Genomic DNA, 57,671 nt, shown 5'->3' with positions numbered 1-57,671 from the left:
GAGCAGCTTTAGTAGTATCTGGTTTAGGGAATACAATTGGGCAACCAGCACCATCAACAATGCTACCAGCAGGAGTGTTAGGGCATTTGTCAAATTGATCAGCAACACCATCACCGTCTGAATCTTTTTTCAGGTCGTTAACAGCAGTTTCAACATTTGTAACACGGCCTTTTAAAGCTTCAACTTCCTGACGTAATGCTGCATCATATAATTCATCATACATCATAGCAATAGGATTTACCCACTCCAAATTCGGTTTTGATTTTGAACCGAAAGTGTATTCTAAACCAGCATAAGTATATGCATAATGGTCATAATTTGGATAAGTGTTGAAACCTGAGAAGTTGTAACCTTTCACAAAGGTAACAGTGTAACCAAGGTTTAACGCTAACTGATCAGAAAGTTTGAATTTAGCGCCAACACCAACCGGTGCAGCTAATTCTTTAATAGTGTTGGTGAAAGTTAATCCAGCCTCAGGAGCTGTAGCACCAGGAGTAACTGCGTAAGCTGGTTTGTAAAAATCTAAACCAAGACCTGCAGAACCGAAAAAGTTTACGCTATTTGCACGGTGTAAAAAGCTAACGCTTCCGAAGTTAACAACGCCGCTTATTGATACCTGGTTAAATTTGGTTTCAAAATATGAAGCACCAAATTTTGTGGCGGTAGAACCTGAATTACCTTGTCCGGCAACATCATTACCTTTTACTTTGCCACCATAGTAATCTAACTGCAATGCAAAAAAGTGTGATAATTGATCCTTAATAGTTAATCCGTAACCTAAAGCTCCTTTAAAATGATTAGTAGAATTGTTAAGGAAAGGAACAAGGCCTGATGTAATACCGGCGTTAACTCCAATGCTCCATGTGTTGTACTGGGCCGTACCACCAAATACTTTGGCAGTAGTGGCAGTGTCAGACATTTTCACTGTTTTCACTTTGGCTGTGTCTTGAGCCGAAGCCAAGCCAACTGCCATCAAGGAAACAAATGATAAGACGACTGTTTTCTTTAATGTAGAATAGTTCATAGTTTTAAGATTAAACGATTTTAATTGTGATTTTTTTCAAAAATAGTAATTATGTTTGAATTTGTAACCAAACACCGTTCCAAATTTTGTAATAATTATACAAATAAATAAAAAAAATTGTTTTTAAAAAATTTATAAATATTAAAAGATGAAATATCTTCCTATTAATAATGAGGTGTTTACCAATAATAGAAAAAATTTCGTTTTACGACTAAAACCCTGTTCTATAGCTATTTTTAACTCAAATGATGAATTTCCAAGAAGCGGGGACCAAAGCTTTCTTTTTAAACAAAATCCTGATTTTTTTTACTTGACCGGCATTGATCAGGAACAGAGTATTTTGATATTATTTCCGGACTGTCCTAATCCACTATACAAAGAAGTACTGTTTTTAAGACAAACTAATGAACAAATCGCAATTTGGGAAGGCCACAAATATACCAAAGAAGAAGCAAAAATAGCGTCGGGTATAAAAAACATTTACTGGTTAAGTGAATTTGATGTTATTCTGCAAGCAATAATTAATTATGCCGGGCATGTATATATAAATACAAACGAGAATGACCGGTATAGCCACATGATACCTTACAGGGATATAAGGTTGTTGGAGTCGTTACGTTCCAGGTATCCTTTGCATAAGTATGAGCGCTCAGCGCTTATTTTACGCGATTTGCGGGTTGTAAAATCAGCTACAGAAATAGCTCTGACAAAAAAAGCATGCGAAATTACACGCGATGCATTTGTGCGTGTGCTTAAATATGTACAGCCCGGTGTTACGGAATACGAAATTGAAGCAGAAATAACGCACGAATTTTTAAGGCAGCGTGCCACAGGGCATGCTTACAATCCTATTATTGCATCGGGGAAAAATGCAATAGTGCTTCATTATATCGATAATAACCAGGTTTGTAAAGATGGCGACGTTATATTGTTTGACTTTGGTGCCGAATATGCTAACTATAATGCCGATATGAGCCGCTCTGTTCCTGTTAACGGGCGCTTTACAAAACGCCAGCATGATGTATATGATGCTGTGCTGCGTGTAATGAGGGCAGCCACAAAGATGATTGTTGCGGGCACTGTTTGGAATGAATACCACGAAGAGGTAGGAAAGATAATGACGGATGAACTGATTGGCTTGGGCTTATTAACTAAGCACGATGTAGCAAAGCAGGACGCTAACGTACCGGCCTATAAAAGATACTTTATGCACGGCACCTCACATCATCTGGGTTTGGATGTGCACGATTTTGCCAGCCGCTATAAACCATTTGAAGTCGGAAATATCTTAACCTGCGAGCCGGGTATATATATAGCAGAGGAAGGCCTGGGAATAAGAATAGAGAACAATATATTAATAACAGAAAATGGCAATATCGATCTAATGGCTGACATACCTGTAGAGGCGGCTCATATTGAGGAGATAATGAACAGTTGATTGGGTTGATTAAGTTAGAATAAGTTGATTGGGTTAGAATTAGTGTAATGGTTATCAGGTTTAATAAGTAATCATTCACTTAATCAACCCAGTCAATCACTCACATATCCATCCACAAATTCATATAAATTAAACCCCGGTTTAATTAAAGCTTTGGCAATAGCTTGCTGGAGCTTTTTTTTGTCGATGCCGGCCATGCGTTTTTGGCGGATGATCTGGTAGGCTTTTTCGGACAGCAATAATTCTTTACGCGAGCTTTTTACCTGTGATTTTGAATGGATAAAGTTTATCACTTCATCAATACCCTCGCTTTTTGACGCAACGGTTTTAAAAACAGGCAGCTGGTTTTCTTTATTTTGGATCTTTTTTAAATTATTAACAAAGAGATCGGCATCGGGTCTGTCGCTTTTATTAACAATAAAAGCGTCGGCAATTTCCATTAGGCCTGATTTAATATTTTGGATCTCATCGCCGCTTTCAGGTACCAAAACCAACAATGTAATATCGGCAAGCCCGGCAATCTCAATCTCCGACTGGCCAACGCCTACTGTTTCTACCAATATATAGTCAAACCCGGCAGCCCGTAAAACATCCGTCATTTCAATGGCTTTTGCCGAAAGGCCGCCAAGCGAACCACGTGTTGCCAATGAACGGATAAAAACATCGGGATGATTAAAGTGTGGCGCCATGCGGATGCGGTCGCCCAGCAATGAGCCAAAATTAAACGGCGAAGTTGGATCGATAGCCAAAACTGCTATTTTATTGCCGGTGCTCAGCAAACCACTGATGAGTGCATTTACCAGCGTGCTTTTACCTGCCCCCGGCGGCCCGGTAATACCTATAACAGGAGCATTTTTTGTAAATGATAATTCTTTTAAAAGCTCATCAGCATTTTGCAAATCATTTTCAACAATAGTTAAAGCGCGTGCAACTGAACGGAAATCAGCGTAATGCGGTTTAATATTGGGGGTAGTTACTTGCATTTTGTATTGGATATAAAGTAACAAAAATATAATGTATTATATAAAAATTAGTTGATTGAGTTGATTAACTGAGTGGTTGATTAAGTTTTGAATAAATTCATAGCTAACTTAGTCAGCTCAATCTAACTTAATCAACCCAATCAACTAACCAGAAAGCTATATTTGCAGCTTTGGTAATTTTTAAAGTATGAAGAGATCTGTTTTAGTCACTTTTGATTCAATGAAGTACCCTAATTCGGGTTTTTTCTCATTTGGAAAAAGTTTAGGAGAAGCTTTATTAACTCAAAATAACGATCAGTACGATTTTACTTATTATGTGCATAAGAGGTCAATATACACTTTTACCGGTAATGCAGTCATAATTTATCTATCCAAACTGCATAAACTAATTTTCCCGGCCAAAAGCAAGTATCAGTTAGTTCACTTTACCGATCAGTATTGCAGGTTAAAGCCGCAAAAGGTAAGCGGCAAAAAAATACTGACCATACACGATATTAATCCCATACACGAAAAAAGAAAATCTGCACGAAAAATAGCGGCGCACATAACTAAATTAAAGGGATATATAGCCGTGTGCGATAAAATTGTCACGATATCAAACTTTGTTGCTAATGATATCTTAAGCTACTTTCCTGAGGCAAAAGATAAATTAAGCGTTATTTATAACGGTGCCGATAAGCTTTATGCTCCTGAAGATCATATTCCGGTTTATGTGCCCAAAAAAACATTTTTGTTTACCATTGGATTTATAGCAGCTAAGAAAAACTTCCATGTATTGCCCGCATTGCTGAAAGGGAACGATTATGAGCTGGTGATTTCGGGAGTAGAAACGCCTTATAAAGATAAGATAATGGAAGAAGCGCAAAAGCACGGATGCGCCGACAGGGTAATAATAACAGGTACTATAAGCGAATATGATAAGGCCTGGTATTATAAAAATTGCGAAGCATTTGTTTTTCCATCCATTGCGGAAGGTTTTGGATTACCTGTTATTGAGGCCATGCATTTTGGAAGGCCGGTTTTTTTATCAAAATACACCTCATTGCCTGAAATTGGAGGGGATGCCGCATTTTATTTCGACAGCTTTGAGCCTGAACATATGCGGGATGTTTTAGTGAAAGGATTAAAGGAGTTTCACGATAAAAATTTAGCAGCACGGTCAATAGCTCATGCCGGACAATTCGACTGGCAAAATACGGCACAGCAATACCTGGAATTATATAATGAATGCTTAAAGAGCTAAAGCGTGATCAGTATTTTGATTTTTGTCGGTTTTTCTAATATAGGTTTTTTGAACCTCCAGAATATAAATCTAACCCATATTTTAAAACCGAAGTGTTTAAATACTAAACCGGCTTTTATTAAAAATCAGTTTCCCCAAGCAATTTCTTTCTGTATTTTTTCACCAAAAACCGCATGTACATAATCCAGCCCATACTTTGGCGAATTATTAAAGCTTTGTCTTTTTTAAACGGTAGGTCTTCCGTTGCAGAAGAGAAGCCATTCATGTTATAGCTTACAATAGGGATAGGGTAATATATTTTTTTAAAGCTGTTGTCGCCCCATAGCCTTATGTTAAATGCATAGTCGGCCAATACCTTATACTTAAGGTCATAATTGTTATTCATAAAAGCACTTGCCGGGTAAATAATAGCCTGGTGATTAAGGCAATATTTAGCTAAACGGTACTTACTAAATTCGCCGGTCAATATTTGAAATGATGGCTTATTATGGGGATGATAAAACTCTTTGCTATAGCCGTAATATACTGTATTACCGGGCATTAACTTTGCAGCCAGTTCGCTGAACCCGCTTAAAAGGCGATCATCGGCGCCTAAAAAATACACCCAATCGCCGGTAACATGTTTTAATGCTTTATTCATAGCATCATATATACCCTCATCCTCCTCACTTTTCCAATAGTAAATATGATTTGTGTTTTCTTCTAAAATTTTAACTGTACCATCTGTACTTTTTCCATCAATAACTATAATCTCAATAGCCTGGTACCTTTGGCTGTAAATACTATCTAAACAATTTTGCAATGTTTCTGCAGCATTATAAGTAACTATAATGACAGATATCTTTGCTTCGGTATTCTTATTTAGCTTAGCTCCGTTTCTTTCTGTCGACAGCATAATTTATAGTTTATAGATAGCATAACTTATTGCCAGCAGATATATTATTAATTTAATTATTTTATTGGTATTAAGTACAAAGTTGCTTTTTTTAGCACTTTCATGAAAATGAAAACGCTCGCCCAGGCCAACAATCCGAAGCCTCGAAATATTTTTAAGCAATACCCCGGTATCATTACTGCTGCGCAAAAACATTACATAAAGAGCAGTTAAAGGGCTAAAACTTTTGTTTCTGCGCAATACAATTATCAGGCATATCAAATACTCCAGTACTAAGGTTAAAGCAATAAAATAAAGGAAAAGCACCCAGTGCCCGCTTTTAAAATCAATAAAAAGGAATAGTAAAAAAACAATAGCTGAGACAAATATTGTTTCAATTGTGTTTAAAAAATCATAACCTCTGTACAAGGTGTTACGTTTGGTTAAAAGGCTGGCACCTTTACCATATCTGTAAAATCTTTTAAAATCAGGCCTACCGTCGCCCCACCACGGATGAGTTACAGTGGCATCACTGAGGCATTTATAATCTTTAAAGTTATTTAACGCACGTACCCTTATAAAGAATTCCACATCTTCGCCGCCGCCTGCTTTAGGGTAGATTTCTGAAAATCTGATTTCTCCAATTGCTTTCCGGCTGATCATGAAATTAGCCGTAACTCCCCATCCAAATGATGCTTTTTTCTTCGCTATGGTAAACATATCCATTGATCTGTTTGCATTTATAGCGTTTGCAAATGGCGTTGTAGCAGGAGGCAGGTTTACTACACCTATAAAGCCAATCTCGTTTGGGTATTGCTGTATCGCATTAGCGTAAACAATAAGCAAATCGGGCAAAACTTCAATGTCATCATCTAAGAAAAGAATCCAATCGCCCTGGCCACTTTCAATACCTATATTGCGTGTAGCAGATGCACCCTGGTTAACTTTATTTATGGTTAAAAAAATAGTTTTATTATCAACAAGCCGGGTAATAGATGGACTTGGAATTACAGCGGGATTATCAGCAATCAGATAAAACTTTATTTGTGCATCTACAGGCCTTGTTAAATTTAAAATAGGCAATAATGTTTCAGCAGTAAGCCTGAAAGAAGGGATTATAACATCAATTTTAACCACTATGAAAGTTTTTCCGCAAAGATAAACTAATTTGATAATTTTACTTTTTTATTCATTACTGCCCGGTAATAAATGCTTGAAAGGCTGTCTGATATGATTTAACCGTCAACCGGGTCTTCCTGTATTTTCAAAGGCAATATTTAAAAATAGGAAAATCAATTGCGTATTAAAAAATACATGGTCAGCTTAGCACATTTACGGTTTTTATGCAAAAGGCGGGAGAAACAGCGCAGGCCGGGCAGTATTTTTATTGAAACTGACTATGCACATTAAGAACCGGAATTTATTCAGGATAAACCGTATCATTTTATTGAAACTGCCGTGGCTGTTAAGGTTTTTTAGCATTTTAAGGAGGCCTTCAAAGCGTTTGCTAATTATTAAAACAGATGCCATTGGCGATTATATACTCTTCAGGAATTTTATTGAAGTAGTTAAAACATCAGCGTTATATAAAGACTATCATATTGATCTGTTAGGGAATATTTTGTGGCGTGATATAGCCATCACCTATGATACACGTTTTATTGACGAGTTTATATTTATTAAGGCAGATGACCTATATGAGGCTCCTTTAAAAACTTTAAAGTTAGGCTGGCGCTTGTTCAGGAAAAATTACCAAATTGTGCTGCAGCCAACTTACGCGCGCACATTGATAAATGATTCGCTTGCCGCGCTCACTGGTACAAAGCAAATTATTGGCTTTTACGGCGATGATAATCAGATACTTGAACGTTATAAAGTAAAAACAGATAAGTTTTATATAAAGCAGTTAATGCTTCCCCACAATATTTACTTTGAATTTGAGCGGTCTAGATTTTTTTTCGAAACTACCTTAAATTGCCCTATCCCCTTAAAGGCACCATTTATAAAAGTTAAGGAAACCACAAAAAACGGCATCGTTATATTTCCGGGTGCAGGAGTATTTAAGCGGGGGTGGGAAAAGGAAAAGTTCCTGGCGCTAATACAACTTATCCTTCAGCATTCGTCACAGCGTATTTATTTGGCAGGCGGCCCTACTGAAGTGCAAACGGGGAATTATTTAATGAAACACCTTCCGCAAGGCGTATCAAATTTAATTAGCGAAACTTCATTACTGCAACTGATAGATATTATAGGTAATTCATCCTTACTTATAGCTAACGAAACCAGCGCAATCCATATAGCAGCCGCAACAAATACAAAGTCGGTTTGTATCCTTGGAGGAGGTCATTTTGAGCGTTTTTCGCCATATCCTTTAAACTACGATATGCAGCCGGTATGCATATATGAAAAAATGGAATGCTATAACTGTAACTGGATCTGTATATTTAAAACTGAAGAATACCAACCATTCCCTTGCATCAGCAATGTTAGTTTAGCTAATGTTTGGCAGGCAATTTTGCCGATGTTATAGCACATAACAGTAATTAATTAATTACTGTTAGATTTGCATTTTTATATAATCCTTTAATGAAGACATATTTCCGGCTGCTATCTTTTGCCAAACCAATTGAAAAGTTTGCCATTCCTTACATCCTGTTTACTTTGCTATATGTTTTATTCAGCTCAATGGTATATCCGTTGCTTATCCCGCTGATGAATACCCTTTTCATAGCTGATACCTGTAAAACAACCGCGGTTGAAGTTGTTAAACACCCGGCATTTCTTGATGTTACCGGATGGTTTAAATATTACATGAACGCTTTTATACAAAGTCAGGGCCCCTGGGGCGCTTTAAAGTTTATATGCACGGTTATAATTATTACCATGGTTTTGGGAAACCTGTTCCGTTACCTTGGGGCACGTACTATGGAAAACCTGCGCTTACACACTTTGTTGAATCTTCGCCGGTCGGTTTTTAATAATATAATGGATATGCATTTAGGCTATTTTAATAATCAGCGTAAGGGCGATATTATTTCAAAAATAGCATCAGACGTGCAAGTAGTACAGTTTTCAGTTACGGCTACATTACAGGTGATTTTTAAAGAGCCGTTCCAAATGATAGTTTTTTTGATTTTGCTTTTTAAGATTTCTGTGAGTTTAACATTGGGGTCACTTATAGTGGTGCCCGTATCTGCTTTTATCATTTCAAAGATTGTTAAAAAGCTTAAAGCCCAGGCCGTGGCAGCTCAGCAAACGTATGGGAATATGATCAGCTACCTTGATGAATCCTTACAGGGCGTCCGGATAATTAAAGCGTTTAATGCAACTGAGTTTATTAAAAAGCGTTTTAATGATGAGAATATAAAATATTCGAAGATCTTACGCTCCATGGCCAAACGACAGCAATCAGCATCGCCGGTTTCTGAAACACTGGCTATTACCATGATCTCATGCATCGTATTGTATGGCGGCTTTTTAATTTTGAATAAACGATCTGACCTGACCGGCGGGCAATTTATTGCATATATTGCTATTTTTTCGCAGCTCATGCGCCCTGCAAAAGCTATCTCCGATTCTTTCAGCAACATTCATTCAGGAATTGCCGCGGGTGAGCGTGTGCTTGCACTTATTGATGAAAAGCCTGCGATAAAGGATGTGCCCAATGCCAAAGACCTTAGCGGATTTAATAACAGCATCGAATTTAAAAATGTATCTTTTGCTTATGATGATAAGCAAATCCTAAATAACATTAACCTAACTATCCCCAAAGGGAAAACAGTTGCACTTGTAGGCCCGTCTGGCGGGGGCAAATCAACGCTGATGGATCTGGTGCCGCATTTTACCGAGCCGCAATCTGGTGAGATTTTAATTGACGGGCAAAATATAAATGATTTTACAGCTCAGTCTCTGAGGTCGCTGCTTGGCGTGGTTAACCAGGAGTCGATTTTATTTAACGATTCTATTTTTAATAACATCGCTTTTGGCAAAACCAACGTTACCCTTGAGCAGGTTAAAGAGGCGGCCAAAATTGCCAATGCACACAACTTTATTATTGAGACCGAAAAAGGTTATGAAACCAATATTGGCGACCGCGGTACAAAGTTATCAGGCGGGCAGCGGCAGCGGATCTGTATAGCAAGGGCGGTTTTAAATAACCCCCCAATTTTGCTGCTTGATGAGGCTACTTCGGCCCTGGATACCGAATCGGAAAAATTGGTGCAGGAAGCACTAAACAATTTGATGAAGAACCGTACCTCTTTAATTATTGCCCACAGGCTAAGCACCATCCAGAATGCTGATATAATTATTGTGCTTGAAAATGGTATAATTGTTGAACAAGGTACCCATCCTCAACTAATTGAAAACAATGGGCTGTACCGCAGGCTGATTGATATGCAAACTTTTAATGCAGACTGACGGGAGGGTCAAAGGCCAGGCAGTTTTTGACTCACTTGTTTTTATTCTTTAATCTTAGATCTTAGCCTTTATTCAGCTTATCTTTAATATACTTCCAGTCGGTCATCAATAAACTATCCGGCATGCCAGCTTTTCGTTCAGCCTTCTTGATATATTTTTTGGCTTTTCGTAATAAAAAACTATCCCTCACAGGTGCCATGGGATTATGATCGAAATCTATTTTAGTAAATAAATGTAAAAATTTGCCATCAGTATAAAACCGGTAACCCAATTTATCGGCAATCGCTTTTAACGATGTTTCATTGTAAAACGCAATATGCTGCCCTGTTTCTGTAGAGAAATATGGCCAGTCATCAACCGACTTTATATTTTCGGGTTGTAACTCGGTGCTGAAAACCAGGTTGTCGGCAAATGTCAATATCGTTTTTATATCAGTTAAAGGATTGGTTAGGTGCTCAAATACTTCAAAAGCAGTGGTTAATTCAAAAATCGTATTTGAAGGAAGGTCCTTGAGATCAAAATATTCGGCAAATAAATTCTGGCAAAATTTATCAGTTGTATAAAAATTAAAACCTTTGTCGCGCATCAGTCGTGTAAAAAGACCATATCCTCCTGCATAGTCTAAAAAAGCACCTTTATAATTAAAATGCTTTATTAAAATTTTGCTTAAAGCATCAGATAAGAACACATTACGAAAAGGCAACCCCACATCCAGCTTTGTTATTGCAGATGAATAAGCATCTTCCAACCAATAGGGTTCCTCTGTTTGAATAAAGCCGGTATCACTGCAACGGTAAAACTTTACGTCATATTTATTTAAAACTTTTGCTGTAAACAGTAACGTTGTATCTCCGCCGGTTATTTTGCTTTGCATAATTTAAAAGTGCATATTTTAATTTAAATGGCCCTGGTTAATCTTTAAATTAAGCTTAAAAATCCACGGATTTGTAACAATCTTTTTTCAAACCTATTTCCATCCGGATTGTTACCTCGTAGGGAGAATATTCTGCTGAAGTTTGAGTTGTTAAAAGTAAAATTAATAATATGTATCTTCCTGCCCCTGCCCTTTATGAAACTAAGTCGGCTGTATTATTTGTAATATTTAACCGACCTAAAACTACCCGGAAGGTATTTGAACAAATAAGGATTGCCAAACCATCCCGTTTATACATAGCTGCTGATGCACCGAGGCCTGATTACCCCAATGACAGTCCTTTATGTAAACAAACACGGTCTATTGTAAAAAACATTGATTGGGACTGTGAGGTGAAAACGCTTTTTAATAAAAAAAATGCAGGCTGCAGGAATGGCGTATCTGCTGCAATAACCTGGTTTTTTAATAATGAAGAGGAAGGTATTATATTGGAAGATGATTGTTTACCTGCCAATAGCTTTTTTAAATTTTGCGATACACTTTTAGAAAAATATCGCGATGATACCAGGATAAGACACATTACAGGCTGTAATTTGCAACAGGGGAAAAAGTGGGGTGATAGCACCTATTATTTTTCAAACCGCACGCATGTTTGGGGATGGGCCAGTTGGAAAAGGGTTTGGAAGGATTATGATTTAAGTTTAAATAAATATGACGATCGTGAAATAAGAGAAAGACTTCAAAATATTTACGAAGATCCATTGGTAGTTGAAAGCTGGTTAAATATTTTCAATGATGCAAAAGCCGGGAAAATTAATTCATGGGCTTATCCGTTGGATTTTGTTAATTTTTTTAATAACGGGCTTGTGGTTATTCCTAATGAAAACCTGATTTCAAATATTGGTTTTGGCGTAAGCGCTACAAATACATTGCAGGAAGAAAACGAATATGCTAATCTACCCCTGTCAGAAATTGATGAAATAATAGATCCTGTATTTATTTTACCTGATAAACAAGCAGACTTATGTATTATAAACCGTGATTTTCATATTGATGAGAGAAGGCGCAAGCAAAACGCCGTAAGCAGCAAAGTGAAACGGTGGTTTAAAACAGTGTTTCACTTTGCTGCTTTATAGGATTATTTTACTTTTGAAGATGCTTTACTCATCCGGTAATTATTCCGTATAGAGTAGTACAAAAACTTGGGATATCTGCCTAAATAAAAACGCCTTAATATCGGCTTATATGGCCCTTGGAAATGCAGTAAAGCCATATCTTGTTTTTTTCCTGATTTTAAAAAGCAGGTGATTTTATCGCCTCTTATTTTGAAATATTTTCTACCCGCAAACGATTTAAACTCATCATCGTCACATATTACCGTAGAAATATTATGATCAATACCAAATTCAAATTTAGTTGAATTTGAATTGACGTAGGGTATGTTGTTAGCCTGGATCCACAAGTAGATCAGGTTCATATCGGATACAGAAGTATAGGTGTATTTTTCGGTTTGCGATTGATAATAGCTTTCCAGAAAATCATTTTCATGATTCTTTTTATAGGTACTAAGGGTGAAATTAATAAAATCAAAAAGCAGGCTTCGGTTCCATGCGGTACAGTGCGGAGAAATTTGCCCCTGCGAACCTCTTTCATCAAAGCCTTCACTACCAACAAATTTCCCTTTGAAATTGTGCCCCTGCAAGTCCCTGAATGCTTTGGTAATGTACACATCTGTATCCGTTAACAAAAATGGATCGTCATTTTTTAGAATTGATGCAATTGCAAAATATCGTGCAAAGCAGGCAATCTCAAATTCAGGGGGATTAACACTATAATGTTTATATACATCAATGAATTCCTTAAAAAGCTTATTGCCTTTTAGATGTGAATTATCAGTAACGGTAACATTGAACCCTAAGGATTTTGCTTTATCAAGATATGGTTTAAGGTAGTTAACTTCTCTTGTTTCAAAAACGAATATATTTTGAGGCATAAAATTGATTACGGACTCAAAACTACAGATAAAACATTGAAACAAAAACGTTACAAACGTAAAAAGCGTGTAATAAAAAAGCCAGGCAACTAACTGCTTGGCTTTTAATTATTTGGAAATTTTGTGTTTACGATGTTTACTGAAACTTAAACCCTATGCCCAATTGAAAAACCTCGTTACGGTAACCCGGGATATAAAAGCTGTTATCGTCAGTTTCCTGAAAATCAATAGTATACCTGGCGCGCAGTTCAACATTCGGGGTTATATCAAAACCAACTCCAATAACACCATCCAAAACTGTACGGTCAGAGGTAGTGCTGTAATGTTCCCTTGCAGTTACGGCAAATCCGTCATCATAAGTATTTGTTGTGGATATTGGAAACGATACCTGCGGGCCAATTACGAAATTGAAGTTAGGCGACATCCTGAATTTGGCCAATAATGGCACATCAATAAAATTACTGCGCTGTGTAAAGTTGCCATCATTAGTTGTGGCAGAATAGCCTTTTTGCGAGTATAATACTTCAGGGGCAAATGAAAAAGGGTAGGCAACAGGCACGTCTAACGTTAAGCCTACGTGAAAAGCGGTGATGCTGCCGGTTGAATAATCTGAATTATAAGAATCAACCGCATCGGCAAAGTTGAAGCCGCCGGCAATGCCAACCTTAACACGGTAAAAATCATTTGACTGGCTGCGCGGAGCTGATCGCCTCACCTGGTGGCGACGGCCATAATAACCTTGTGCACTTACTGAACCTGCTACCAGCAGGAATATAGCAAAAAAGAGAATTTTTTTCATTGTGTTTTTGTTTGATATATTCATAGAGTAAAAAACAATACAAAGGTTTATTCATTATTGTTTTTTTTATGGGTACTTAATAAAAAAACCATATTTAAGCTACATTTGACTATGCGATTTATTAACCACCAATTTAAATTTTCATTAATTATTATACTTAACCTTGTTGCACTAAATGTTTTTGCGCAAAAGGAAACTTATATCCAATCATTGGATCATCAAAACCATTGGGTCGATTCTGTTTTCAAAAAGATGGGCCGCAAGAAAAAGATAGCGCAGCTATTTTTTGTACGCGCACACACCAACCTTGGCCAGGCTTATGAAGATTCTGTTGCAAAAGTTATAGAAGACGAGCAGGTAGGAGGGCTTGTGTTTTTTCAGGGCGGCCCTGTAAGGCAGGCAAGCCTGATAAACCGTTACCAGAAATTGGCCAAAGTGCCATTACTTATAGCAATGGATGGCGAATGGGGTATTGGCATGCGGCTGGATTCAACTATATCCTATCCATACCAGATGACGCTTGGAGCCATACAGGACAATAATCTGATCTATAAAATGGGACAGCAGGTGGCCTATGATTTTAAGCGCCTGGGTATGCAAATGAATTTTGGTCCGGATATGGATGTTAACAATAACCCCAATAACCCGGTTATTAATTACCGGTCGTTTGGTGATAATAAATACAACGTTGCGGCCAAAGGCATCGCTTATTTTAAAGGGATGCAGGATGGGGGCCTTTTAACAACGGCCAAGCACTTTCCGGGCCACGGCGATACCAACACAGATTCGCACCTTGACCTGCCCCTGTTGCCCTTTACCCGCCAGCGGTTAGATTCGTTGGAGGAATACCCGTTCCGCGAGGCAATAAACGCAGGCATAAGCGGGGTAATGATAGCTCATATGGACATCCCCGCTTTGGATACCACAAAAAATTTGCCGTCAACCTTATCAAGGCCAATTGTAACAGGCATTTTAAAAGATTCATTGCGGTTTAAAGGCCTGGTAGTATCAGATGCAATGGAAATGAAAGCTGTGATAAAATATTTTCCGGACGGTGAAGCTGATGTAAAGGCTTTTTTGGCTGGAAATGATATTATTGAACTATCGGAAAACTCCAAAAGGGCTATAAAAAAGATCCGTAAGGCTATTCGCAAGGATAAAATATCAAAGGAGGAATTTAATGCCCGCGTAAAAAAAGTGCTTGCAGCCAAGTATTGGGCAGGGCTAAATGAATACCAGGAAACCAGCCTTACTCATTTAACCGAAGATTTGAACAGGCCGGAAGCAAATAGCCTGGTTCAGCAATTAAGTGATGCGGCCGTAACACTTGTAAAAGGCAATGCCTTTGCGCTGCAAATGATCCCATTGTTAAAAACGGCTATCGTGAGCATTGGCGTAACCCAAACAACCGTTTTTCAACAGGAACTTGCCAAATGGTACACTTATAACAATTTGTTTACAATAGGTAAAAACACATCTCCGGCTGAATTAAAAAATCTGCTGGCAACCTTAAAAGGGTATGACCAGGTTTATGTAAGTATAAATGATACCCGTATCCGCCCGGCAAGCAAACTGGATTATACCAGCGACGTTAAACAGTTTATAAGCGACCTGGCCGCACATAACAATACAGTGATTAGTGTTTTTGCGAATGCGTATACCATTGCAGATTTGCCCGGCATTGAAAAATGCGCTGCATTGATTACCTGCTACCAAATGACGGATGCCCTGCAGCGCTCGGCAGTAAAAGTGATAACGCGGCAATTAAACCCAACCGGCAGGTTACCGGTAAGTATAAATAAAGATTTTACAACAGGCATGAGGGGAAGCTTGTAAAGGGCGATTATAATAGGTGCATTTGACAATGCCTTTTTCACGATAGGTACAATTCAATAAAACTCCTACCTTTATTTATTATGAACATTGCCAAAGAGCGCAAAGCCATTGATGCCGCACTAGATGATTACCGGGCTAAGCTGGATACCATACCTGATGAGGTTTTTACCGAAGCGCCGCCGGGTGGAGGATGGTCATACGCGGAGGTATATTCGCATATTATGAAAGCTACTTTAGGCTCATGCATTGCATTGGAACGCTGCTCGCATGGCAATTGCGAGCCAACAAAAAAAGGATTAAACCTTATGGGCCATTATATGATGCTTACCGGCAGTTTCCCGGTAAGGGCGAAGGTCCCCGAGGCTTTAGCCGCCAAAATGCCGGCAGAAAAGATGAGTAAGGAAGATGCCAAAAACTTACTGATAAAATGCCGTAAACGGATTGAGGATACATCGCCTTTAATAAAAGATTCATCGCCAAATTTTCGCTATAAACATCCGCGCCTGGGGATGCTGACAGCAGGGCAATGGTTTAAATTTATCCGCATTCACCTTTATCACCATTTAAAGCAATTGAAGCGCATTGAAAAAAAATTTCACTCAATGTGAAACCTTTTACATTTAACTTAGTCTTAACATTTAAATAATCTGCTTTACGGATATTTGTAAAAATTGTAGAAGATGCATTTTGAGTTAGCTTATATGGTACTGGGGAGTTTACTATTTTTAGTAGTAGTATTCTATCTTAGTCCTTTTGAACTAAAAGTTAATGACGACGACGAAGAAGATTAATCGTTGCCCGTATATTTCCCTTATGTTTTACCGGTATAATTTACCGGATGGAACGGTATCCCCCCAATTTTAATGGCAAAACGCGAAGTTGACATTGTTGTTATATCCGACGTGCATCTGGGCACATACGGATGCCACGCCAAAGAACTGCTCAAATATTTAAAGAGCATAAAACCAAAGATCCTCATTTTAAACGGCGATATTATTGATATATGGCAGTTCAGTAAGTCGTACTGGCCCGAAACGCATATGAAAGTGGTGCGCCGGATCCTGAAATTCGTAACCGAAGGCGTTCCCGTTTATTATTTAACCGGCAATCATGATGAGATGCTGCGCAAGTTTGCTGATTTTAACCTGGGCTCGTTTCAGCTGCTTAATAAAGTAGTATTAAATATTGATGGCAAAAAAGCCTGGATCTTTCATGGCGATGTGTTTGATGTAACCATGCAGCACTCCAAATGGCTGGCAAAATTAGGTGCGGTAGGTTATGATACGCTTATAATTATCAACAGCTTAACTAATTGGCTGCTTACCGCTATGGGGCGCCAAAAAATGAGCTTCTCACAAAAAGTAAAGGCCCGGTTTAAAGAAGCCGTAAAGTTTATTAACCAGTTTGAACAAACCGCCGCCGATCTGGCAGTTGATAAAAATTACCAGTATGTAATTTGCGGGCATATCCATCATGCCGAAATAAGAGAAATGGAGTCTACCGAAAAAACAGGCTCGGTACTTTATTTAAACTCGGGCGACTGGGTAGAAAGCCTTACCTCGCTTGAGTATAATAATAAAAGCTGGACCATATTTAAATACGAGCCGGAAAATTTCAATACCGATGCTGATGAGGATGATAAAACCGATATTGAGGACCTGGATGCCAGGCTGGATGTTAACCTGTTGTTAGAACGATTTAAGCAGGAACATGATTAATTGTTGTTGAAAATGTTTTAAAAGTTGTAAGTGTTGTAAACGTTAGCTTTACGGTTACATAATTAAAGTTTTATTTGTTATTCGATTTTATCACAAAGTATTCAAAATTTTAACAAGTTTGCGTAAATCAAAATTTAACATTTTCAACCTCTACAACGTCTGCAACCCTTACAACTAAATGAAAATACTCTTCGCCATCCAGGGAACAGGTAACGGTCATATAAGCCGTGCCCGTGAAATTGTGCCGCTGTTACAGCAATATGGTGAAGTTGATCTGTTAGTGAGCGGTACGGAGGCTGAGGTTACTTTGGCCCAGCCCCTTAAATATAAATTTCACGGTTTTAGCTTTGTTTTTGGCACCAATGGAGGTGTAGATAACTGGGCGACTTTTAAGCTGATGAATTTACCCCGCCTTTGGCGCGATATCCGCAGCCTGCCTTTAAAACAATACGACCTTATAATTAATGATTTTGAACCGGTGAGCGCGTGGGCATGCAGGCTGCAAAAAATACCTTCGGTATCTTTAAGCCACCAATGTTCATTTGTTTCGCCAAACACGCCGCGGCCCGCCAAATGGAGCTATGCGGAATGGCTGTTAAAATACTATTCGCCAACTTCGCATCATATCGGTTTTCATTTTGAGCGGTATGATGATTTTATTCATACGCCTGTCATCCGGAGCGAGATCCGTAACATGGAAACTTCAAACCTGGGTCATTATACAGTTTACCTGCCTGCTTATGATGATAAGTTGCTTACAAAGGAGTTAAACAAAACCGGTAAACAATGGCAAATTTTTTCCAAAAGACAAAAAACACATTCCAGGGAAGGAAATGTTGAAATATTCCCGGTAAATAACCAGGACTTTAACAACAGCCTGGCCAGTTGCGAAGGATTGTTAACCGGGGGCGGCTTTGAGGGCCCTGCCGAAGCATTATTTTTACAGAAAAAGGTTTTGATGATCCCCATGAAAGGCCAATACGAACAGCAATGCAATGCACTGGCCGCCTCAAAACTTGGCGTTCCTGTAATTAATGAAATTGATGACCAATTTATTTACCAAATAAACAACTGGATAAACGACGATAAAAAGGTATTGGTAAACTTCCCCGATGAAACGGCACAAATTGTGGAAAGCATGGTAAAACGTTACGCAAAACAATAAGTTTTTATCCTAAGCAGTTTTGTGCTAATTTTGCCCCGCAAATAAAAGGCTTTAATGATCAGTTTTTTTAAAGCGCTCAATCCGCTTAATATTTTATGGCTTGTAGTAATATTGTTCGTTTCCCGGGCCGGTTTTCTATTTACCGCCCCTGATAAAACAACGTTTGCCTTTGCCGAGCCGGTTGCAAGATTATTGATAACCCCCGGCGATTATCTTAACCCGGCTTCAACAGCTTATAATATTTTACTTGCCGGCATCATTGTATTTGCGCAGGCTTTACTATTAAATCACCTGGTTAATCATTATAATTTATTGGGCAAGCCTACATTTTTGCCTGCTTTAATGTATATCACAATAACGGGTTTGTTTACGCCCTTTTTGGTGCTGAGCCCGCCCTTATTATGCAATTTTTTAATAATATGGATGCTGTTTAAGCTATTGAGCTTTTATAAAAGCAACGATGCAAAATCAGCCGCCTATGATCTTGGGATCATGGTTGCCATTGGCTCAATCATATATCTGCCTTTTATCTATCTTTTTTTGGTGATTTGGATAGCGCTTGTGATTTTCAGGCCGTTAAACTGGCGGGAAATTTTAGCGGGTATTGTTGGTTATGTTACTGTCTTTTTTTTCCTGGCGGTATATTATTATATGAACGATAGCCTTGGGCAGTTCTACAGCATCTGGCTGCCATTGGCCACAAAGTTTCCGGATAGCATTAATATTCACTATTTAAGCTTCCTGGTGCTTATCCCGGTTATTGTAATACTGGCTCTTTGCTTTGTTAAGCTGCAGCAGAACTTTTTTAAAAGCTACGTGCAGATCCGCAAATCATTTCAGTTGTTGTTTGTTGTTTTTTTAATTGCCGGATTGTCTTTTTATGTAAAAACGCCATTTAATTTAAACCATTTTTTATTGTGTGCGGTTCCATGTACGGTGTTTTTCTCTTATTATTTTCTGTACGCAAAAAACAAATGGTTCTATGAATCGCTGTATTTATTGTTGCTGATCAGCATCATCTATTTTCAGTTTAACAAATTTTAACTTTTATATTCGTTCAAATCACGGCTGTTATCTTAGTTTTGTATCATAATTATCATAAGTTGATGATAGCCATTTAAATATCAGATTAATGAAATTTGGAGTAGTTATATTTCCCGGGTCTAATTGTGATGAAGATATCATCTATGTATTAGAGAAAATAATGGACCAGCAGGTGGTTCGTTTATGGCATAAAGACCACGACCTTCAGGGCGCTGACTTTATTGTTTTACCAGGTGGATTTTCCTTTGGCGATTACCTTCGTTCAGGCGCAATAGCCCGCTTTTCGCCTATTATGCATGAGGTTATCCAGTTTGCTGCAAAAGGCGGATACGTTTTGGGGATCTGCAATGGTTTCCAGGTTTTAACCGAAGCAGGCCTTTTACAGGGAGCGCTGCTGCACAATGAGAACCGTAAATTTATTTGCCGTAATATATATATGAAGGCGCAAACTTCAAACTCATTAATTACTGCGCAGATAGACCCGGAAAGGGCATTAAAGATCCCTATAGCCCATGGAGAAGGCAATTATTTTGCTGATCCCGATGTTTTAAAATCACTTTATGATAATGACCTTGTGTTGTTTAAGTATTGTGACGAAGCAGGTATGATTATTCCGGAAGCTAATCCTAATGGTTCACTGGATAATATTGCAGGCATCTGTAACATCAACCGTAATGTATTTGGGTTTATGCCTCATCCCGAACGCGCAGCAGATACTTTGGTAGCTAATGAGGACGGGCTGGCTATTTTTGAATCGATATTATCACTGGTTAAGGCTTAATTAGTCCGAAGTCTTAAGTTCGGAGTCTTGAGTAGTGGTTACTAAAGACTTCCTGCTAAGAACCCAAGGCTCAAAAAAATGGAAGCAACATTGGTTATCGATATCGGCAATACTTATATAAAAATTGCTGTTTTTAAGCAAAACCAAATACTCCATTCAGGGCAATATCAACAGGCAGATTCGACCATAATAAATAATATCCTGGTAGATTATGTAGTTAATAAGGCTATAATATCATCAGTAAAAAAAAATAAAGAGGAGTGGCAAAACGTATTAGCAGATAAAGTTCCGTTAATATATTTTAATGCCGGGATGACAAGTGGCATAACCAACCATTATTTAACACCCCAAACCCTCGGGCTCGACAGATTGGCCGCAGTTATTGGTGCATATCATTTATATCCCGGTAAAAGTAATATGGTGATAGATGGGGGCACTTGCATAACATATGACTGGATTGATGCAGCCGGTAATTATTTTGGCGGCAGTATATCACCGGGTTTAAATATGCGTTATAAGGCATTAAATAATTACACTTCAGGTTTGCCTTTAATAAGCGCCGATGAAAATTTTGCCGGCAAAAGCGGGAATGATACAACATCAGCAATACTATCGGGTGTACAAAACGGAATAAAATATGAATTGGAAGGCTTTATTGAAAGCTATAAAATGAACGGGGAAGAGTTGAATATTATACTTAGCGGAGGCGATAGTATTTTTTTTGATACCCTGTTAAAAAATAGCATCTTTGCCCCCTATATAAAAATTGAGCCTCACTTGGTTCTAAAAGGATTAAACGCAGCCATACAAACTAATAATGATTAAATATACCAGGTTTTTTATAATAATTTTACTTGCTGTTTGTGCATTCGGAGCAAAGGCGCAATCACAATCAACGGCCACAACCAGCTCACCTTACTCCAGGTATGGATTGGGCGAAATCGACCCTTCAATAATGCCTCAAAACAGGGCTATGGGCGGTATAGCTACTGCTATTAATAAGATAAACAACTTCAATACAATTAACGTACTTAACCCGGCATCATACGGATTTATAAACTACACCACTATTGATGTGGGTTTATATACAAACATAGTTAACTTAAGCCAAACCGGGCAAACAAGTGTAAGCAACGCTAACTTCAGACTAAGCCATATTAACTTTGCGGTGCCGGTGAGCAGGCGCTCTGCACTAAGCTTTGGTTTAATGCCTTACAGTGAAATGGGTTATAACTATAAACAAACAAAGGCAAATCTTGGATCGGGCTCACCAGCAGATACCAATGCGGTTAATTATCTATACAATGGCAATGGCGGTTTATCCAAAGCTTATTTGGGTTATGGCATCGGGATTAACAAACATCTTTATATTGGTGCAAACGTATCCTACATATTTGGTAATTTAATACAAACCAGCTCAACCGAAATTCCAAATTTATACGGCACTTTAAATTCAAGAATAGAACAAAGTAATAGTATTGGCGGTTTAAATTACGATTTAGGGCTGCAATATTCAATTGATTTTGGAGATAATACCAGGCACCTTACTTTGGGTTATTCCGCGTCAACAGGCAGCAGTATAAATAATACGGCATCATACATTGTAAGTCAGTATACTTATGACGGCAGCGGCAATCAAAACACCCCGGCCGATTCAGTAGTAAACAGGCAGAGCACCCAAACTAAGATAAAGCTGCCACAGATCAATCACTTTGGTGTATCATACCAATATGACGATCATTACCTGGTAGGGGCTGATTTTACCATGGGTAATTGGAGCAACTATACAGGTATAAATAAAGGTGCTGATGTAAAGTTTCAAAATAGCAAAACATTTAATGTTGGTGGTCAGTATACCCCAAATGGAAATGCCTCTAATTATTTTGCAAGGGTTGATTATCGTTTAGGTCTTTTATATGATCAAACTTATCTTAATTTATACAATACCAATATTAACAAGTATGCTGTTACCTTTGGTTTTGGTTTACCTTTGGCGCCATCAGAAACACGTACAACTTTTTATAAAATAAATCTTTCGGCAGAGGTTGGGAAGCAAGGTACTTTAGGCACGGCGGAACATCCACTGGTTAAGGAAAACTATGTTAATATTCACTTAGGGTTTACGCTTAACGATAAGTGGTTCCAGAAATACAAGTTCCAATAAGTCGTTATTTAGATTCAAGAAATTAAAAGTCAAGAATAAAGAGCCATGAAAAAGCGTTGGTAATTAGTAACAGCGCATATATATTCTTTCTATTATGGTTTTTATCGATAGAAAAATTGAAAAACATGGAATCAACCGGTTTATATTTTTTTATCCTGATTCTTGTATCTTTACTCTTGGTTCTTTCCAGACTCTTAATTCTCACAGCAATGAATAGCCAGGTAATTAAGTTATCACGCCTATATTTGCCGGCACTGTTTATCTGCATGCTGCTGATAAGTGCATGTGAAAATTCATTAAACGATATTCAAAAAATAGCGTCAAAAGAAGAAAACAGACCAATATCACGGTCAACCGGGGTTGATGTAATTTACAGCGACTCGGCAAAAGTTAAGGCGCATCTAACTGCTCCTTTAATGATAGAATTTGAGGATACTCCCAAACCCTACAAAGAAATGCCCAAGGGTGTTAAGATTATTTTTTATGATGCAGATTTAAAAGAATCAGGAAATATAGTTTCTGATTATGCCGTTCAGCGCGAAAAAGAGAATCTAATTGAATTCCGAAAAAATGTTGTGGCCACCAATGCAAAGGGGCAAATATTTAAATCGGAAGAGTTGATATACAATATGACTGCAAAGAAAATGCACTCATCAAAACCTGTCGAAATCATATCGCCAAATGGCGACGTAGTTGATGGAGTGGGTTTTGACAGCAATGAAACTTTTTATCCCTGGCACATTGATCATATGACAGGCGTATTCCACGTGAATGAAAAGGAAGTGCAGTAAAGGATTTCGGAAGTCGGAATTTCGATTTCGGAACTAGAAAAAAATATACAAGAGTGAAGTTTAAGTCCTCTCCTTTGGAGAGGATTTAGGTGAGGCATGCATTTATTTCGGAGCCAAAATTTAATAATTCAATACGCAAAAATTTGTGTTATAGAATTTTACTAAAAATTGTATCTTGCGCCCTCTTTTGAGTAACATAAAATAATTATAGAGGTATATGGGTATTATGGGTTTTTTGCGGGAACGAATGGGGAAGATTCTCGCATTTTTTATTGGATTTGCGCTTCTTGCATTTATTGCAGGCGAAGTTATCAAATCAGGCGGGTCATTTTTAAAAGATGACCGGAACTTGCTGGGCGAAGTAGGCGGCGAAAAAGTTGCTTATGATGAGTACAACAAAAAATTTGAGCAAAACAGCGCTCAGTTTAAGCAGCAATCAGGTCAGAATAACTTAACGCCGCAGATAACAGCTTATGTACAGGAAACTACCTGGAACCAAACTGTTAGCCAAATGATCCTAAAAAAAGAAGTTGAGAAATTAGGTTTAGTGGTTGGGGACGACGAAGTTAACTCAATGGTAAATGGAAATAACCCTGACCCGCAGATAGTACAAGCTTTTGGCGATCCGCAAACAGGCAAGGTTGATGTAAACAGGTTTAACACGTTTAAAACTAATTTACAGGCATCAAAAGCTGATGATCCTTTAAGGCAGCAATGGAAAGATTTTATTGAAAACCTGGCAAACAACAAATTAAATCAGAAATATGTTGCCCTGGTAACAAACGGATTGTATGTTAACTCACTTGATGCTAAAGATAATTACCAGGCTAAGAACAAACTGGCCAATTTCAAGTATGTTGCTCTTGACTATGCATCAGTACCTGACAATAAGGTAACTATTACAGACGCTGATTACCAAAGCTACTATGATGACCATAAAGGAGAGTTTAAAGCACCGCAGGAGTTAAGAACTTTTGATTACGTAAGCTTTAATGCATCGCCATCAAAAGCGGATTCGGCAGCTATTAAACAACAGGCTGAAAAATTAGCGACTGAATTTAAAGCATCAACAAACGATTCGCTTTTTGTGCAGATAAATTCTGAAACAAAGGTACCGCTTGCTTATTTGCACAAAGGTCGCCTTGACCCGAAGCTTGATTCAGTAATGTTTAATGCACCTAACGGTTTTATGTATGGCCCGTATTTAACAGGCGGAAGTTATAAAATTGCAAAGCTTGTTGACTCACATACCGAACCGGATTCAGTAAAAGCACGCCATATAGTTATTGATGATAAAACAATAGGCCTTGATAAAGCAATGGCTAAAGCAGATTCGCTTAAAAAATTGATCGAAGGCGGAAAATCATTTGCTGACCTTGCAAACATGTTTTCAATAGATAAAAACTCTGCCGTAAAAGGTGGCGACCTTGGAACATTTGCACGTGGTGCAATGAGCTCTATCCCTGTTTTTGAAGATGCTGTGTTTAGCGGTAAAAAAGGCGACCTGAAAATTGTGCCTTCGCAATTCGGTGTTCACCTTATCCAAATTGAGGATCAGAAAGGATCGTCAAAAGTGGTAAAGGTTGCGCTTGTTGATGTACCTTTAAAAGCCAGCAGTGCTACACAAACTGCCATTTACAGCAAAGCACAAGGATTTTTAGGTAATTTAACAAAAGAAAATTTTGACGGAGAGGCTAAAAAGGAAGGGCTGAAAACAAAAACTGCAACTGATGTAAATGGCGTTGCAGCCTCATTACCTGGTATAGAAAGCGCCCGCGACATTGTTAAATGGGCCTTTGGCGCCGAAAAAGGAGACTTTTCTGACAAGGTTTACATCACTGGCAATCAATATATTATTGCGCATTTAACGCAAATAAAACCTAAAGGCCAACTATCACTTGACGCGGTGAAAAAACAGATAGAGCCTTTTGTAAAAAATAAAGTAAAAGGAAAGCTATTGGCTGATAAGTTGCAAGCTGCATTAAACGGGTCAACTTCTATTGACCAGGTTGCACAAAAATCGGGCAGTAAAGTTACTCCTTTACAAAATATTGTTTTTGCAAACCCTGTAATTCCGGGCTCGTCAGCCGAGTATAAGGTTGTAGGTGCAGTTTTTGGCTCACAGCCAAACAAGCTGTCTAAGCCAGTTGAAGGCCAGCAGGGAGTATTTGTATTTAGCGTTGACAGCTTTATCAATCCTGCACCGTTTACAAATGCTGTAAGAGAGAAGGAGCAATTGAGCCAGGCGCTTTTACAACGCTCAGAACCGCAAATATTTGATGCTTTGAAAGATAAGGCGAATGTAAAAGATTACAGAGCTAAGTTTTTATAGCAACTTTTAAAGTAATTTTGTATCCGGGATAGCGTTATGTCTATTCCCGGATTTTTTGTTTAAAGACCATGAATATACAAGAGAACATAGTTAATAAAGTAGCGCAAAGTGGTTTGGTCACTTTAGATCCTGCTGCTTTTTACCCCGAGGGTGATAGGGTTGTGTATGATATAAAGGATAACCTTTTCATGGAACTGATATTAAAGGAAAAGGATTTCAGGGAGTTTGTAAAAGAGCATGACTGGACGCAGTACCAGGGTAAATATGTAGCCCTAACCTGTACCGCCGATGCTATAGTGCCGGCCTGGGCCTACATGCTGCTGGCTAACCGCTTGGCCCCATATGCCAGGGAGGTTGTTTTTGGTGATGCAGATGTGCTGGAAACCGTGCTATTTGTAAAAAGCATAGCCAGTATGGATGTTGAACAATACCGCGACCAGCGGATAGTTATAAAGGGTTGCGGTGATATCCCCGTGCCTGTATCAGCCTATGTTGAGTTAACAAAAAAACTTACCCCTATAGTAAAAAGTCTGATGTTTGGAGAGCCTTGCTCAACTGTGCCTATTTATAAAAAAAGGGATTAGTTTTTAGCCTGATGCCTTAAGTTTGAGAGCTGTAAACCTGTAATAATGAAGTAAATTAATGGTCACGAATTGACATTTCACATTATTTAAAGTCTGAGTCGTAATTGATATTAAAAATAAAACTGAAATTTTGGACTTAAGACTTAAAGCTTTCGACTTGAAAAAAGCAAAAATGAAGAAATATCTTCTGATAATAATTCTTGTTACGGTTACCCTTTCAAAATCATTTAGCCAGGATATGAATTACCTGGGCGAACCTTCGTTTAAGATAGGAGAGGAGCTAAGCTATAAACTAAAATACGGTTTTTTTACAGCTGCCGAAGCAAATATAAAAGTATTGGAAAGCGATAAGAAATTCGAAAACCCGGCTTTCCATATTGTAGCCGATAGTAAAACGGCGGGTACTTTTGATATTTTTTACAAAGTGCGCAACCGTTACGAAACTTACGTTGATAAAAAGACATTAGAGCCTTACTTTTATACGGAGAACCGCAAGGAAGCAAGTTATAGGCATACTGATCATGTAACTTATAACCATAATACGGAGAAGATAACCGCTGATAAAGGTGTTTTCCCGATGAAAGGAAAGGTGTTTGACTTTTTATCGGCTTACTATTTTGCCCGTAGCGTTGATATTTCGAAACTGCATATTGGAGATCAATTTAATTTGCAGTATTTTTTAGAAGATGGTATCCACTCAATGCAGATAACCTATGCCGGGAAAGAAAAGATGGACTGTTCTGTAGGGAAATTTAACTGTTTAAAATTTAACCCCACAATTATTCCGGGGCGTGTATTCAGAAAAAGCAGTAAGCTATATTTGTGGATAACAGATGATAACAACAGGATCCCGGTAAAGGCGCATGTTGAACTTATAGTAGGCAGTATAACAATGGATTTAACAGGAGCTAAAAATTTAAAATATCCTTTAAATCCCCTAAAAAAATAATAATGATAGAGGTTGGCCATGTTTTAGTGCATGAAGATGTAGTAAAAGAAAATTTTGTATGTAACTTAAATAAGTGCAAGGGAGCCTGCTGCCTTGAAGGTGACTCTGGTGCACCGCTAAACGTTGATGAGCTGGATATTTTGGATGAAATATATCCAAAGGTTAAGCCATTTATGAATGCCAAAGGGATTGCCACTGTTGAGAAGGTCGGTACTTATGTAACAGATTTTGAAGGTGATTATACCACACCCTGCGTTGATGTAAACAAAGAGTGCGCTTATGTGATATTTGAAAATGGAATAACCAAATGCGCCATTGAAAAAGCGTACGAACATGGGGCCATTGACTGGAAAAAGCCGATCTCCTGTCACCTTTATCCAATCCGTATAACAAAATACCCTGAGTTTGATGCTTTAAATTACGACAGGTGGAGCATTTGCAGCCCTGCATGCTCATTTGGCAATGAACTGAAGGTAAGAGTTCATGAATTTTTAAAAGCCCCGCTAATCCGCAAATATGGAGCCGAGTGGTATCAGGAGTTAGAAGACCAGGTTGCTGGGATATAGTGATTTAAATAAGTTTAACTGTATTTATAAATGGAAAAGGGCGAGCAATCTAACAGCCTAGAACTAAGTGTTGCACAAAAAGAAGAATTGGATAAAAGACTTATCGACTCTCAAAATGGCGTTGGCAAAACTTACACTTGGGATGAAACAATAGCCATCGTGGAACAAGCCTTAAAGGAGAGAAAAAATAATGTGTAAATATTTTCAGTTTTAGCAATCTTTCACCTGGTAATCCTCATAGTTATTTATTGCTGATGCGCCGCAATTTTAATATCCTTAACTTCTAAAATATGCTTTTCATACCCAAACAGGGTAACGTTTATCATTGCCAGGCCAAGCTCGGCCAGTGTACTTACTAAATTGGGCAATACGGCCCGGAAAAACGGATACAGCCAGGTTATATATTTATAATAAGGGAGTACATTTTTTAATCCTTTTGTAGGGTGCATGTAACCGGGGCGGAAATTGAATACCTGCTTAAACGGCAGCTTCATCAAATCATTTTCGGTTTTCCCTTTTACCCGCGCCCACATTACGCGGCCTTTTTCGGTGCTGTCTGTGCTGCCACCTGATACGTAGCAGAAGACCATATCAGGGTTTAGCCTGCTTAATGTTTCTGCAACATCCATGGTTAAGGTATAGGTCATTTTATAATACTCCGGCTCTTTCATTCCAACAGATGAAACACCCAGGCAAAAATAGCATGCGTTGTATCCTTTAAGCTGATCTTCAATCGCTGACAGATCAAAAAAATCAGCGTGAATGATCTCCTTTAGCTTAGGATGGGTTACACCACAGGGCTTCCGGTTAACTACCAAAACTTCGGTTACCTGTGGGTGTTGCAGGCATTCGTGTAATACGCCTTCACCCACCATGCCGGTAGCGCCGGTAATTATTGCTTTTATGTTTTGATCCATTTAATCTATACTTATAACAATAAAGTTAATTCTTTTAAATGTGTAACCTGCAAAGGCACATCATGGGGCCTCGGTGCATTAAAAGGGTTAAAATAAATGGCATCCATGCCAAAATTTAGTGCGCCGTAAACATCGGCCTCCAGGCTGTCGCCAATCATTATGCTTTCGTGCTTTTCGGCTTCAGCTAAACTTAATGCATGTTCAAATATGGCTTTATCAGGCTTATTCACACCAACAATTTCTGATATGATGACATGCTTAAAATAACTGCCGATATTGGTATTGCCAATCTTTAATTCTGATGATTCCTTAAACCCATTCGAGATCAAATGCAGGGTGTATTTGTTTTGCAGGTACTGCAAAGTTTCATGCGCATGAGGGAATAGGTTGGTTTTAGTAGGGCAAAGCTTTACGTAATCGTCCTCAAATGCCACGGGCAATACCTCCGGATGTACACCCAGCTCAATAAATGTTCTTTTAAAGCGGGTTTCGCGCAGCTCGGTTTTAGTGATCCTTCCTGTATGATATTCGGCCCAAAGCTGGTGGTTATTGCGGGTGTAAGTTTCAATAAATAATGCTGCAGATGGTAAACCGATCTCATTTAGCCGGTAAATGTCGTACAACTCGTATAATGTTTCTTCGGCATTTTTATCGAAATCCCAGATGGTATGGTCGAGATCGAAGAAAATATGCTTGTATTTTATTTCGGGTTTCGGATGTTCGATTTCGAATTTATTCATAGCTATACAAAGTTAGGTATAAATTGATTTGTTCCTTGAATTATGAAAATAAGGCCGAATGTAATTCGTCCCTACAATACGGGCCAATACAATTTGCTACCTAAAAATCCGAAATCGAACATCCGAACTCCGAAATTCTTCAAACTTTCTCCCCAAACGCCAGATCCCCTGCATCACCAAGCCCGGGGACTATATAGGCCTTGCTGGTCATTTCTTCATCAACGGAACAAAACCATAACTTAGCTTTGGGCAGATTAGCACGAACATGCACTATACCCTCTGTACTGGCAATAATGGCCGCAATGTGAAGTTCCTTTATGGTGTATTGTGCCATCAGCTCTTTACAAACCTGCACCATGCTCTGCCCGGTGGCCAGCATTGTATCGCAAATAATAACGGTTTTGCCATCCAGATCGGGGGCAGAGATATGATCAATATTAATAATAAAGGTGCCGTTCTTTTTTATCTTTCGATAGGCGGTTACAAATGCTGATGGTGCATCGTCAAAATAATGCATAAAACCATGGTGAAAGGGTAAGCCGGCACGTAAAATGGCGCATAAAACCGGTTGTTCATCAGGCATGTTTATATTGGCTATACCTAAAGGTGTTTGTACCTCTCTTTCTGTATAGGGTAATGTTTTGCTGATCTCGTAAGCCAGGATCCCGCCAAGCTTCTCCTGGTTACGCCTGAAACGAATCTTATCCTGCTGAATATTAACGTCGCGCAGCTCGGCCAGAAACTGGTTGCCTATGGTGTTGGTTTTATCCAGGATGAAGATCATGTATTTAGATTTGAGATGTTAGAAGTGAGATGTGAGAAATATATTTATCAATAAATTTAGGAAAATTATATTGATAAAACGTTGTTGACATAGGGTTGTCATTAATGCCGGTAATTTTGGTTCAATAATTGAATTATGAAAATTAGAGGTGAGGTTGTATTTATCGTCCAAAATAAAACCAATGTCAAATCTCACGTCTCGAATCTCATATCTCACATCTAAATCAGTATTTTTGTATAACACTATGGATTTCAACATCACGTCTCAATACAGACCCACCGGCGACCAGCCCGAAGCCATCAGGCAACTGGTTGAAGGTGTAAATAATAACGATCCATTTCAAACCCTGCTTGGGGTTACCGGATCGGGTAAAACATTTACTATTGCTAACGTTATTGCGCAAACGCAAAAACCTACATTAATATTAAGTCATAATAAAACGCTTGCCGCGCAATTATATGGAGAGTTTAAGCAGTTTTTCCCGGAGAATGCGGTAAATTACTTTGTGTCCTATTACGATTATTACCAGCCGGAAGCGTTTATTCCTACCACCAATACTTATATTGAAAAAGATCTGCAGATAAACGAAGAAATTGAAAAACTTCGTTTGCGCACCACTTCGGCCCTAATGTCGGGCAGGAGGGATGTTATAGTGGTTTCGTCTATATCGTGTATCTATGGTATGGGTAACCCGGAAGATTTTAAGGATTCGGTTTTTAAATTTGCAGTTGGTACCCGCATTAGCCGGAATGCTTTTTTGCATCGGTTGGTCGAAATTCTTTACTCACGCACCACCGCTGATTTTAAACGCGGAACATTCAGGGTTAAAGGTGATACGGTGGATATTTTCCCCGCCTATTTGGATTATGCTTACCGGATCTCATTTTTTGGAGATGATATTGAGGAACTAACCAGCTTTGATATTACAACGGGCAAGACGGTCGAAAAAATGACACATATGATCCTTTATCCGGCTAATTTGTATGTTGCACCGCGTGAGCGTTTTACCCAATCCATCTGGGCCATACAGGAAGAGCTGGAAACCCGAAAGAAGCAATTTATTGGCGATGGCCGTTTCCTGGAAGCCAAACGACTGGAAGAAAGGGTTAATTACGACCTGGAGATGATCCGCGAGCTGGGCTATTGCTCAGGCATTGAAAATTATTCCAGGTTTTTTGATGGCCGCCAGCCAGGCGCAAGGCCATTCTGTTTGCTTGATTATTTTCCTGACGATTACCTGATGGTGATTGATGAGAGCCACGTTACCGTACCGCAAATAAGGGCGATGTATGGAGGTGACAGATCGCGGAAAATCTCGTTGGTTGACTATGGTTTCCGCCTGCCTGCAGCGTTGGATAACCGTCCGCTAAATTTCCAGGAATTTGAAAAACTGGCACCACAAACGGTCTATGTTAGTGCAACTCCCGGCGATTTTGAACTGGAAAAATCAGGTGGCGTAGTGGTTGAGCAGGTGATCCGCCCTACGGGTTTGCTTGACCCTGTAATTGATGTACGGCCGGTAATTAACCAGGTTGATGATCTGCTGGAGGAAGTTGACAAGACCATAAAAATGGGCGATCGCGTGCTGGTGACTACGCTTACCAAGCGCATGAGTGAAGAGCTGGCAAAATATATGGACAGACTGGGGATTAAGTGCCGTTATATCCACTCGGAAGTAAAAACGCTTGAACGTGTGGAGATCTTGAGGGGATTGCGGCTTGGTGAGTTTGATGTGCTGATAGGGATTAACCTGTTACGGGAAGGACTGGACCTTCCCGAAGTATCATTGGTTGCCATTTTGGACGCTGATAAAGAAGGCTTCTTGCGTTCAGAGAAATCACTGATCCAAACTATTGGTCGTGCAGCACGTAATGACAGGGGCAGGGTAATTATGTACGCTGATAAAATTACAGATTCGATGCAGATCACTATGGATGAGACCAACCGCAGGCGCGACATCCAGATAGCATATAACACCAAACACGGCATAACGCCTACAACCATAGGTAAGTCTCGTGAGGAAATAATGGAACAAACATCTGTAATGGACTTTAAAGGCGGCGTTCAAAAAGCTTATGTGGAAGCCGATATGGTTTCATTGGCTGCCGATCCCATTGTTGCCTACATGACCAAACCCGACCTTAAAAAATCTATCGAGAATACAAAAAAAGAGATGCTTGCGGCCGCCAAAAATATGGACTTTTTATTAGCCGCCAGGCTGCGCGATGAAATGTTTGCACTGGAAAAAATGATGGAGGAGAAATTTTGATTTGAAGATGTGATGATTTGGAAATTTGAAAATTGATAGATAAATATGCCGATGTTCGAATATAATTCGGGATTGGGATTTGTAATCTTCAAATCAACACATCTTCAAATCAAAATTCGGGATTGGGATTTGTAATCTTCAAATCATCAAATCAACACATTTTCAAATCAAAATTCGGGATTGGGATTTGCAATCTTCAAATCATCAAATCAACACATTTTCAAGTCAAAATTCGGGATGGGATTTGTAATCTTCAAATCATCAAATCAACACATCATCAAATCAAAATCATAACAAAACAATTTTGCCGTTATAATATTATATTTGTAGGCTTAATTTTTAAAAAGATGTTATTTAGGCTCTTAGATTTCCTGTTAATTGCAATTGTTATATTATATATAATAAAGATTGTAGCGCGCTTTGTACTGCCAATGTTGTTTCAAAGTGTAATAAATAAAGCTCAGCAACAACAAAATCAGCAGCAAAATTATCGTACCCAGGCAAAGCCCGATCCAAAGGTGAAGGTTGATTATATTCCGGAAGGCCAAAAAAATAAACTGCCCGATTCAGAAGGTGAATTTATTGATTACGAAGAAATAAAATAATTGATGATAACTGACGAAGTATTTAAGCGCAGAAGGCGGCATAATAATACCCCTGAGTCAATTCTTTTGATCATCACAAATTTTATTGTTGTTGCTGCAGCCAATACATTATTTTCAGATCATCATCATTTACACTGGTTTTTTTGGGTTGTGATAGGTTTTTTGGCTGTTTATAATTTTTTTACCATTCGTAAAAACTACGAAATATTTAATAAAATTGATAAAATAGCCTTTTTAATTAGTGTCCCTGTGCTTATCCTGATGGTTTATTTTTTACAGTGAATAACTGCGCCTCAATAAATCAGCAACATATAATTTACTTTCTCATTCTAATTTCTATTTTTGGGATACACATATCCTTTAAAAAACACAGATGGGCAATTGGTTTAAGCGAAACAGCATTCATTTTATAATTGCCGCAGTTTTTTTAGCTATCAGTTTTCTGTTTTTTACTCCTGCATTCCAGGGTAAAACATTGGGGCAAAATGATGTGACACGCGCCCAATCAACCCAAAAAGAAATTAATGATTACAAGGCAAAGGATACAACCATTTTATGGACCAATCAAATACTTGGCGGTATGCCAACTTATCAAATATGGGCTCCATATCCTGGTAGTATTGCCACTCGCATTGTTAATTTTTTAGATTCTGCTTTCCCCAGCCCTATATACATTGTTTTTTTACTACTGTTTGGATCGTATTTTTTGTTTAATGTTTTAAAGCTAAATCCGTGGCTGGCCGCGGCAGGCGCGCTGGCTTTTACATTTTCATCATATAACATTATTTATATAGCTGCAGGGCATGCCAACCAGGAATTTGCAATAGCTTTATTTGCGCCCATTATTGCATCAATTATCCTGGTGATGCGGGGTAAACATTTGTTAGGGGCATCGTTATTAGCTTTGTTTCTCTCTATAGAGATAAAAGCCAATCATATCCAAATGACCTACTACCTGCTTTTAGCGCTGCTTGTATTGCTGGTAATAGAACTTTATCATGCAATAAAAAGCAAAAACACGGACGTCTTTTTTAAATCGCTCGGCTATATTGCAGGCGCAACATTGCTGGCTCTGCTGGTAAATGCTTCGCTGCTGTGGAGCACTGCCGAGTATGCAGGCGACTCCATCCGCGGCAAATCAAACTTAACCCAAACCGACAAAAAGCCGGGCAACGGTGTGCCGCGCGATTATGCTTATGAGTTTAGCGAAGGCGTTGGCGAAACATTTACCTTCCTGGTGCCCAACGCTTATGGCGGCGCATCCGGAGGCAGTGAAGATCCCGCCGACTCGCACATTGCCAAAATACTGGGTGAAAAGGGTATTGATGCAGGACAAGCCCAGGCGGTGGCCCAAAATCTGCCGCTTTATTGGGGCGAAAAAACTTTTACCGAGGGACCCTGGTATTTTGGCGCTGTGGTATGCTTTCTTTTTCTATTGGGCCTTTTTGTGGTGAAAGACAGGATAAAATGGTGGCTGCTGGCTACAGTTTTATTAACAATGCTGCTGTCATTTGGTAAAAACTTCCCTTTTATATCCGATTTGTTTTTTAACTACTTCCCGCTGTACAATAAATTCCGGGCGGTTGAATCCATATTGGCAATGGCTATGCTGTGCGTGCCGGTATTGGCCCTGCTGGCTGTTAATGAAGTTATCACCAACCCTGATAAAACAACCTTATTTAAAAAAGCTAAAATTGCTATTTACATTACGGGCGGCATAGCTTTGCTGCTGGCACTATTGCCCGATGCCGTGCTTTCCTTTAAATCAAGCTCGCACCAGGAGCTTATCGGCAACATTTCGGCCCGTATTACCGGTGGAAATGCGCCGCTGGCTAATGACATTGCCAATGCGCTGGTACAGGACAGGATATCCATTGCCAGGGCGGATGCTCTCCGCTCAATCATATTCCTGCTGCTGGGCTTTGGTATATTGTGGGTGGGTATTAAGCAAAAAATAAATGTTACCGCCTTATCATTAGCATTCCTGGTGTTAATACTGGTTGATTTATGGACGATAGACAAGCGGTACCTTAAAAATGACCATTTTGTAGATAGGGAGGCCGTAATGAAGCCCCAACCCCGCTATGTTGACCAGCAGATTTGGCGCGACAAGGATCCGGATTACCGGGTGATTGATCTTACCCGGAATTTAAAGGAGGATGCTATTACGCCCTATTTTCATAAATCAGTAGGCGGTTATTCGGCGGCGCGGTTAAAGCGATTGGACGAACTGGTAGATAACCAGTTCAGCAAACAAATAAATCCGGCTGTTTTGAATATGCTGAACACCAAATACGTTATCAATGCCGATACTGCAAAAAACTTAACCGTAATGGCCAACCCGGCAGCCTGCGGGAATGCCTGGTTTGTAAAAACAGTTAGATATGTTGCTAATGCCGATGCTGAAATGAAGGCCTTAGATAATTTTAACCCAAAGGATGAAGCCATTGTTGACCAGCAATATAAAGCCATGATTGAAGGGAAAGACTTTGACCGCATTGAAAAGGCAGAGGAATCCATTACATTAACCAGCTACAACCCCGACCATTTAACTTATGAAACCGCCCCTGCAAGACCGCAGCTGGCCGTTTTTTCGGAGATATATTATAATAAAGGATGGACGATGCTAATAGACGGGAAAGAGCAACCTTATTTCCGTGCTGATTATTTGTTACGTGCAGCCATAATACCGGCCGGGGAACATAAAGTGGAGTTTATATTTCACCCGGCATCCTATTATACAGGGGAAAAAATTTCATTTGCAGGTTCTTTTTTGTTGATATTAGCACTGGGCGGTGCAGCTTATGCTGAAAGAAAGAAGAAAAAAGAGCCGGTTTAACAGCAAGGATTGATTATTTGAGGTGTGTTTTAACGTTTAATAATTCAATAAAACTTATAATTTACTTTCTCATTCTAATTTCTATTTTTGAGGAATTAATATTATCCCTTTTAAAAAACTTAGATGAACAATTGGTTTAAGCGGAACGGCATTCACTTTTTAGTAGGTGCAATATTCTTTGTAATATGCTTTATTTATTTTACACCTGCATTCCAGGGTAAAACATTAGGACAGGTTGACGTAACCGGTGCCCAATCCACCCAAAAAGAAATTAATGATTACCGGGAAAAGGGCGTTACCATTTTATGGACCAACCAGATTTTTGGCGGGATGCCGGTATTCCAGATCTGGGCACCATATCCTGATAATATTACTACACATGTAGTTTCTGCACTAAAAACAATATTCCCCAACCCAATTGATACAGTACTGATATTATTATTTGGCACTTACTTTTTATTTATAGTTTTAAAGCTTAACTCATGGCTGGCAGCAGCCGGTGCTTTTGCCTTTGCATTTTCGTCCTATAATATCATCCTGCTTGTTGCAGGGCATTCAAACCAGGCATTTGCAATTGCTTTTTTTGCACCTTTATTGGCAAGTATTATACTAACGTTTAGGGGTAAATATTTTACCGGTGCCGCATTAACAGCGCTTTTTTTGGCTATGGAAATAAGGGCCAACCATTTACAGATGACGTATTACCTGTTTTTGGCCCTGCTTATACTGGTTGGTATTGAATTGTATCATGCTGTTAAAGCAAAAACTACACCGGCTTTTTTAAAATCACTAGGTTATTTGGCGGCGGCTGCATTGCTTGCGGTGGCAATAAATGCTTCATTACTTTGGAGCACTGCTGAATATGCTAAAGACAGCTACAGGGGGCAATCGAACTTAACCAAAAATACTAAGGAACCAAGCAACGGACTTGATAAAACTTATGCGTATGAATGGAGCCAGGGAGTGGGTGAGTGTTTTACTTTTTTAGTGCCAAATGCTTATGGCGGTGCTACGCATAATGACGCACTAGACCAAAACTCTGCAGTTGCAAAAGTATTTATTGATAAAGGCTTGCCGGCGGACCAGGCAGGTAATTATGCACAGCAAATTTCAAATAGTTTTCCAGGCCTTTTTACTTATTGGGGCGAAAAATCGTCAACCAGTGGGCCGTTTTATTTTGGCGCTGTAATTTGTTTCCTGTTTTTGTTCGGCTTGCTGATAGTAAAAAGCAGGTTAAAGTGGTGGATTTTAGCAACAGTGGTATTAACTTTACTATTGTCCTTCGGGCGCAATTGGCCTTATGTTTCTGATCTGTTTTTTAGCTATTTCCCGCTTTATAACAAATTCCGCGCGGTTGAGTCAATAATTGCTGTTACCAGCATTTGTTTCCCTATTCTTGCGTTTTTAGGTGTACAGGAAATTATCAACACTACTGATAAGCAGGCTATCTTTAAAAAACTAAAGCTTACACTTTATATAATTGGTGGCCTTTTATTAATGTTAATTGCATTGCCAACGCTCATTTTAAGCTTTAAATCAAGTGATTTTCAGCAAGGGATAACTTATCTTTCCCAGGCCCTTAAGGGTGATGCTGCAATGGCAAACACAGTAGCAAACGCTATTGTTGCCGACAGGATAAGCCTTGAACGTGCAGATGCCATCCGCTCGTTAATATTTATTGCACTAGCCTTTGGAATAGTATGGGCATTCATCAAACAAAAACTGAGTGTTACTTTATTATCACTGGCTTTATTTGGACTTATTTTGGTTGATATGTGGCAGATAGATAAACGCTATTTGAAAGAAGCCAACTTTGCTGACAAGCTGGATAACCAGGTAAAACCGCGCGAAGTGGATACCTTTATTGCAAGGGATACTGACCCCGACTTCCGCGTATTTGATGCTACCCAGCTTGAAGCCTTGAAACAGGATACTTTTAATCCGTTTTTCCATAAATCGATTGGTGGCTACTCTGCAGCGCGCTTAAAAAGATATGACGAATTGATGGATGGCCAGATCATTCAAAATCCACCAAATCATGATGTGCTTGATATGCTGAATACCAAATACATTATTACAACAGATAAATCGCAAAACTTAACAATGCAGGCCAATCCGTCTGCCTGCGGGCATGCATGGTTTGTTAAGAGCCTTAAATATGCAAAAAATGCGGACCAGGAGATGCAGGCGATCAGCAGCTTTGCACCAAAAGAGGAAGCCATTGTTGACCAGCGTTATAAAAAGCTGATAGATGAAAAACAATTGGATGCTGATACCGGCGGTACTATTAAACTGGTAAGCTATAGCCCGGATACTTTAGTGTATAAAAGTGGTGCTACAAGCTCAAAAATTGCCGTATTCTCTGAAATATATTATGACAAAGGCTGGACCATGCTGATAGATGGCGTAGAAAAACCATATTTCCGTGCTGATTATGTTTTACGTGCAGCACAAATACCTGTAGGAAACCACGAAATTAAATTCGTTTTTCACCCGGCATCATACTACACCGGCGAAAAGATTTCGCTTGCAGGTTCAATATTGCTGATACTGGCATTGGGCGGAGCTGCTTATTCAGGGGTAAAGAAAATGAAGTCAGAGCCTAAGAAACCAGAACCTGAACCTAAAAAATCACCGGCTAAGAAAGCGTAAGGGTTTTTACATAAGAGATAGCGATGGGTTTTAGGATTCATCGCTATTTTTGTTTTAGGTTAGATTTTTAATAATTTGTAAATTGACATTGTGAATAATCTTCTGGAAAGAATTACAATAGATACAAACATTTACCACGGCAAAGCCTGCATCCGTCATATGCGTTGGCCGGTTGAAGTAGTTATTGATTTAATAGCTTCTGGTATGTCATTTGATAATATAATAAATGATCACGCGGAGTTAGAAAAGGAGGATATCCAGGCTGCTTTATCTTATTAGTAACAATCTCAAATCTTTGCTGCCTTTGCCAATATCTCCAAAATGCCCTCATTTTTAAATATAAAAAAGCCAAGGGTTTCTGAAGAAACGCCATCTTTTATTTTATATTCAAAAACCGGCTTGCCATTATCTATACGGGAAATGAAGTATTTAAAAGAAATATTCGGCAAGTGTTTAATTGCAGATGCTATCTCAACAATATGGGTGGAAATTAAAAACACGCTGTTTTTGATGGCGGATAGCGCGTTAATGGTAGCAAGTGACGCATCATAAGCATCTTTAACATTGGTCCCACGGAACAGCTCGTCGAAAATTATAAAGAGGTTATTGCGCTCAACTATCTTTAAAGCGGTTTCCTTTACCCTTTTTATCTCGCTGTAATAATGACTGTAACCGTTACTAATATTATCAGATAGGTTTATGGTGGTGATAAGTCCGTTAAATACATTGGTTTGCATGCTGCCTGCGGGAACCGGGAAGCCAATATGCGCAAGATATACGGAAAGGCTCAACGCTTTTAAAAATGATGACTTACCCGCCATGTTTGCCCCTGTTAAAAACATGAGGTTTTTTTCCTGCTCAATAACCGCGCTGTTTTTAACTGCATTATTAATACCAGGATGGTGCAGATCAGTTATGCTTACAAAAGTCCCCCTATCCGTATAATATTCCGGGAAGCAAAAGCCATGTATTTTGGCTGCTTTGGCAACTGCTATATAAACATCCAGCTCATAAACAATATTGACCACCTCCTTTAATGCCTGCAGCTCCTCTTTCCTGAAAAGCGTATCATAATTGGCAACCTGGAAATAATTGAGGTCTTTATCAGCATCCAAAAATATTATCTTTTCAACAGGTTTCTTTAACAGGAATTCTTCCAGGATATTAACAATGCTGTTGATATGTACGGGACATTTTTTACCGGATAGTTCTTTATAAACGCCCCATAAGATTCGCAGCAGCTTCATTACATCATTCAAGCCCTGCGATACTACATAATAATTGTTATCCGGATTAAACTTGTAGTTCAACCCTTTTAAAGCGGCATCTATATAATTGGTACTAAAAGGCTTTGCACCAAAACCAAGATAATGGTCTATAAAGTCAAGGCTTCGCTTGTCGATATCGAAAATTAAGGGATTATCATAAAAAAATCGGATACAGTTGCGGCGCGAGGTAAGAACATTAATATCGGGTGATGGCGTTTCCATCATTTGCATTAACTTTTTTCGGCCGCCGATGGTTTTTACATGATCGAAAAAAGAAAAAACAGAGTTTGTGCTCCCGGCCTCCGTAAAGATCCCCAGGTCATCAATTGTTTGCCTGTCAATTTCGAATGTGGACATCGGGTAAGGTTTTGTAAGATTATAATTTATTATTCCGGAGTATACTTCTTTGGATTACACGTACTGCTCTATTTTATTTTCTGTTCTGCAATAAGTAGATTAGATTTTTAACAACTACAACATTTACAACCACTCCAACCCTTTCAACCTAAATCAGTCATTCGTCCGCCTATTCTTCAGCCAATACCAGCCCAAATTAAAAGCGATGACAAAGTGATTTAAAACGGTAGGAATGAGGCCGTAGTATTGCTTCATAATATTAAACCGTTCCAGCAGGCTTTCGCGGTGTTTTGCTTTTGACATGCCGCCAACCAGGTATTTGGCAACATACCGGTTTACATTGACTATTGTTTTTGCCTTTTTAGCTGCGCGGATGATCCAATCGATATCCGAGCTTAGCTTGTATTTACGGTTATAAGGCCCGGTTAATGACCGGCGGATATAAATTGCCTGGTGACTTACGCTCATGCCATATTTGAAATCGCGCCAGGTAAACTGCTTTGGGGCCTTATGACGGCGCTGGCCCAGGATTTCTCCTTTATCATTGATCATTTCCGTTTCGCCGTAATAAATATCTGCATAAGGTGCAGTCGCGAACACTTGCTGAACGGTATCCGGCTCATAAAACTCATCACCCGAGTTCATAAATATTAAGTAATCTCCTGTGGCAACAGCAAGGCCCTTGTTCATAGCATCGTAAATGCCTTCGTCCTTTTCGCTGACCAACCTGGCAATGCGGTCTTTGTATTTTTCAATAATTTGCAGGGTGCCATCGGACGATTTACCATCAATCACAATATATTCAATGTTGGGATAGGTTTGATTCAGGACCGAAAGCGTGGTGCGCTCAATATCCTTTACATTATTGTAAACGATGGTTATTACAGATAGGGTAGGTGCAAAGGCTGTCATTTTTTTAATATTGATTGGTAAACAGCCATGTATTGTTCAGCTACCATTTGGTTGGTGAAGGTATTTAACACCTTGGTGCGTGCTTTTGCCGCAAGATTTTCTTTATGCTCCGGATTTAACACATAATGGATGCCTGCGGCAAAATCAGTTGCTGATTTAAATTCAGCCAGGTATCCGTTTTGTAAATGTTCAACCATATCAGGGATGCCGCCGGTATTAAAGGCCACCACAGGCGTTGAGCAGGCCAGTGCTTCCATAACTGTATTGGGCAGGTTGTCTTCTATTGCTGGCGAAACAAACACGTCAGCGAGGCTGTAAAGCTCTGCAATACTGACCTGCGAACTAATGATACCAACCTCATACACTTTAAAAGGAAAAAGGCTTACATCAAAAGATTTATTTTTACCGAATATCACTATCTCAATATTCTGCATGTCTGTGTAACTGTTCTTCAAATCATTAAGTGCATCAACCAGGTAGGAAATGCCTTTGCGCCGGTCCATGATATTGGCAGCACCGAACAATATTATTTTTGATTTTGGATTGATGCCCCATTTGGTCCGGGCAGCGGCAGTGTCTTTAGCTGAAAATATTTCAGTGTCTATCGGGTTCGGGATAGTTTCAATGCGAAAGTCCTTCAACAAAGAGCTTGTGCGGGCCACATCGGCCAGCCAGTGGCTGCAGGTTACAAAAACTACATTTTTTGCAGCTTTAAGCATATTGGCTTTGTGGAGCCATCCGGCATGGGAGAGATCATTAGCGCCGGGATTACGCAGCATCCAGCAATTGCCGCATTGATTTATAAAATGGTCACATTCGCCTGAATAATGGCAGCCCCCGGTAAAGGCCCACATATCATGCAATGTCCACACGATAGGTTTGCCCGATTCAAAAAGCTGCTTTAAGTTTTTTATGGATAGGTAGCCACCATTTGTCCAGTGCAGGTGTAAAACATCAGCGTTTAAAATATCGGGCTGATTGCTGATGTCAGTGCCTGCATTAGCAGTTGAAAACGCGAATCGTACTGATTTATCCCTCGCTTTAAACCAGATGAACGGCAGCCGCTCATAAAAAAAGTTAAACTTTACTTTAAGTTTTCCCAATAAGCTATCGCCAATACTATTAACACGAGGCTCACCGGTCTTTTTCTCCTGTACCTGTAATTTAACATCAACTTGCTTTAATTCAAGCGCTTTTAGTAAACGCATGCAGGCTGCAGGTGCACCACCCCCGGCATCAGCAGTATTTATTAAAGTTACTTTCATGTGGTGGCGCTATTTATCGCAGCAATTATAACAATTCTTAAATGAAAACTTTACTTTTGAAAGGGATTGAAAAGCCTTGGTGCTGCTTTACGTATCTCTTTATGTACTTTGCGGTTGGGAATTAACCACAGAGACGCTGAGGAGGCACGGAGATCACGAAGAAAGAACAATAGCTGCAATTTTGGTGCATTGTCATCAATCAACAAAAACGACCATAGAGAAAATGAACTTTTTTGCTTATTTATTCCAGGATTGGAGTGCCAACCGGCAAAATTTTAAAGCACAATTAGTTTTGTTTATGTTTCGTTTGGTGATGGCTTTTAATCGCTACACCATCACTAAAATCATATTCTTCCCTTATTTTATGCTCTACCGCTTTTTTGTGGAATGGCATTTGGGGATAGAGCTGCCGCGCAAATTAACTATTGGCAAAGGTTTATCGCTGTACCACGGACAGGCACTGGTAGTTAATAAAGATACTATTATAGGTGAAAACTGTGTTTTAAGGAACGGTACAACTATCGGCCACAAAAAGCTGGCAGATGGCAGCTACAGCGGTTGCCCGCAAATAGGTAATAATGTAGATATTGGCGCTAATGTTTGTATTATAGGCGATGTTACTATTGGTGATAATGTAATAATTGGAGCAGGATCAGTAGTTGTTAAGGATCTACCTGCTGATTGTATTGCTGTGGGAAACCCGGCGAGGATATTGGAGAAGAAATAAATTATCTCTGCCAAAACGTGGATTTTTGAAGGGGAAATGTATATATGATGGAGCTTTCTTCCGCCCTCCTTCCCGCTTGCGGAAGGGAGGGCAGGTCGAACGAAGCAATGACCAGGTGGGTAAATATACGCGCGGCGTTAACGCAAATGCACTGGTGCTAATGTCCTGTGGCGAGGACTCACCTGACGACTCCGCTAGCCAGCGGATGGTCGACCTTTCTTCCGCCTGCGGCGGAAAGAGGTGGGGAAAGGAAATATAAATTTATTCGGATATCGAATTAAATAATTAATGGAACAAAATTTAACCGACCGTTCATTCTGGAAGGCCTTTTGGGAATCGCGAAAGGGCCTGATATTTTATATAAAACCAAACTACGTTTTTGGCGATATACTGGCTAAGCTGATCGCCAAAAAAAACATTACAAATGCTATTGAGCTGGGCGGCTTCCCCGGTTATTATGCCACCTATTTAAAAAAGTACCAAAAACTGGATACCACGCTGTTTGATTATTACATTCATCAGGACCTGATCAATCAGCTGCTTGAAAAAAATGGGCTGAAACCAGGTGATATCAATATTATTGAGGCTGATCTTTTTAAATATCAACCCGAAAAGCTTTATGACATGGTGCTTTCTTTTGGGTTGATAGAGCACTTTAACGATACCAAAGCCATTATTGAAACCCATCTGCAGTTTTTAAAGCCCGGCGGCGTATTGTTTATCACCCTGCCAAATTTCAAAAGCGTCAACGGCTGGGTGCAGCGCAAATTCGACAAAGAAAACTACGATAAGCACAACATTAACAGCATGGACCTTCAATTGCTGACCGACAGCTGCAAACAGCTGGGCTTAAAAGAGGTTGAAGCTTATTACCATGGACGGTTTACCGTTTGGCTTGAAAATAAAGCGGAACGCACCGGATTGGTAAAAGCGCTGGTTAAAACTATTTGGCTGGCCGGTAAAATAGCTACCAAAATTATCCCTGTGGAAAGTAAATCTCTATCGCCATATATCGTTTTGAAGGCGGTGAAATAGCGTTTTCCTGTTCCGTGTATCGCAGGGCGTTGCCCTGCGCTGGTATTATTGGACCCTTTCAGCCTCAGGAAAATTGATAAGAAAATATTCCTAAGCCCTGAAGGGGCAACATCCATCAGCGCCGGTCGCAGGCCTGCGTGTGAACGATATGCGCATACGCAGATAATGCCATTTATATTTAAATCTCTGTCTCCCTATATTGTTTTAAAGGCTGTAAAATAGTACTTTAACGGAAAATTTATATTTTCTGACACAGACGCAATCGATCTTGCGTCTTTACATTAATTGAATGTAAAACAATATGAAAAAAATTTACCTGATCCTGTTATCATTTTTAACAATTCAAAACCTTGCCCAGGCACAAGCCCCTGAAGCTTACTTTACTTCGTACCCAACGCTTAGCCCCGATGGTAAAACTGTAATTTTTAGTTACGAGGGCGATTTGTGGAAGGCTGATATTAATAACCCCGTTGCAGCAAGAATAACCGCTATGCAGGGCGAAGAAACCAGGCCGCGGGTATCGCCCGATGGTAAATGGCTGGCCTTTTCATCAAACCAGTTTGGCAATAACGACGTGTATGTGATGCCCATTGCCGGCGGTGAGATCAAACAGCTTACTTTTCACAGTGCCAGTGATGAGGTGGATTCATGGAGCTGGGATTCAAAGTCGATCTATTTTACTTCCGGCAGGTATAACATGTTTAGTGAATATAAAGTGGGCTTGAGCGGTGGTACACCAGCACGCGTTTTCGGGAATTATTTTAATACCATTCATGGCGTATTTGAACACCCGCAAACTGGTGAACTATTTTTTAGCAACACCTGGGAAAGTTATATTTTTGAACAGCGCAAACATTATAAGGGCGCTTATAATCCCGATATCCAATCATACAACCCTAAAACCAAAGCCTACAAGCAATACACAGAGTGGACAGGAAAGGATTTTTGGGCGTCGCTTGATCAAAAGGGCAACATCTATTTTGTATCAGACGAAGGGAACAGCGAATATAACCTGTACACATTTATTGATGGCAAAAAAACTGCGCTTACACAATATCCTACTTCAATTAAACGGCCTTTTGTAAGCGCCAATGGCGAAAAAGTGGTGTTTGAAAAAGATTACCAGCTTTATGTATATGATGTGGCATCAAAGCAAACACAAAAACTAAATTTCGCTATATCACGCAATAATATACTTGCCAAGCAAAATGAATTTGATGTAAAAGGTAAAATTGAAGCGATGGATGTATCGGTAGATGGAAAGAAAATGGCCTTTGTAAGCCGCGGCGAACTTTTTGTGAGCGATGTTGAAGGGAAATTTGTGAGTAAAATTGAACGGGGAAATGCCGAGCGTGTTACCGATGTAAAATGGCTGCATGATAATAAGTCGCTGATATTTAGCCAAACATTAGGCGGTTATACCAACTGGTACACTATTGCTGCTGACAAACCAGGTAAAGAAAAACAAATAACCAGTGATAAAGCAAACAACAGGGCCATAACTGTAAATAAAGAACATACCAAAGGCGTTTATTTAAGCGGAAGAAATGAAGTAAGGTTAATTGACCTAAAAACTTTGGAAAGTAAAACCGTCGCCAACGACGAGATCTGGGGATTTGAAAATTCGCAGCCTTTTATCTCATCAAACGGAGAATATGTAGTGTATACAGCCTATCGCAATTTTGAGCAGGACATATTTACGTATGACATCAAATCAAACAAAACAATAAACCTTACCAACAGTGGTGTTACCGAGACGGAGCCTTTTTGGTCGCCGGATGGAAAGTATATTTATTTTACTTCGGCACGCATCCAGCCCATGTATCCTACAGGTTCAGGCGATTTCCATATTTACAGGATGCCGCTTCAAAAGTTTGATGACGCTTTCCGCATGGATAAACTTAGAGAATTGTTTAAGGAAGAAAAGAAAGACAGCACCGCTAATAAAAAAGATAAGGATAAAAAGAACGACAAGAAAAAAACCTTGTCTGAGCTGCCAACACCAAAGCCGCCTGCGGATATCTTGATCAATACAGATGATATTATGAAGCGCCTGGAGCAAATCAGTCCGGACTTTGGCAACCAGCGATCTCCAATTGTTATTCAAAAAGGTGATAAAACGCTGGTGTTTTTTGTTTCTAATCATGCGGAAGGAAAATGGGCGCTATACCGCACCACTATTCAGCCATTTGAAGATAATAAAACCGAAAAAGTTAGTGATGATGTGCGTGGTTATGATATTGTTGCAGCAGGTGATAAATTTTATGTTTTGGCTGATGGTAATATTTCCACCCTGAACATCGACAATAATAAAATGGACAAAATTGACATCGGCTATAAATTTGACCGCAACCTTGACGGTGAATTTAAACAGATGTTTGATGAGGCATGGGCCGGACTGGAAGAAAACTATTATGACGGAGATTTCCACGGGACTGACTGGAAAAAAATGCGCGACCGCTACAGCGTTTATTTGCCTTATGTAAACAACCGTGCAGATCTGCGGATCTTGCTGAATGATCTGCTGGGCGAGCTTAACTCATCGCACCAGGGCTTTTACTCAAACGGAAATGAGGAGCATAAAACCCTGAACTATACCACCATGGAAACAGGGATAATATTTGATAATAATGACCCTTACAAAGTGGCAACGGTACTAAAAAACAGCAATGCCGATAAAGCGGGTATAGATTTAAAGGCGGGCGACCGCCTGAAAGCTGTGAACAGCCAGCCTGTTGATGAAATGCACGACAGGAATATTTATTTTACCAAACCATCACAAGATAAGGAGATAGAGCTAACTTTTGACCGGGCGGGAAAAGAGATAACAGCGAAACTTCACCCGGAAGGAAATCATTCACTAACCGATGATCTTTACGACAGCTGGATAGATGCAAACCGGGCCGCGGTAACAGAAAAAAGTAATAACCGGATAGCTTATTCGTACATGAAAAACATGAGCGGTGAAGCCCTGGAAAACTTTTTGGAGGATATGGTTGATGATGCCTATAAAAAGGATGCGCTGATATTGGATCTGCGTTACAATACCGGCGGCAATGTGCACGATGCCGTACTACGGTTTTTATCACAGCGGCCATACCTGCAATGGCAATACCGCGGCGGTAAAAAAAGTCCGCAGCCAAATTTTGCCCCGGCAGGAAAACCGATAATACTTTTGATAAATGAGCAAACTCTGAGTGATGGTGAAATGACGGCGGAGGGTTTTAAAGCTTTAAAATTAGGTAAGATAATTGGAACGGAAACCTACCGCTGGATAATTTTCACCAGCGGCAAAGGCTTGGTTGATGGTTCATTTTACCGGATCCCGGCATGGGGATGTTTTACTTTGGATGGGAAAGACATTGAGAAAAATGGAGTAACTCCGGATATTTATGTGAAGACCGGGTTTACCGATAGATTGGAAAATAAAGATCCACAGCTGGATAGGGCTATTGAGGAGATAATGAAGGAGCTGAAATGATTTCACTGATTGGAGGATGATTTCACCGATTTTGAACCATGATTCGCGGATTTCTTGATTGATTATTAAGATTATCATGTTAATCTATAAATCCTAAAAGTCATGGTTCAAAACATCCTAAAAAATCCCTCAAATTCCTAAATCCCGGTTATATTTGCCTCATGGAACTTCACCTTTTTGACAAACAGGTTTATACAAATCGCAGACAGGTTTTAAAACAAAATATTGGTCATGATGGCCTTATTGTGCTGCTTGGTAACGAGGATAGCAGCATGAACTATAAGGACAATACCTACCTGTTCAGGCAGGACAGCAGCTTTCTTTATTATTTTGGACTGGACACACACGGACTGGCAGCTATTATTGATACCGATACCGGTGAAGAAGTGATCTTTGGCAATGAACTCACCATTGATGATATTGTTTGGACAGGAACCTTACCAACTGTTAGTGAAATGGCATCAATGGTTGGTGTTACCCAAACAAAACCTTATGATCAGATAACCCATTATATTCATAAAGCGATTACCTCGGGCAGGCAGGTGCATATTTTGCCGACTTATCGTCCGGAAAATAAAATAAAGCTGGCAGCGTGGCTAAACACAAGTTTAGCTGATATGGCCAAATATGTTTCAGTAAAACTGATAAAAGCAGTTGTTGTGCAGCGCGTAATAAAAACACCGCTTGAAGTGACTGAACTGGAGAAAGCTGTAAACATCAGCGTTGATATGCAGCTGGCCGTTATAAAACATACCCGCGCAGGGATTAAAGAATACGAACTGGTGGCAAAAGCACACGAAGTTGCTATTGCCAACAATGCTCACTTAGGCTATCCGGCCATTATAACCACCTACGGACAAACACTCCATACGCATTATTACGGTAATACCTTACAGGAAGGCCGCATGGTATTAAGTGATATTGGTGCTGAAAATGCCATGCACTACGGCGGCGACCTTACCCGTACGTTCCCTGTCGGTAAGAATTTTACTACCCGACAAAAAGAATTGTATAATGTGGTGCTGAATTCCATGGATCATGCCATCAGCATGCTGAAGCCGGGGGTGCGTTATAAGGATATCCACCTGGCCGCCTGTCAGAAACTGGTTGAAGGATTAACAGATGTTGGCATTATGAAAGGTGATGCTGCAGAAGCCGTTGAAGCCGGTGCCCATACTATGTTCTTTCAATGCGGACTGGGCCACATGCTGGGTATGGATACCCATGATATGGAAGACCTTGGCGAGCAATATGTTGGCTATACAGATACGTTGAAGAAGGAAACCTCCATTTTCGGACTTAAATCGTTACGCCTGGGTCGCGAATTGGAAAAAGGTTTTGTGCTTACCGTTGAGCCGGGCATTTATATTATTCCTGAATTGATTGACCGCTGGCAATCTGAAAATAAATATGACAATTTTATTAATTACGATGTGCTGAACACCTATCGCGATTTTGGCGGGATAAGGATTGAGGATAATTTTTTAATAACCGATACAGGCAGTAAGCAGCTTGGTAAATATTTACCGAAGACGTTGGAAGAGATTGAGGGGTTGAAGGGGTAAAAATTATAGCTGTGTTAGATTTGTCAACTTTTTAAAGTTGACAAATCTTCTCCACTCGAAGGGTGAGCGCAGAGGCCTATTCGCTTGCTAAGCATGGTGCAAAGGCCTTTGCCCGCATGCTTCGAGCCCCTCAGCATGACATCCCTTTTTTTAGTGTTCGGAATAATTTATTTCTTTACCAAATACTTCACCTGTAATTTTTTCACAAAGCGTAATCCGCGGATTAGAAGGCCGCCTTTGCGGTTTTTGAGGAAATGCCTGATTGCAGCATAAGCTTGCTGGTCTTCTTTAATTTCGGTTGGGAAATGTTTTATGGCAGTTTTGCCTATCCGCACCTGGTACATGCTCTCTTTATTTGAATGTACGCCGCTGCCATCGTTACCTATGTTCTGAATAAGCGAGGTGGACGGGTTTAATGTTAAGCCGCCTTTTAAAAATATGGAGGCATACCAGCGAATGGCCCATGAATCATTTTTACCGGCCTTAAATCCTACCAACTGTTTCCAGAAGTTCATGGTGCCGTTGATAGAAAAGCGGTCGGCTTTTTGTTTATCGAACTGGTTGAGCAATACATCAACATCTTCCTCAAAATCTTTCCATGCACGGGCCCAGGTGGCCCAGCCCCAGCTGGTAGCAGCGCGGAAAAAGAAGGCTTGCGGCAGCTTTTTATCGGCCAGCTCATACATATAGGCGCCAATATGCATCACCCTTTCTTCCGCAGCATAACGCGTTAAGGCTTCATTAAAATATTGCAGGGTATGGGGTGATGACAGCAGGTCATCCTCAAAAACAATGATCTTGCCGTATTCATTAACCAGTTGGGTAACCCCGCTGATGATGGAGTTTGCAAGCCCAAGGTTTTCTTTACGAAGAATTATTTTAACCGATTTAAAACCCGACACCTCTTTTATCAAATGCCTTACCTGCTCAACTTTTGCCTTATCATCAGCGGTTTTTGGCGCATCAGAAAATATAAACAGCCGCGATTCATCTGCCAGTAAATTTTTTTGCAAATAATTCAGCGTACGGCGCGTATGCTCGGGCCGGTTGTAAACAAATAGGGCTATCGGGGCAAGATTTTGCATTTATATTGGTAGATCAGAATATTTCGAGGTGTTGATCGGCTTTTTTACAAAGAACGGTATAAGCGTTGGCTAATTGTTCATTAAGCTTCTTACCGAAAATTTTTCCAAGGCTATTTTTAACTGTATACTCTGCAGTGATCTTCAGATCAGTAATAACGCTCCTGGATTTCTTTTGGTTGATATAGGTATTAAAGCGGGTTACCTCGGGCTCAATCATTGAGGTCAGATCGTCCTCAACAACAAACCCTTCGGTACTTAACAGGTAACGCAGTGAAGTTGGCGTGTAAACGTTGATATGCCCATAGGCAAGGAAGTGTTTTATCCTTTTATCGACACCTGCCCTGTAATCAAGCGGAACTTCAATAACATAATGGCGTGATACCCGTTTTAGTTCACGTAATAAGATCCGTTCATGTTCTACATGCTCCAATACGTGCGACAGAATGATCAAATCAAAACTATTGTCTGCAAAGGGCAGCTTATAACCATCAAACAACTGCACGGATTTGAGATTCTTTATATCCCTTGTTTTAATATGCTCAACGCCACTTTCAGAGATCTCTACTGCATGATATTCAGGCGCAAAATCCTGGTCGGCAAGGAGCTTTAAGATGCTGCCATCGCCTGCGCCTACTTCCAGCACTTTTTTAAAAATGCGGCCTTTGCAAACATCAACAATATGTTGTGCCTTGTATTTGGCGCCAAGCATCCGCCATGCCTCGTCGTGCTTTTGATAAAATTCGTCGTACGCGGTTTTAACATTATCGCTAATGGCAGATTGTTGCATGGATGAAGCTAATTGTTTTAAAGTTCAAATTTAGATTATTCGGCAATTAAACAGGTAAAGTTTTATTTATTTATTGCCTCACCTATATTGCGTAGCATTCATGAACGCCAAAAAACAATAAACTGTGAATAATCCTCTCCAAAGGAGAGGACTTTAACTTCGCTCTTTTTTAGAACCTCTCCTTTGGAGAGGGCAGGGTGAGGCTAAAACTTCGGACAAACAGCAGCCGGGTTAATCGGCCCCTTGCGGAAAATATAGACTAATGAAAGCTCAAAGCCACCTTGCCCGTTTGTTGCACTTTTTAGGGCTGATGTATTAAAATCATAGCTTACCCCAATGACAAGATTTTTAAGGTGATAACCTGCATCGGCAACCGCTGCATCACCAATGCGGTACATGCCTCCTAAAATTAAGCCGTTATCGTCCTCAAACTTTAATTCGGAATAAACGCCCAATGCTTTCACAGTATTTGTTTGCTGGCTGATGTAAATGGCATGCGGTATAACATCGAAATTGTCAGAGGCTTTGATCTTAACACCTGCGTGGGCAGTAAAACGGACAGGCAGCCTGCTTTGTATGGAACCGCCTGTAAACGGATCTTTTGGTGAGGTAAGGTGCGCAGCACTTAAGCCTGCAAACACATTTGCCGTGTGTATTGGATCGCCGTCATAATAAAATATGCCTGCGCTGGCATCAAACACGGTTGCGCTGGTTGTTGCAAAACCTTCAAAACTGGGTGCCGTTGGGTCATATCCGATTATGGGGTTATACTGGTCGTCAAACTGCAGTTTGCTGGGATCAAAACTGCGGTTTATTATGCCAGCCTGAACACCAAAATGCAGTTTCTGAGTGCCATCGGCAGATACGGCTATACCATAACCATAAGAACCGTAGGCAGCAAAATAATTGTATCCGGCAGTCCCCGCCGACTGGTTTAAAATATTAAAACCAAGACCAGCTTTTTCGCCCGAACGGAAATCCAGCGAAAGGGCACTTGTTTTATACCCATTGGGGATACCTGTCCATTGGTTTTTAACATTAGCATTAATCCGGATATCGCCATCAATAACCCCTGTTAATGCAGGGTTTAGCCATAAGGGATTTGCATAATATTGCGAAAAATGAGGATCTACCTGCGCTTTTAAAGAGCAGATAAATCCGAACTGGACTATAAATGTAATAGATATGACTGCAATTATTTTCTTCACCGTAATAGCGTAATCGTTCCTTTTTTCTTCACCTGCTTTCCATCGTTCATATTGGCTTCCAGGTAATAAACATACACGCCAGCCGGTTCTGTTTTTCCTTTACAAGTGCCATCCCAGCCATTTTGCTGGCTTTGGGAAACATACAGCAATTCGCCCCATTGATCATATACATAAAACTTAAGGCTTTTTATATTTTCATTACGTACATACACTACGTCGTTTTTACCATCGCCGTTAGGCGTAAATGCATTGGCAACAAAAATATTATCTATAAGCGGGTTGGTGGTTGTACCTGTTACCGGGGTGGAGTTTTTACTAAGCTGGCATGAAATTCCACCTGTTGCGTGTACTATAATGGTAACGCTTTGCCCTATCTGTAACCCTGTAACGGTATGTGTTGTACCGTTGCTGCCCGAGCTTGGATCTGTAAATGTTTGGCCGCCATCAATACTTACCTGGTAACCGGTGGCCTCTAATACAGTGGCCCATCTGAATGTTATGCTTGGCGCAACGGCGGCTTCAACACTTACTATAGGGGTGGGCAGTGGCTGGATTACCTGCACCTTTGCTATTGAACGTGTTGCCGAAACGCAATTATTGTTTGAAGCTTCGGCATAATAAGTAACGTTTGAATTAATTTGCGGTGTTGGAAAGCTATCGCCTGTGAATATCGGGATTCCGCCGGTTGGGGTTGTATACCAGTTTATGGTTATATCAATGTCGCTGTTATCAGTTGTTAAAGTAGCGGTTTCGCCGGGACAAACACTGGCACCCTGCGCTTTTACTGTTGGCAATGGAAGGGCTGAAACAGGAACAGAAGTACGGCTTGAGGAAACGCAGCCCGATCCGCTTACTGCTTCGGCATAATAAGTGATATCGCCGGTTATTGGCTGTGTGGGAAAATTAGAGTTTGTGAATACAGGTGTTCCGCCTGTTGCTGTTGTGTACCAGTTATAAGTGTACCCGGGTTGCGCGTGTGCTATCTTTAGCACCGCCGGAGAACCCTGGCAAGCGGAAATAGGGTTTGTGACGAGGGTTGGTGCAGCAGGCAGCGGGTTAACGGTTACAGGCACACTTGTTAATGTAGGACTTGGACAGGTTCCATTTGATGCTTCTACATAAAAAGTTTTACTGGTAGGTAATAGATCCGTAAGATAGGTAGGACCGGTAAAAAGAACATTGTCTTTAGTCTGGGTATCATACCAGATATAGGTTAAGGCCGGATCAGGCGATATTACTGAAAGGGCTACCTTGTTGTCTGCGCATATAGGGCCAACAAGGGCTACAGATACATTAGCAGGAGTTTGATTAACAACTATTTTCGCAATGTTACTTGGAAACGGAATCTGGCAGGCTCCGGACGTTGCATTCCGCCTGAACCAAGTCGTAACTGTTATTGTAGGCGGGTCATAATCGATACCGGTTGCAGTGCTGATCGGATTCCAGTTTGCGCCATTATTGGTTGAGCTATACCATTGATACTGGTATGAGTTTCCGCCGTCACCACCCTGGGGAGGGCTGCCTGATAATGTTTCCGGGTCAACACTTACGCAATAGGCGAAAGGTGGCGATTGTATGGAGCTAAATGTTATTGGCGGGGTTATATGTATTTCTATAACATTGCTTATTACTGGAGTTGTACAAATACCTGATGTTACTATACGACGGTAATAAGTGGTTACATTTAATAAAGGCGGGTCATAACTTTGATTAGTAGCACCGGAAATACCTGTAAAAGTTGAGTTATTGGTTGAGCTTTGCCATTTGTAGGTATAGTGTATACCATCACCACCTGTTGGTGTGCCCGTAATAGAAGCGGGATCGTCCGGTCCGCAAAAACCGGCAGTTGCAGGTGCTGTTAAAGTGTTAGTTACGGCCGGATAGACTGTAATGATTGCCGGATCACTCACGGATGTTTCCATACATGCGCCCGATGATATAATGCGATGGAAATAAGTGGTTTTTGTTAAAGGACCTATGATATAATCTTTTTGGTTATTAATATTTGACGCATCCTGGTAGGTGGCGCCGTCGTCGGTAGAGCTTTGCCATTTGTAGGTGTAATTAATACCATCCCCACCTGTGGCAGGAAGTCCCGTAATAGTTCCCTGATTACCGCTTATACAATATGGCGAACCGGGAGGCACAGTAATTATATTATTTGTAATTTTAGGGGTAACGGATATTTTAACAGGACTGCTGGTTGACGGGGTGTTACAGGGTCCGCTGGAGGTGACGACCCGTTGATACCAGGTAGTTTCGGTTATTGTTTGCTGACCAAGATCCTGGTCTGTAGCACCCGGTATATTATTAAACTGGATACCATTTGTTGAGTTCTTCCACTGATAGAAATAAGTAACACCATCCCCACCAGTTGGAATGCTTCCCAAAATCACGGGGTTACCTGTTTCACAAAAGGAAACAGTTGCAGGCGGAGGTATAATGTTATTTGCTAAGGGATTTTGGATGGTTATTGTAACCGGATTGCTTGTTTTAGATGGGGTACATGTGCCTGAAGTTACAACACGCTGATAAATTGTAGTTGCGGTTACTGTTGTTAGGGGTAAATCTGGTCCGATGGCACCTGGTATTTCAATAAACGGGCCCCTCGCGGTTGAACTTTGCCACTGGTAAGTATAAGTGCCTATACCACCTGCTGGTGGATTGCCTGTAATGGTTCCCGGATTGCCACTGACACAGAATGTTGAATTTGCAGGCGATAACTGGTTAATTGTATTACCTGCAATTAGTGTATTAGGATTTACGGTAAGGTCAGTATATGAATCGTAAGCAATACCAAAAGCATTTGTAATGCTGCGCCTGAAAGTGTAGACCTTTGGTGCGTTTGGATTGCTGGAAAGTGTAGCTGTTGTATAATCCGGATTTGCATTTGTACCGGTGGCGGGCGACCATGTGCTTGTTGCAGGGCTGAGTATTTCCCACCCATATGCGCCCGGGACTGCGGGTGGAGGATCGCCAGTTATTGTAGTAAATGTTCCATCGCAGATGGGGGTGGGTGTCCTGGCGGGTACTACAAATACCGAATAAAAATTACCATCAGCTGTATAAGGTTGTGCACTTGTAAAATTATTTGCCGCACCCGAAGCCGGGGACAAAACTGCGTTAGCAGGGTTTGTAAGTATTGTGGGCGGCTGTGAACTAACATCGGCACCGGCGTGTACGGGTATAGCTACATAATTACCGTTAACAGGATCGTTTACAATTACTTCGGGCCCAATTTGCGCAGGTATTTTAAAGGATGTAATCTGGCTCGGCGCGGGTCTTGTTATGTGATTTTCTTTGGCGGTTTTAGTATTCCGAACCGGCCTTAAATAATCTGCATAGGCACAAAAGCATATTGATATAAAAAGTACCAGCAATGTTAAATAACGGGTGCTTTTTTTTATCATATCCAAATAAAAGGTTCCAGGTATATATGCTCAATAGTTACCAATAATGCTTCCTGTTAAAAAGTATGCAAAGCTATTATAACTCAGCCTGTTTAAAAAACATTTCTTACGTGTTCCGATACTTTTTAAAATAATAAAATAAAAGCACGCAATTATTAACAGTAGTTGATAAATGCGTGCTTTTATGCATAATGTAATTGCCAGGAAGCAACCTGCAATTATGAACTATATATCCAGGCAGTTATTGGCCCGATAAAAAACAGAGGTTGATTTCAGGTAAAATAAGCCTGGTGAAATACCGCTGAACGATAATTCCTTATACCCATTGTTTTTCAAAAAATTTATGCCTTCCTTGTAAAATTCACGTTCAGAATCGTCCAAAACTATTACACCATTTTCTGACACCGCATTAACCGCCTGTTTACAACAGTTTACCCTGTCGCGGCCATCCACAATAATAATATCGAATTTCTCTTCCAGCTTTAAAGGCATCCGGCAATAATCACCATCCCTCACCAACTCGCAGAAGATCATTTCGGCATTTTCTGGCTTGGTGCTAACTATTTTATCATACCATTCCTTGTCATGCTCAACCGAAACCACCAAGCCGGTATGTTTGGCATAAAAATAGGTGGAGTTGCCCGACCCAAATTCAAAAATGGTATGCTGCTTTTTTAATCGGTCTCTAATAAAATCAATATACGAATAAGTTACCCATGGTATAGGGTTATTATCCTGATCAATAGGCGACCTGGCCTCAAATGCATTGAACCAACCAATTTGATCAAGATAGCCTTTATCGTTAAATGCCAGCAAAATGCGCAGCCGCTTGGGGCTTGTAAATACTTTGAAAAGTAAACCGATTTTATTACTCATCTTTTTATGATTTTTTGAATTAGTGAAATTAAGAATAATGATTTAAACATCATAACTCCCTGATTGTTGACTTTTGGTATAAATATAATAAAGAACGTTGCGCTTGCATAGGCTATTAATGTGGCTATAGCAGCACCCATCATTCCCATTTGCGGTATTAATAACAGGTTAAGCCCAATATTAACCACCGCACCAAACCCCGTACGAACAAACGTAAGCCTATTAAAGTTTTCAGTAATTAAATATTGGCTGCTTGCCGCCCCAAGAAACACAAATACGCCCGACCAGATGTGTACCGATAATGTCGGGGCAGCGTAGGCGTACTCGGGTTTGTATAATTTGTAGATCAATGGCGCTGCAAATGTTATAATTATAGCAACTGGCACACTGAGGTAAACCATCAAATCGTAAAGGTGCTGGATCCGTTTTTTATACCGGACAGGGTCATCACGCCGGGCATTTAAAATAGCCGGGAACAGCGTAGTCACAATTACCGAAGGGATAAAATTCCAGGCCTCGCTTAAAACTGCGACAGTTGCATAAGCGCCCGCTTCTTTAACTCCTGCCAAATTTTGAAGCATTATCTGGTCTATCTTCATGTATAAGGAAACCATAATACCTGATATAATAAGCGGCCATGAATATTTTAACAGTTTTTTAGCCAGCTTTGAACTAAACGACCAGTTAAAAATGCTTCGCTGCTTACGCTGATAGGTAAAGTAATAGCCGATGGATAGCAGCAGAAAATCAATGGTATAGGCATAAACAAACCAAATCAAAGGCATTTTAAAATATATCAATGATAATTTTATTATGGCAGATATTATGTTGCCGGTAATTTGCACCTGCATAATGTATTTTGATTGTACCTGGCTCTGGAAATAAGAATCAATTACATTAAATGCTTGTATTATGCCGATAACTGAAAAAATAAAGACGTAGTTATAGGGCGTACCCTTTGCAGGATAGATAAGATAAGCCAGGTAGATTAACGGGATGCAGCAAAATCCGGCAAATACCTTCATCCAAAATGAAGTACCCAGGATCTGGTCGCGTTTTTCAGGGAATTGGTGAAGTTCTTTAACAATAAACTGATCGAGCCCGAGAGTTGCTATAGCCGAAAAGAAATAGATATAAACAGTTCCACCATTTAAAATGCCATTATTTGCGCGCTGCAGGTAATTGGCAATGCAAATGCTTACAATAAATTTTATGGCCAGACTGCCAATCCTGCCAATAAACATCATCCCCGTATTTTTAAAATACTTTTCAAATGCCTGCTGATCAAAACCTGGAATATTGGGGAAACGCA

48 protein-coding genes (2 of these 48 cut by a window edge) are annotated in these 57,671 nt (G+C 39.9%); 29 read left to right on the top strand and 19 right to left on the bottom strand.

Going from position 1 to position 57,671, the window contains the following annotated elements:
* Positions 1-1,024 carry the 5' portion of an OmpA family protein gene (locus JWQ54_RS22680; protein ID WP_299589760.1) on the bottom strand. 332 nt of this gene lie to the left of the window's left edge, so only the first 1,024 of its 1,356 coding nucleotides appear in the window; the start codon lies at positions 1,022-1,024; the stop codon falls past the left edge of the window.
* Between the two features lie 148 nt (positions 1,025-1,172).
* Here JWQ54_RS22680 and JWQ54_RS22675 point away from each other — a divergent pair, with 148 nt between their 5' ends.
* Positions 1,173-2,462, top strand: a complete 1,290-nt coding sequence (locus JWQ54_RS22675) for an aminopeptidase P N-terminal domain-containing protein (protein ID WP_299589757.1) — start codon at positions 1,173-1,175, stop codon at positions 2,460-2,462.
* A 92-nt stretch (positions 2,463-2,554) separates the two neighbouring features.
* On the opposite strand, the gene meaB is transcribed toward JWQ54_RS22675, so the two are convergent.
* Positions 2,555-3,445, bottom strand: coding sequence for a methylmalonyl Co-A mutase-associated GTPase MeaB (meaB, locus tag JWQ54_RS22670; RefSeq protein WP_299589754.1), 891 nt, complete (start codon positions 3,443-3,445; stop codon positions 2,555-2,557).
* A 187-nt stretch (positions 3,446-3,632) separates the two neighbouring features.
* Between meaB and JWQ54_RS22665 the strand changes: the two genes are divergently transcribed.
* A complete protein-coding gene (locus JWQ54_RS22665; RefSeq protein WP_299589751.1) occupies positions 3,633-4,688 on the top strand; it encodes a glycosyltransferase family 1 protein in 1,056 nt (351 codons plus the stop codon).
* A 118-nt stretch (positions 4,689-4,806) separates the two neighbouring features.
* Here JWQ54_RS22665 and JWQ54_RS22660 read toward each other — a convergent pair whose 3' ends face one another.
* Complete coding sequence (locus JWQ54_RS22660; protein WP_299589748.1) at positions 4,807-5,583, bottom strand: glycosyltransferase family 2 protein; 777 nt, start codon at positions 5,581-5,583, stop codon at positions 4,807-4,809.
* A 3-nt stretch (positions 5,584-5,586) separates the two neighbouring features.
* A complete protein-coding gene (locus tag JWQ54_RS22655; RefSeq protein WP_299589746.1) occupies positions 5,587-6,699 on the bottom strand; it encodes a glycosyltransferase in 1,113 nt (370 codons plus the stop codon).
* Positions 6,700-6,961: 262 nt separating this feature from the next.
* Between JWQ54_RS22655 and JWQ54_RS22650 the strand changes: the two genes are divergently transcribed.
* Positions 6,962-8,092, top strand: a complete 1,131-nt coding sequence (locus JWQ54_RS22650) for a glycosyltransferase family 9 protein (RefSeq protein WP_299589743.1) — start codon at positions 6,962-6,964, stop codon at positions 8,090-8,092.
* 56 nt (positions 8,093-8,148) lie between these two features.
* Entirely contained in the window at positions 8,149-9,981 is a 1,833-nt protein-coding gene (locus JWQ54_RS22645; protein ID WP_299589740.1) for an ABC transporter ATP-binding protein, read from the top strand.
* 61 nt (positions 9,982-10,042) lie between these two features.
* Here the strand turns inward: JWQ54_RS22645 and JWQ54_RS22640 are convergent, their stop codons facing one another.
* A complete protein-coding gene (locus JWQ54_RS22640) occupies positions 10,043-10,855 on the bottom strand; it encodes a class I SAM-dependent methyltransferase (RefSeq protein ID WP_299589737.1) in 813 nt (270 codons plus the stop codon).
* Positions 10,856-11,025: 170 nt separating this feature from the next.
* Here JWQ54_RS22640 and JWQ54_RS22635 point away from each other — a divergent pair, with 170 nt between their 5' ends.
* Positions 11,026-11,991, top strand: coding sequence for a nucleotide-diphospho-sugar transferase (locus JWQ54_RS22635; protein ID WP_299589734.1), 966 nt, complete (start codon positions 11,026-11,028; stop codon positions 11,989-11,991).
* A gap of 2 nt (positions 11,992-11,993) precedes the next feature.
* Here JWQ54_RS22635 and JWQ54_RS22630 read toward each other — a convergent pair whose 3' ends face one another.
* Positions 11,994-12,848 (bottom strand): hypothetical protein, encoded by an 855-nt coding sequence (locus JWQ54_RS22630; protein WP_299589732.1) that lies wholly within the window; start codon positions 12,846-12,848, stop codon positions 11,994-11,996.
* Between the two features lie 136 nt (positions 12,849-12,984).
* Positions 12,985-13,647 carry a porin family protein gene (locus JWQ54_RS22625; protein WP_299589729.1) on the bottom strand — a complete coding sequence of 221 codons (663 nt, stop codon included), beginning with the start codon at positions 13,645-13,647 and terminating at the stop codon, positions 12,985-12,987.
* 111 nt (positions 13,648-13,758) lie between these two features.
* Here JWQ54_RS22625 and JWQ54_RS22620 point away from each other — a divergent pair, with 111 nt between their 5' ends.
* The 14 genes from JWQ54_RS22620 to JWQ54_RS22555 all read left to right on the top strand — a co-directional run bounded on the left by JWQ54_RS22620 (position 13,759) and on the right by JWQ54_RS22555 (position 27,775).
* Complete coding sequence (locus JWQ54_RS22620) at positions 13,759-15,483, top strand: glycoside hydrolase family 3 N-terminal domain-containing protein (protein WP_299589727.1); 1,725 nt, start codon at positions 13,759-13,761, stop codon at positions 15,481-15,483.
* An 80-nt stretch (positions 15,484-15,563) separates the two neighbouring features.
* Positions 15,564-16,091: a DinB family protein gene (locus tag JWQ54_RS22615; RefSeq protein WP_299589725.1), complete on the top strand. Its 528-nt coding sequence runs from the start codon at positions 15,564-15,566 to the stop codon at positions 16,089-16,091.
* A gap of 255 nt (positions 16,092-16,346) precedes the next feature.
* Positions 16,347-17,201 carry a UDP-2,3-diacylglucosamine diphosphatase gene (locus JWQ54_RS22610; RefSeq protein ID WP_299589723.1) on the top strand — a complete coding sequence of 285 codons (855 nt, stop codon included), beginning with the start codon at positions 16,347-16,349 and terminating at the stop codon, positions 17,199-17,201.
* Between the two features lie 178 nt (positions 17,202-17,379).
* Positions 17,380-18,366 (top strand): glycosyltransferase family protein, encoded by a 987-nt coding sequence (locus JWQ54_RS22605; protein WP_299589721.1) that lies wholly within the window; start codon positions 17,380-17,382, stop codon positions 18,364-18,366.
* Positions 18,367-18,420: 54 nt separating this feature from the next.
* Positions 18,421-19,410 (top strand): DUF6427 family protein, encoded by a 990-nt coding sequence (locus JWQ54_RS22600; RefSeq protein ID WP_299589720.1) that lies wholly within the window; start codon positions 18,421-18,423, stop codon positions 19,408-19,410.
* 88 nt (positions 19,411-19,498) lie between these two features.
* Complete coding sequence (purQ, locus tag JWQ54_RS22595; RefSeq protein ID WP_299589718.1) at positions 19,499-20,191, top strand: phosphoribosylformylglycinamidine synthase subunit PurQ; 693 nt, start codon at positions 19,499-19,501, stop codon at positions 20,189-20,191.
* A gap of 78 nt (positions 20,192-20,269) precedes the next feature.
* Positions 20,270-21,016: a type III pantothenate kinase gene (locus JWQ54_RS22590; RefSeq protein WP_299589715.1), complete on the top strand. Its 747-nt coding sequence runs from the start codon at positions 20,270-20,272 to the stop codon at positions 21,014-21,016.
* On the top strand, positions 21,009-22,355 hold the full coding sequence (locus JWQ54_RS22585; RefSeq protein WP_299589712.1) for a hypothetical protein: 1,347 nt from the start codon (positions 21,009-21,011) through the stop codon (positions 22,353-22,355). Before JWQ54_RS22590 ends, JWQ54_RS22585 begins: the two co-directional genes overlap by 8 nt.
* A 209-nt stretch (positions 22,356-22,564) precedes the next feature.
* Entirely contained in the window at positions 22,565-23,146 is a 582-nt protein-coding gene (gene lptC, locus JWQ54_RS22580) for an LPS export ABC transporter periplasmic protein LptC (protein WP_299589709.1), read from the top strand.
* Between the two features lie 217 nt (positions 23,147-23,363).
* Entirely contained in the window at positions 23,364-25,478 is a 2,115-nt protein-coding gene (locus tag JWQ54_RS22575) for a SurA N-terminal domain-containing protein (protein ID WP_299589706.1), read from the top strand.
* Positions 25,479-25,546: 68 nt separating this feature from the next.
* Positions 25,547-26,062 carry a DUF2480 family protein gene (locus JWQ54_RS22570; RefSeq protein ID WP_299589703.1) on the top strand — a complete coding sequence of 172 codons (516 nt, stop codon included), beginning with the start codon at positions 25,547-25,549 and terminating at the stop codon, positions 26,060-26,062.
* 172 nt (positions 26,063-26,234) lie between these two features.
* Positions 26,235-27,011 carry a DUF3108 domain-containing protein gene (locus JWQ54_RS22565; RefSeq protein WP_299589701.1) on the top strand — a complete coding sequence of 259 codons (777 nt, stop codon included), beginning with the start codon at positions 26,235-26,237 and terminating at the stop codon, positions 27,009-27,011.
* 2 nt (positions 27,012-27,013) lie between these two features.
* Entirely contained in the window at positions 27,014-27,577 is a 564-nt protein-coding gene (locus JWQ54_RS22560; protein ID WP_299589699.1) for a DUF3109 family protein, read from the top strand.
* A 30-nt stretch (positions 27,578-27,607) separates the two neighbouring features.
* The gene (locus JWQ54_RS22555) at positions 27,608-27,775 is read left to right on the top strand and encodes a hypothetical protein (RefSeq protein ID WP_299589697.1); all 168 of its coding nucleotides are present in this window, start codon (positions 27,608-27,610) and stop codon (positions 27,773-27,775) included.
* A gap of 47 nt (positions 27,776-27,822) precedes the next feature.
* Here JWQ54_RS22555 and JWQ54_RS22550 read toward each other — a convergent pair whose 3' ends face one another.
* The 3 genes from JWQ54_RS22550 to upp all read right to left on the bottom strand — a co-directional run bounded on the left by JWQ54_RS22550 (position 27,823) and on the right by upp (position 30,018).
* On the bottom strand, positions 27,823-28,494 hold the full coding sequence (locus JWQ54_RS22550; protein ID WP_299589694.1) for an NAD-dependent epimerase/dehydratase family protein: 672 nt from the start codon (positions 28,492-28,494) through the stop codon (positions 27,823-27,825).
* 11 nt (positions 28,495-28,505) lie between these two features.
* On the bottom strand, positions 28,506-29,234 hold the full coding sequence (locus tag JWQ54_RS22545) for a YjjG family noncanonical pyrimidine nucleotidase (protein WP_299589691.1): 729 nt from the start codon (positions 29,232-29,234) through the stop codon (positions 28,506-28,508).
* 139 nt (positions 29,235-29,373) lie between these two features.
* Positions 29,374-30,018: a uracil phosphoribosyltransferase gene (gene upp / locus JWQ54_RS22540; protein WP_299589689.1), complete on the bottom strand. Its 645-nt coding sequence runs from the start codon at positions 30,016-30,018 to the stop codon at positions 29,374-29,376.
* A 244-nt stretch (positions 30,019-30,262) separates the two neighbouring features.
* Between upp and uvrB the strand changes: the two genes are divergently transcribed.
* The 6 genes from uvrB to JWQ54_RS22510 all read left to right on the top strand — a co-directional run bounded on the left by uvrB (position 30,263) and on the right by JWQ54_RS22510 (position 38,662).
* The gene (gene uvrB, locus JWQ54_RS22535; protein ID WP_299589687.1) at positions 30,263-32,287 is read left to right on the top strand and encodes an excinuclease ABC subunit UvrB; all 2,025 of its coding nucleotides are present in this window, start codon (positions 30,263-30,265) and stop codon (positions 32,285-32,287) included.
* A 347-nt stretch (positions 32,288-32,634) separates the two neighbouring features.
* A complete protein-coding gene (locus tag JWQ54_RS22530; protein ID WP_299589685.1) occupies positions 32,635-32,892 on the top strand; it encodes a DUF4834 family protein in 258 nt (85 codons plus the stop codon).
* A 3-nt stretch (positions 32,893-32,895) separates the two neighbouring features.
* The gene (locus tag JWQ54_RS22525) at positions 32,896-33,174 is read left to right on the top strand and encodes a hypothetical protein (protein ID WP_299589683.1); all 279 of its coding nucleotides are present in this window, start codon (positions 32,896-32,898) and stop codon (positions 33,172-33,174) included.
* 91 nt (positions 33,175-33,265) lie between these two features.
* On the top strand, positions 33,266-35,731 hold the full coding sequence (locus JWQ54_RS22520) for a YfhO family protein (protein WP_299589680.1): 2,466 nt from the start codon (positions 33,266-33,268) through the stop codon (positions 35,729-35,731).
* Between the two features lie 123 nt (positions 35,732-35,854).
* On the top strand, positions 35,855-38,383 hold the full coding sequence (locus tag JWQ54_RS22515; RefSeq protein ID WP_299589678.1) for a hypothetical protein: 2,529 nt from the start codon (positions 35,855-35,857) through the stop codon (positions 38,381-38,383).
* A 90-nt stretch (positions 38,384-38,473) separates the two neighbouring features.
* Entirely contained in the window at positions 38,474-38,662 is a 189-nt protein-coding gene (locus JWQ54_RS22510; protein WP_299589675.1) for a DUF433 domain-containing protein, read from the top strand.
* Positions 38,663-38,670: 8 nt separating this feature from the next.
* On the opposite strand, the gene JWQ54_RS22505 is transcribed toward JWQ54_RS22510, so the two are convergent.
* The 3 genes from JWQ54_RS22505 to JWQ54_RS22495 form a co-directional block, all read right to left on the bottom strand.
* Complete coding sequence (locus JWQ54_RS22505; protein ID WP_299589673.1) at positions 38,671-40,008, bottom strand: hypothetical protein; 1,338 nt, start codon at positions 40,006-40,008, stop codon at positions 38,671-38,673.
* Between the two features lie 153 nt (positions 40,009-40,161).
* Positions 40,162-40,920 carry a glycosyltransferase family 2 protein gene (locus tag JWQ54_RS22500; RefSeq protein WP_299589671.1) on the bottom strand — a complete coding sequence of 253 codons (759 nt, stop codon included), beginning with the start codon at positions 40,918-40,920 and terminating at the stop codon, positions 40,162-40,164.
* Positions 40,917-42,185: a glycosyltransferase family 4 protein gene (locus JWQ54_RS22495; RefSeq protein ID WP_299589668.1), complete on the bottom strand. Its 1,269-nt coding sequence runs from the start codon at positions 42,183-42,185 to the stop codon at positions 40,917-40,919. Before JWQ54_RS22495 ends, JWQ54_RS22500 begins: the two co-directional genes overlap by 4 nt.
* Positions 42,186-42,408: 223 nt before the next feature.
* Here JWQ54_RS22495 and JWQ54_RS22490 point away from each other — a divergent pair, with 223 nt between their 5' ends.
* The 4 genes from JWQ54_RS22490 to JWQ54_RS22475 all read left to right on the top strand — a co-directional run bounded on the left by JWQ54_RS22490 (position 42,409) and on the right by JWQ54_RS22475 (position 48,993).
* Entirely contained in the window at positions 42,409-42,912 is a 504-nt protein-coding gene (locus JWQ54_RS22490) for a serine acetyltransferase (RefSeq protein WP_299589666.1), read from the top strand.
* 288 nt (positions 42,913-43,200) lie between these two features.
* Complete coding sequence (locus JWQ54_RS22485) at positions 43,201-43,947, top strand: class I SAM-dependent methyltransferase (protein ID WP_299589664.1); 747 nt, start codon at positions 43,201-43,203, stop codon at positions 43,945-43,947.
* Positions 43,948-44,248: 301 nt separating this feature from the next.
* Positions 44,249-47,428: a S41 family peptidase gene (locus tag JWQ54_RS22480; protein ID WP_299589661.1), complete on the top strand. Its 3,180-nt coding sequence runs from the start codon at positions 44,249-44,251 to the stop codon at positions 47,426-47,428.
* Between the two features lie 161 nt (positions 47,429-47,589).
* Positions 47,590-48,993, top strand: a complete 1,404-nt coding sequence (locus tag JWQ54_RS22475; protein WP_299589658.1) for an aminopeptidase P family protein — start codon at positions 47,590-47,592, stop codon at positions 48,991-48,993.
* A gap of 167 nt (positions 48,994-49,160) precedes the next feature.
* On the opposite strand, the gene JWQ54_RS22470 is transcribed toward JWQ54_RS22475, so the two are convergent.
* The 6 genes from JWQ54_RS22470 to JWQ54_RS22445 form a co-directional block, all read right to left on the bottom strand.
* Positions 49,161-50,078, bottom strand: a complete 918-nt coding sequence (locus JWQ54_RS22470; protein WP_299589656.1) for a glycosyltransferase — start codon at positions 50,076-50,078, stop codon at positions 49,161-49,163.
* 13 nt (positions 50,079-50,091) lie between these two features.
* The gene (locus JWQ54_RS22465; protein ID WP_299589653.1) at positions 50,092-50,865 is read right to left on the bottom strand and encodes a class I SAM-dependent methyltransferase; all 774 of its coding nucleotides are present in this window, start codon (positions 50,863-50,865) and stop codon (positions 50,092-50,094) included.
* Between the two features lie 203 nt (positions 50,866-51,068).
* Positions 51,069-52,073: a type IX secretion system membrane protein PorP/SprF gene (locus tag JWQ54_RS22460; protein WP_299589650.1), complete on the bottom strand. Its 1,005-nt coding sequence runs from the start codon at positions 52,071-52,073 to the stop codon at positions 51,069-51,071.
* The gene (locus tag JWQ54_RS22455) at positions 52,070-55,483 is read right to left on the bottom strand and encodes a gliding motility-associated C-terminal domain-containing protein (RefSeq protein WP_299589648.1); all 3,414 of its coding nucleotides are present in this window, start codon (positions 55,481-55,483) and stop codon (positions 52,070-52,072) included. Before JWQ54_RS22455 ends, JWQ54_RS22460 begins: the two co-directional genes overlap by 4 nt.
* Before the next feature lie 225 nt (positions 55,484-55,708).
* Positions 55,709-56,359 (bottom strand): FkbM family methyltransferase, encoded by a 651-nt coding sequence (locus JWQ54_RS22450; RefSeq protein ID WP_299589646.1) that lies wholly within the window; start codon positions 56,357-56,359, stop codon positions 55,709-55,711.
* Positions 56,356-57,671, bottom strand: the 3' portion of a protein-coding gene (locus JWQ54_RS22445; RefSeq protein WP_299589644.1) for a flippase. It continues 1 nt past the right edge of the window; the window shows 1,316 of its 1,317 coding nt (coding positions 2-1,317); only part of the start codon is in view: it crosses the right edge, with 2 bases visible at positions 57,670-57,671; the stop codon is at positions 56,356-56,358. The genes JWQ54_RS22450 and JWQ54_RS22445 overlap by 4 nt, the downstream gene beginning before the upstream one ends.

It is taken from the genome of Mucilaginibacter sp. (genome assembly GCF_028288225.1).
GTDB lineage: Bacteria > Bacteroidota > Bacteroidia > Sphingobacteriales > Sphingobacteriaceae > Mucilaginibacter.
This window is presented reverse-complemented; position numbering and strand designations above follow the sequence as displayed.

Coding starts and splice junctions, on each gene's coding strand:
- JWQ54_RS22450 (WP_299589646.1), bottom strand. CDS start 56,359: ATGAGTAATAAAATCGGTTTACTTTTCAAAGTATTTACAAGCCCCAAG.
- uvrB (WP_299589687.1), top strand. CDS start 30,263: ATGGATTTCAACATCACGTCTCAATACAGACCCACCGGCGACCAGCCC.
- JWQ54_RS22475 (WP_299589658.1), top strand. CDS start 47,590: ATGGAACTTCACCTTTTTGACAAACAGGTTTATACAAATCGCAGACAG.
- JWQ54_RS22625 (WP_299589729.1), bottom strand. CDS start 13,647: ATGAAAAAAATTCTCTTTTTTGCTATATTCCTGCTGGTAGCAGGTTCA.
- JWQ54_RS22455 (WP_299589648.1), bottom strand. CDS start 55,483: ATGATAAAAAAAAGCACCCGTTATTTAACATTGCTGGTACTTTTTATA.
- purQ (WP_299589718.1), top strand. CDS start 19,499: ATGAAATTTGGAGTAGTTATATTTCCCGGGTCTAATTGTGATGAAGAT.
- JWQ54_RS22590 (WP_299589715.1), top strand. CDS start 20,270: ATGGAAGCAACATTGGTTATCGATATCGGCAATACTTATATAAAAATT.
- meaB (WP_299589754.1), bottom strand. CDS start 3,445: ATGCAAGTAACTACCCCCAATATTAAACCGCATTACGCTGATTTCCGT.
- JWQ54_RS22570 (WP_299589703.1), top strand. CDS start 25,547: ATGAATATACAAGAGAACATAGTTAATAAAGTAGCGCAAAGTGGTTTG.
- JWQ54_RS22645 (WP_299589740.1), top strand. CDS start 8,149: ATGAAGACATATTTCCGGCTGCTATCTTTTGCCAAACCAATTGAAAAG.
- JWQ54_RS22500 (WP_299589671.1), bottom strand. CDS start 40,920: ATGACAGCCTTTGCACCTACCCTATCTGTAATAACCATCGTTTACAAT.
- JWQ54_RS22635 (WP_299589734.1), top strand. CDS start 11,026: ATGTATCTTCCTGCCCCTGCCCTTTATGAAACTAAGTCGGCTGTATTA.
- JWQ54_RS22490 (WP_299589666.1), top strand. CDS start 42,409: ATGAACTTTTTTGCTTATTTATTCCAGGATTGGAGTGCCAACCGGCAA.
- JWQ54_RS22575 (WP_299589706.1), top strand. CDS start 23,364: ATGGGTATTATGGGTTTTTTGCGGGAACGAATGGGGAAGATTCTCGCA.
- JWQ54_RS22530 (WP_299589685.1), top strand. CDS start 32,635: ATGTTATTTAGGCTCTTAGATTTCCTGTTAATTGCAATTGTTATATTA.
- JWQ54_RS22675 (WP_299589757.1), top strand. CDS start 1,173: ATGAAATATCTTCCTATTAATAATGAGGTGTTTACCAATAATAGAAAA.
- JWQ54_RS22470 (WP_299589656.1), bottom strand. CDS start 50,078: ATGCAAAATCTTGCCCCGATAGCCCTATTTGTTTACAACCGGCCCGAG.
- JWQ54_RS22550 (WP_299589694.1), bottom strand. CDS start 28,494: ATGGATCAAAACATAAAAGCAATAATTACCGGCGCTACCGGCATGGTG.
- JWQ54_RS22605 (WP_299589721.1), top strand. CDS start 17,380: ATGAAAATACTCTTCGCCATCCAGGGAACAGGTAACGGTCATATAAGC.
- upp (WP_299589689.1), bottom strand. CDS start 30,018: ATGATCTTCATCCTGGATAAAACCAACACCATAGGCAACCAGTTTCTG.
- JWQ54_RS22555 (WP_299589697.1), top strand. CDS start 27,608: ATGGAAAAGGGCGAGCAATCTAACAGCCTAGAACTAAGTGTTGCACAA.
- JWQ54_RS22515 (WP_299589678.1), top strand. CDS start 35,855: ATGAACAATTGGTTTAAGCGGAACGGCATTCACTTTTTAGTAGGTGCA.
- JWQ54_RS22505 (WP_299589673.1), bottom strand. CDS start 40,008: ATGTCCACATTCGAAATTGACAGGCAAACAATTGATGACCTGGGGATC.
- JWQ54_RS22525 (WP_299589683.1), top strand. CDS start 32,896: ATGATAACTGACGAAGTATTTAAGCGCAGAAGGCGGCATAATAATACC.
- JWQ54_RS22480 (WP_299589661.1), top strand. CDS start 44,249: ATGAAAAAAATTTACCTGATCCTGTTATCATTTTTAACAATTCAAAAC.
- JWQ54_RS22640 (WP_299589737.1), bottom strand. CDS start 10,855: ATGCAAAGCAAAATAACCGGCGGAGATACAACGTTACTGTTTACAGCA.
- JWQ54_RS22665 (WP_299589751.1), top strand. CDS start 3,633: ATGAAGAGATCTGTTTTAGTCACTTTTGATTCAATGAAGTACCCTAAT.
- JWQ54_RS22545 (WP_299589691.1), bottom strand. CDS start 29,234: ATGAATAAATTCGAAATCGAACATCCGAAACCCGAAATAAAATACAAG.
- JWQ54_RS22615 (WP_299589725.1), top strand. CDS start 15,564: ATGAACATTGCCAAAGAGCGCAAAGCCATTGATGCCGCACTAGATGAT.
- JWQ54_RS22585 (WP_299589712.1), top strand. CDS start 21,009: ATGATTAAATATACCAGGTTTTTTATAATAATTTTACTTGCTGTTTGT.
- JWQ54_RS22495 (WP_299589668.1), bottom strand. CDS start 42,185: ATGAAAGTAACTTTAATAAATACTGCTGATGCCGGGGGTGGTGCACCT.
- JWQ54_RS22650 (WP_299589743.1), top strand. CDS start 6,962: ATGCACATTAAGAACCGGAATTTATTCAGGATAAACCGTATCATTTTA.
- lptC (WP_299589709.1), top strand. CDS start 22,565: ATGAATAGCCAGGTAATTAAGTTATCACGCCTATATTTGCCGGCACTG.
- JWQ54_RS22565 (WP_299589701.1), top strand. CDS start 26,235: ATGAAGAAATATCTTCTGATAATAATTCTTGTTACGGTTACCCTTTCA.
- JWQ54_RS22520 (WP_299589680.1), top strand. CDS start 33,266: ATGGGCAATTGGTTTAAGCGAAACAGCATTCATTTTATAATTGCCGCA.
- JWQ54_RS22465 (WP_299589653.1), bottom strand. CDS start 50,865: ATGCAACAATCTGCCATTAGCGATAATGTTAAAACCGCGTACGACGAA.
- JWQ54_RS22485 (WP_299589664.1), top strand. CDS start 43,201: ATGGAACAAAATTTAACCGACCGTTCATTCTGGAAGGCCTTTTGGGAA.
- JWQ54_RS22620 (WP_299589727.1), top strand. CDS start 13,759: ATGCGATTTATTAACCACCAATTTAAATTTTCATTAATTATTATACTT.
- JWQ54_RS22610 (WP_299589723.1), top strand. CDS start 16,347: ATGGCAAAACGCGAAGTTGACATTGTTGTTATATCCGACGTGCATCTG.
- JWQ54_RS22560 (WP_299589699.1), top strand. CDS start 27,014: ATGATAGAGGTTGGCCATGTTTTAGTGCATGAAGATGTAGTAAAAGAA.
- JWQ54_RS22660 (WP_299589748.1), bottom strand. CDS start 5,583: ATGCTGTCGACAGAAAGAAACGGAGCTAAGCTAAATAAGAATACCGAA.
- JWQ54_RS22600 (WP_299589720.1), top strand. CDS start 18,421: ATGATCAGTTTTTTTAAAGCGCTCAATCCGCTTAATATTTTATGGCTT.
- JWQ54_RS22630 (WP_299589732.1), bottom strand. CDS start 12,848: ATGCCTCAAAATATATTCGTTTTTGAAACAAGAGAAGTTAACTACCTT.